This window comes from Streptomyces atratus, assembly GCF_040655115.1.
Classification (GTDB): Bacteria; Actinomycetota; Actinomycetes; order Streptomycetales; family Streptomycetaceae; genus Streptomyces; species Streptomyces atratus_D.
Genome location: NZ_JBFAJH010000017.1, coordinates 57,672 through 113,532, shown reverse-complemented (window position 1 = coordinate 113,532; position 55,861 = coordinate 57,672). Strand labels below are relative to the sequence as shown.

The window sequence follows — 55,861 nt, the reverse complement described above, 5'->3', positions numbered from 1 at the left end:
GTCGGCCTTGTCCTGGTCGGGCTCGATCACGTCCCACGTCTGGATCCACCGGGTGACGGGGTCATCACCGGGATGGGAGCGCCGATCACGCACCAGGTCCATGAAATAGGTGCGGAGTTCGGCCGTGGCCGCGTCGGACAATGCCAGTTGGCTGGCCGACGGCAGCAGCTCCTGGGTGAAGACCTGATCGTGTGTCAACTGCCGCAGCCTGGGCCAGTCGACCTGCGGCAGCCCGAGCCAGTCACCTATGGTGGCCACCGGCAGCTCCTCGCAGACAAGCTCCGAGAAGTCCGCCTCGCCGGTGCGTATTCGCTCCATGAAGGCGCCGAGGAGCTGATCCGCGGTCCGTTTCACGTTGCGGCCGATGCGCTCCACAGTGGCTCGGTCGAAGGTGCCCGCCGCACGTCGCACCCTGGTGTGGTCCGGGGGGTTGAGCGCGGCAAGCGTGTTGCTCATCTCGCGTGAGGAGGGCGCGTTCCAGCGTGTCCCGGGCCCCTGGCGCTCCCGCCATCTCCTGTCGGGCTCCAGCCATTGACGGCTGCGCAGAACCTGGTCGCAGACGGCGAAGCCCGTCACGACGGAGCCGCCCCAGGGAGCGGGAACCACCTCGCCCCGCGAGAGGAGTTCGGCGTATATCGGGAAGGGGTCGGCCTGCCCTCTGGCCGTCCGCAGACGGGAGAAGAGGGAGGCGGACGCCCGGCGGTCGTATGACGGAGTTGTGGCAACGCCCATGATGGCGGCTCCTTTCTGAGAACCAGCCGCCATGCATACCCACATGATCGTTAAAGCATCCACTACCACTGCGTAATCACGACGTTACTAAAATCACTCTTACCTCACTCGCCCCTGGTCCACGCCAGGAAGCGGCTGAACATGCCTCCCTTGGGCTGCGGCGCGACACCGGCGTTCGTATGCGAGGGTCCGGCGGTGGAGGGCGAGGACGCGGCTGTCTGCTGCTGGGGCATCTGGCCCGCGTTCGATCCGGCCGACTTGGCTGCCTGGGGAACAGCCCTCGGGGTGAAGCGGATCGGGAGGGTGACCAGCGAGCGGCTCCACGGGCTCGGCGCCCAGGTGAGCGCCTTGAACGGGACACGCATCTCGACGTCGGGAAGCCGGTTGAGCAGTGTTTCGACGGCAGTCACGGCGATCATGAAAGCCGGGTCCTTGGCGGGGCAGGCGTGCGGGCCCGCTCCGAACGCCAAGTGCGCCTTGGCACTGAGCTGTTCGCGGTGTGCGGTCAGCTTCGGATCGGTGTTGGCCGCGGCGAATGAGATCAGGACCGGGTCGTTGGCCCGGATCACCCTGCCACCGAGCTCGACGTCGTGAGTCGGGTAGTGGGCAGCGTAGTTGGCGATCGGCGCGTAGTTCCAGAGGGTCTGGGAGACCGCGTCCTCGACCGGGAGGCCGACCTGCCATTCCTCTCCGAGGTACAGGGCGCTACTGGTACCGATGGCCGCGGCCAGCGGCGCGGTGCCACCGGAGAGCAGGGTGACCAGCTGGTGCAGCACCTCCTCGTCGCTCAGCTGGGCCGAGTGCCCCATCAGACGCGTCGTCAGGTCGGCTGCCGGGCGCCGCCGCTTGAGGGCGATCAGCTCGGTGAGCGCCCCGCCGAGCACCTCGTCGGCTCCGGGGGTGCCCTCGAAGATGCCACTGATCCCGGCGATCACGCGGTCGCCGATCTCGGGCGGGCAGCCGAACAGTTCGCTGAAGACCAGCAGAGGCAGCGGCTGGGCGTACTCGGCCATCAGCTCCGCCTGGCCGCGGATGTCGGTACTGAACTGGCTGATCAGGTAGGTGGCGGACTGCTGTGTCTGCCTGATGAGCTGGTGCTCGTTGACCGTGGCGAGACTGTCGGTAACGGCCTGACGCAGTCGGGCATGTGCCGCACCGTCACTGAAGAGCGCGTTGGGGCGGTAACCCATCATGGGCAGTGCCGGGCTGTCGGCCGGGACGCGCCCTTCGTTGAGGGCGTTCCAGCGGCGGGAGTCGCGCACGAAGGAGGCGGGGTTCTGCAGGACGTACAGAGCGGCGTCGTAGCTGGTGACGAGCTCCACCTGGACGTCGGGGGCGATGTCCACGGACGCACTGTGACCGAACGAACGCAGCTGTGCGTAGTGGCTGTCGGGGTCGGCTCCGAACGAGGGGCCGTACATCTGGACGTTCCCGTGCGCGGGGCAGCCGGGGGGTATCTCCTGCGGTTCACGTGGCTGTTGCATTCCTGCGCTCCTAGCCGAGTTGGGACATGAGGTGTTTCACGAGGGTGATGAGGGCCTGCGCCGAGGAGTTCTCGTCCCGTACGTCGCACTCCACGACAGGGGTCTCGGCGGTGAGGTTCAGGGCCTCGCGCACCTCGTCGAGCGGGTAGTCCGTGGTGCCCTCGAAGTGGTTCACGGCGATGGCGTACGTCAGGCCGAAACGTTCGACGAGGTCCAGGACGGGGAAGGACTCGTGCAGTCGCTCCGGGTCGACCAGGACCAGCGCGCCCAGGGCGCCCCGGGAGAGCTCCTCCCACATCTCCTTGAAGCGCTCCTGGCCGGGCGTTCCGAAGAGGTAGAGCACCAGGGTGTCGCTGAGGGTGAGCCGGCCGAAGTCCATGGCGACGGTGGTGGTCTTCTTGTCGGGTGTGCCCGACAGGTCATCGAAGCCCACGCTGGCCTCGGTGATCTCTTCCTCGGTCCGTAGGGGCTCGATCTCGGAGAGACTGCCGATGCAGGTGGTCTTACCGACCCCGAAGTGCCCCACTATGAGGATCTTCACCGCGTGGGAGACATCTGGATCCAGGTACACGCGTTACGCTCCGAATCGATTCTTCAAGCCCTCGAGGACGGCGCTGACCAGTTCTCTGTCGACACGTTCAGCGCGCGGTATCGGTCTCCTCACGAGGATGAGACTGTCCTCCTCCAACTGCGCCAGCAGGATGCGGACGATGCCCAGGGGCAGGTGCGTGTGCCCTGCCACCTCGGCCACGGACAGGAAGCCGTTCGCGACCAGGTCCATGACCTGCCCCGATTCCGGGGACAGCGTGCGCGCCGCGACCGGTCCGTCCTCAGGTGCCACCGTCACGAGCGTCGTGTGCTCGTACTCGTGGTCCGGGGGCAGCGCCCGTCCGTTCGTGATCACGAAGAGAGGGACTAACGGAGACGTCAGTTCCAGCTCTTCACCCTGTTCGGGCCCGTCAGGCATGGCCTGCCCCCTTCCCCGGTGTCGCCGCCGCGGTCAGTCTGGGAACCACCTCGTGCAGACGCGTGGTGAACTCCTCTATGTCGCAGTCGTGTTCGGCGGCAGCGGCCAGGAAGGCGCCGGGGCCGGCCGCCATCAGGAAGATCCAGCCGTGCTGGAACTCGATGACCGTCTGACGCCATTCCGCGTCCTCGAGAACCCCCGCGAACTGGGAGGTGACCCGGCTGTAGGCGTGGATGCCCGTCATGGCCGCGGAGATCGTGTCCGCGAGGTCGCGGCTCATCCCGTTGGTCGCCCCGCGGGGAAGGCCGTCCGATCCCAGCAGCACCGCGTGGCGGGCACCCTTGACCTCGGAGATCACCTCGTCGAGCGCGCCGAGGACGAATCCCGCGTCACCGGAGCTCTGCTGCCGGGGGGCGTTCCCCCGCGCACCTCCGGCGTCCTCGGCGCTCACCCTCGGCGGCGAGGTGAGGTTGTTGCCCAGCCGGGCGACAAGGCGGTGCATGCGGAAGGAAATCTGCTGCATGTCCACATCGGGCGCGGCTGCGGCGGCGAGGTAGGCGCCCTGCCCTGCCCCGATCAGGAAGCTCCAGCCATGCGAGAACTCGATGATGGTCTGGTTCCACTGCCGGTCCTCCTCCGGTCCGGCGAAGTGGGCCGTCGCCCGGCTGAGCGACTGCATCCCGGCCATGGCGGCGGAGATGGTACGCACATCCTTCTCGGCCAGACCCTCCGTCGCGCCGCGAGGAAGGCCGTCCGCGGACAGCAGGACGGCGTGGCGGGCACGGGGCACGTTGTGCACGATGTCCTCGAGCATCCACGACAGGTCTGCGGTCATGCGTCTTCGGACCCTTCGAACGAGGTGGCGTCAAGGTTGCGGCCGGAGAGCGTGCCGCGCTGGAAGGCCCCCAGGCTGCGCCCGGAAGCACGGCCTGTCTCCCCCACGGTCCGCGGCGCCGGCGAGGTGGCGTCGGGATCGGGGACGCTCGCGATGGGCGCCTGGCGTGCGCCGCGTTTGGGCAGACCGTGCATCGTGCGCGACGTCGCGCTCTGGGGCCGGCTCTCGGTGGCGCGCCGGATATCGCTGACCGGAGCCTCCTGGGCGGGCGGCATCTCCTCCATGGTCCACAGCTCCTCGGGCAAGAGGACGACGGCCCTGACGCCGCCGTATCGGGAGACTCCGGTGACATCCACCTTGAAACCGTGCTGACGCGCGATCAGGCCGACGACCGGGAAGCCGAACTTCGGCTGAGTCCCGAGCTGCGACAGACGGGGGGCGACTTCTCCGGAGAGCAGCTCGGTCGCCCGCTGCCGCTCTTCGTCGTTCATGCTGACACCGGCGTCGTCGATGACGATGCACAGGTTGTTCTGGACGCGCTGGAACGTCACCTCGATCGGCGCGTCGTGCTGCGAGAAGCTGGCGGCGTTGTCCAGCAGCTCCGCCACAGCGAGGGCGACGGGCGCGACCGCGGACGCCTTCAGGGCGAGACCGGCCTGCTGCATGATGGCGACCCGGTGGAAGTTGCGGATCTGGCCCTGGGCACTGCGCACCACGTCGTAGACGCTGGCGGGCCTGTTGCGACGGCCGAGCGGCGCACCGCACATGACAGCGATGCCCTGAGCCTTGCGCGCCATCTGGGCGTTGGCGTGGTTGACGTCCAACAGGTCGCTGAGGACAGCGTGTCCGCCGTACTTGCGCTGGATGCCGTCCAGAAGTGTCGTCTGCTCGGCCGCGAGACTCTGCAGGAAGCTGGCGGCACCCTTGAGGACGGCCTTGGTGTTCTCCTCCGCCGCTTCCTTGGCTTCGCGGATCGTGGCGTCCTGCTCGTTCCGGAACCTCTGCAGCTCGGAGCGCGACGAGTGCAGGTGGCTGTCTGTCGCGAGGAGCTGGCGCCTCAGTTCGGCCTCGGTATGCTGCTTCTTCGCCCCCAGCGCTCTGTTGCGGGCGACGAGTGCCGCGACCGCGACAACGGCTATCGCCGCCACCGCGACCAAGCACCACACAAGTGCGTCTCGATTCATGGAAACCTTTCCCGGCGCATGGCATGCGGACGGCTGCGGCTACACCTCGCGTGGACCCGCAACACAGCTGATCGGCACGGTTCACCTGCTGTTAGGCGGAGAGCATGCCGCCGATCGCAAATCAGCATCTGCGTCAAATGGATCAAGATCACAGATGCCGGGATGCTATCACCGGATCCTCGCCTTCCCGGACGCCTGCCATGGCGCCGCATACGCCCAACACAGCTGCCGCAGCAGCGAGTTGACATGATCTTTCGACCCCGCATCAGCCATCCGCAACCCCTCTCGCCACCGATCCGTCAATCGGTTCTTCATAAGAGGAATGACAATCTCTCACATCGATCTGAGGCACCGCCAACCGGACCCCTGAAGAACCTCATCGACAGGTGGCGGCGCCCAGTTCGCAGGCGCCGGGTGCGTGTTGTCTGCCCGGCGGAGAACGCCCGCACCGGCGCCCCCGTCGGACTGACTGCCGCAACCGGCGACAGCCGGCCCGACGGCGGCCACCGCGGCCAGCAGGCTGACGGCGTTCATGGCCCTGATGCGCATGTGACCTCCTGGTTCCTGGCCCAGCTGCTCGGCGTCACTCGCACCAACCTGTCCAACCGGTTCCAGGACGGCCACCGGCCCCTCGACCTGCACCAGGTCGTCGTCACACCGTCACCCGGAGCACCCGCCCGCACCCTGGAAAGCACGTCATCGATCACATGCAAGGGCTGTCCCCGCCTCTGTCACTACATACGACGAGGTCACTCGTGCACGGGGCAGGCCGGGCGAAACCGCCCCGCACCCGGCACCATCCCGCCAGAAGGTGTGGTCCGCCCGACTGCGGCGGTGGATGCGCCGTCCGTCGTGTCCTGGCTGATCGTGAAGCCCCCGGCCTATTCGGTTGGCAACAGCGCGCCCATGTCGTGAACTTGAGCTCATGACATACACGACTCAGAGTCCACGCACGGCCATTGTCACCGGCGCGGCACGCGGCATCGGTGCCGCGGTGGCCAGGCAGCTGGCCCGCGACGGCCTGGCGGTCGGCGTGATCGACCTGGACGAGGCGGACTGCGCCGGCACCGTTCAGGCCATCAAGGACGACGGCGGGTCGGCGACGGCGGTCGCCGCCGACGTCGCGGACGAAGTGGCGGTGACCGCCGCCGTCGCCCGGGTCGCCGCCGAGCTGGGCCCGCCGGCGGTGCTGGTCAACAACGCCGGCGTCGGTCCCCGTGCCGACCTCGTGGAGATGACCACGGAGCAGTGGGACGCGGTCCTGGGGGTCAATCTGCGCGGCCCGTTCCTCGTCACCCGGGCTGTCGCCCCGCACATGATCGCGGCGGGCTGGGGGCGGATCGTCACCATGTCGAGCATCTCCGCGGTGGGTGACGCCGCCCGTGTCGACTACGGCAGCGCGAAGGCGGGGCTGCTCGGCTTCACCAAGTCGCTCGCCCTGCAGCTCGGCCGGCACGGCATCACCGCCAACGCGATCGCCCCGGGCTTCGTGGTGAGCGACATGACCAGGACCTCGGCCCACCGGCTGGGCCTCGGCTTCGAGGAGTTCCAGCGCAACGCGGCACAGTCCATTCCGGTCGGAAGAGTGGGTCAGCCGGAGGACATCGCCCACACGGCGTCCTACCTCGTGAGCCCCGGGGCGGGGTTCGTCTCCGGCCAGGTCATCTATGTGGCGGGCGGGCCGGTCGACTGAGAAGCCGTCGTCGTACGGATGGGGGTGCTCGGCCGGTCGGACCGGGTTGTGGTTCGGGCGGGCCGCGAACGACACGTGATCACCGACTGCCTCGGCCTGCTCAGCGCCGCGCACACCGGTGACCGCGAGGCCCCGGGAGGCCACCGTCCCGGGTGTCGGCGGTGTGGCGGGCGGGCCGTGCGGCCCGCCCGCCCGTCCGATGAACCGTCAGGCGAGGGTGACCTCGACCGGGAGCTTCTTGATGCCGTTGACGAAGTTGGAGCGGACGCGTGGCACGTCACCCGCCAGGCGGATGTCGGCGAGGCGCGGGATGAGCTCCTCGAACATGATGCGGATCTCGGTGCGGGCGAGGAGGTTGCCCAGGCACAGGTGGGGGCTGCCCTTGCCAAAGGTGACGTGGTCGTTGTCGGCGCGGGTGACGTCGAAGTCGTAGGGGTTGCCGAAGACCTTCTCGTCGCGGTTGCCGGAGGCGTACCACATGACGACCTTGTCGCCCTCCTTGACCTGCTTGCCGCCGAGTTCGACGTCGCGGGTCGCGGTGCGACGGAAGTGGTAGACGGGCGACGCCCAGCGCAGGAACTCCTCGACCGCGTTCGGGATCAGAGAGGGATCGGCCTGGAGCCTGGCCAGTTGCTCGGGGTGCTGGATCAGCGCGAGCATGGAGTGCGAGATGGTGTGCCGGGTGGTCTCGTTGCCGGCCACCACCAGCAGCAGGAAGTAGTTGTCGAAGTCCTGCTCGGACAGCGGGATGCCGTCGCGTGGGGTCTCGTTGACGAGTTTGGAGACCAGGTCGGTGCCGGTGCCGCCGCGGCGCCGGCGGGCAAGTTCGCGGCCGTACTCGAAGACCTCGATGGAGGCGGGCGAGCGGAAGGGCAGGTCGCGGTACTTCTCGCTCTCCGCGCTGTGCAGGAGGACGTCGGCGTAGTCGGGGTCGGTGTTGCCGATGATCCGGTTGCCCCAGTCGATGAGCTGCTGGTTGTCCTCCGGCGGCACGTCCAGGAGGCGGGCCAGGACGTTGATGGGGAAGTCCGCGGAGACGTCGGCGACGAAGTCGAAGGTGCCCTTGGCCAGGGCTGTGTCAAGGGTCCTGGCCGTCAGGCCGCGCAGGAAATCGGTGTACTGGTTGATGACACCCTGGCCGAACTGGCGCTGCAGGAGGCTGCGCATCGCGCGGTGGCGGACGCCGTCCAGTTCCAGGATCGAGGCGCGCTTCTTGATCTGGTCGTCGTCGACTTCCTCGAGGTTGACGAACTTCGTCGAGGTGAAAGTCTCGGCGTCGCGGTCGACCCTGGCGATGTCCTCGTGCCGGGTGAGGGCCCAGAAGCCGGAGTTGGGGGCCTCCTCGGGCTGCCAGTGGACGGGGTCCTCGTGGCGCAGGGTGTGGAACATGCGCCATGGGGTGACGCCGTCCAGGAAGTTGTCGTTGTCGGCGAGGTCGACCTCGCCGAGGGGCATGGGGTCGAAGGGGTTCGGCATGCGGTGCTCCTGTGCGCGGTGCGGATCGATCAGAGGTGGTAGGAGTACTCGGTGAACTCCCAGTCGGTGACATGGCGGTTGAAGCGGTCGACCTCGTCACGCTTGTAGGCGAGGAAGGAGTCGGTGAAGTCCTTGCCGAGGATCTCGATGAGGGCCTCGTCGGCGGCCAGTGCGTCGAGCGCGGCGGGCAGGCTCATCGGCAGCATCGGGGACTTCCGCGAGTCGTAGCCGTAGCCCTCCAGCGGGGCCGGCGGCTCCTGGCCCTCCCGTACGCCGAGCAGTACGGCGGCGGAGAGGGCGGCGATCGCCAGATACGGGTTGGCACTGGCGTCGCCGAGCCGCACCTCCAGACGGGCGCCGGAGCCGCGCTCGGGCGGGATGCGGACCATGGCGCTGCGGTTGTCCAGACCCCAGTCGATCAGCCAGGGGGCGAGGGTGCCCGGTCCGAACCGTTTGTACGAGTTCACGGTCGGGTTCAGCAGCGCGGCCAGGGCCGGGGCGTGAGCCAGGATGCCGGCGACGGCGTGGCGCCCGGTGTCCGAAAGACCGAAGGCTCCGGACGGGTCGTCGAAGACATTGCGGCCCTGGGCGTCCTCGCCCGAGAAGTGCAGATGGAAGCCCGAGCCGCCCGCGTCGTTGAAGGGCTTGGCCATGAAGGTCGCGAGCTTTCCCTCCTTACGGGCCAGTTCCTTGACGGCCGACTTGAAGAGGAAGGCGCGGTCGGCGGCGTCCATGGCCTCGGAGTGCGTCAGGTTGATCTCGAACTGCCCGGCGTCGAACTCGTGGTTCCCCGTGACGACACCGATTCCGAGGTCACGCAACTGCCGCAGTGTGCGCAGCAGATGGTTGTCGGCGTCGGCACGCAGCCCGGCGGTGTAGATGACACCGGTGGCGGCCTGCGCGTAGCGGCGCCAGCCACTCGGCGTTCCCGGCGCCCCGTCGAGCAGGAAGTACTCCAGCTCGGGGCCGACGACGGGGCACAGTCCGGCCTCCGCGCATCGGGCCAGGACAGCGCGCAGCAGGTCGCGCGGTGACTCGGGGCTGGGCGCGCCGGTGGCGGGGTCGGTGGTGTCACCGAGGCACCAGGCGACGCCGGGCTCCCACGGGAGGACGTGGACCGCGTCCAGGTCGGGTCGTACGGCGATGTCGGGCAGCCCGGCATCCAGTCCCCCCGGCACGGGGACGACGTCGCCCTGAGGGCTGGTGTGGTACACGGCACGGCAGAAGGCGAGTCCGTGTTCGCAGGCCGAGGGCAGGTGGTCCAGGAGGACGTCGCGGGCACGGTCGGTGCCGATGAGGTCGGGGTAGGTCACCCGGACCACGTCGATGCCGTCGGCGGCGAGCCGATCCATGTGCCGGCGGACTTCTGGGGTGTCTTGAGCGCTCACCGATGTCTCCTCGGCGGATGTGAACGGGCGTGATGGCCGACGGCCCGATGGCCCGCCGGTCCGGTGACGGCCTGACGGGGGCGCTGGGCCGGGAACCAGAAGCGGGGGCGGCGCCCGAGCTTGTCGTTTGGCGTCAAACGGTATGGACTGCCGCCACCTTCCCGCAAGAGCCTGGACCAAAGAATTTATCCATACGGATAGGTGTTGACCAGGGTCCGACTCCTTCCTATCTTGTTTGAAGCCAAACGAGTAGGGGGCTCTTCGGACCCCTTTGGCCGAGGGCCCGGCCGCTGGCCGGGCCCTCCTCCCCCGCCATCTGCGCCCCGATGCCCCTCACATCCAGGAGGACCGGCCATGAAGGTCGTCGTCGACATGAACAAATGCCAGGACCACGGCCAGTGCGTCTTCGCGGCTCCCGACGTCTTCCAGCTCGACGACAACGGGCGCCTGGCCTACGTCTCCGACCCCGACGACGCACTGCGCGACGAGGTCGAGGAAGCAGCGGACGTCTGTCCGCTGCAGGCCATCCGGATCGAGGACTGACATGACCACGGAACGCATCGTCGTGGTCGGCGCCTCCATGGCCGGCCTGCGCGCGGCCGAGCAGCTGCGCGCAGCCGGCTGGACCGGAACGATCACGGTCATCGGGGACGAGCCCCATATGCCGTACAACCGGCCGCCGCTCTCCAAGGAGGTGCTCGCCGGCAAGGCGCCCTTCGAGTCCCTCGCCTTCACCCCGCGGGCGAGCGCCGCCGACGTGGAATGGCGGCTCGGCACCTCCGTCACCGCCACCCGCCTCGCCGAGCGCGTCGTCGTCCTGGACGACGGCACGGAACTGGCCTTCGCCGGCCTGGTCGTGGCCACCGGCATGCGGCCCCGACGGCTGCGCTGCGACGGCCCCTGCGGACCCGACAGCGGCCGCCATACGGTACGCACGCTCGCCGACGCCCAGGGGCTGCGGGACGAGCTGACCCGGCCCGGCGTACGCGTGGTCGTGGTCGGCGCCGGTTTCATCGGCTGCGAGGTCGCCGCGACCGCCGTCGGCCTCGGCGTCACCGAGGTGACCGTCGTCGACCCCGAACCGCTGCCGATGCTGCGCCCGCTGGGCGAACTACTGGCGCGCGCGCTGCACAAGCGGCACGAGGAGCGCGGGGTGCGCTTCGCACTCGGCACCGGCGTCTCCGGCTTCGAGGGCGAGGACCGGGTCACCGGAGTCGTCCTGAGCGACGGGACGGTCCTTGCGGCCGACGTCGTCGTGGAGTCCGTCGGCTCGGTCGCCAACACCGAGTGGCTCGAAGGCAACGGCCTGGACCTGACCGACGGTGTGCTGACCGACGAGCGGCTGCGCGTCGGCGGTCTCCCGTACGTCGTCGCGGTCGGCGATGTCGCCCGCTTCCCCAACGCCCGCTACGACGGCGTCCCCCGCCGCGTCGAGCACTGGTCGATCCCCGGCGACACCGCCAAGCACGCCGCGAAGGGCCTCGTCGCCCATCTCACCGGGGCCGACGCCGAGGCGGGCCCCTTCGCGCCGCTTCCCACCTTCTGGAGCGACCAGCACGAGTTCAGGCTGCAGTCCTTCGGCGCCCCTGTGCTCGGCATCGACGATGTCCGGGTGCTCGACGGCGACCCGGACGGCGACGTCCTGGTCGGCTACCACGCCGACGGCCGCCTGGTCGGCGTCGTCGCCCTCGGCGGCCATGCCGCCACCACCGGCGCCGCCCGCTACCGCGCCCAGCTGCTCAAGCAGCCTGCCCTCACCTCGTAAGGAAGACCTGTCATGACCAGTGTCCGTGGTTACTTCCATCCCAGGACGGCGACCGGCGACTCCTCGCTGATCCCCTCGCCGCCCTGGCGCTACTCCGGCGACCTGCTCACCGTCGAGTACCGCACCGATCCCGCCCGCGTGCGCGAACTGCTCCCAGAACCACTGGAGTTGGCGGAAGAGGACCCGGGTGCCGTCGCGCTGATCTGGGCCGACTGGCAGTCCTGCTCGACCAGCGGGCAGGAGCTGCTCGACCCGGTGCTCTCCCAGTACAAGGAGGCCTTCGCGGTCGTCCGCTGCTCCTACAAGGGACGGACGTACTCCCGCTGCGTCTACATCTGGGTCGACAAGGACTTCGCGATAGCCCGCGGACTGCACCAGGGCTACCCGAAGAAGCTCGGCTCCATCCACCAGACGCGCCCGCACCCGTACGGGCCCGCCCCGCGGATCGAAGCGGGCGCCCGCTTCGGCGCCACGGTCGCCGCCGCCGACCGGCGGCTCGCCCAGGCCGTGGTCACCCTGCGGGAGCCGTCCGGGACCAACGGCTTCGTCAACGGCCATCCGATGGCCCACCACCGCTGGCTGCCCTCCATCGAGAAGGGCAAGGGGCTTGCGCTCGACGAGCTGATCGAGACCGGCGCGGCGTCCTTCGAGGCCGGGCAGCCCTGGACCGGCGACGCCGATCTCGAACTGTTCGAGGCCCCCACCGAGGAGCTGGCCCGCCTGGAGATCCGGGAACCGATCGCCGCGTACTACCGCCAGGTGGGTGTCGTCTGGGACGGCGGCACGCTGCTGGAGTCCGGCACCTCGGAAGCCGAATGACCCCCGTACGCCCCAGACCACTTGGAGACCGGACATGACCGAACACACCCTCACCGTGGCCGGAGTCGCCGTCGACACCCGGCACTGGATCGGCGGAGAGCGCATCGCCTCCTCCGAGACCTTCACCGATGTCTCGCCCATCGACGGCAGCGCCCTCGGCGAGATCTCCCGGGGCACCGCGATGGAGGCCGCAGCCGCTGTCGCCGCCGCGAAGGCCGCCTTCCCCGGCTGGGCCGCCACCGCGCGCGCCGAGCGGGCCCGCATCCTGCACGCCATCGCCGACGGTGTCGACAAGCGCATCGAGGACCTGGCGATCGTCGAGACCCACGACAACGCGGCTCTGCTGCGCTCGCACCGCCGCGGTGTGATGCCGCGCGTGGCACACAACTTCCGCTTCTTCGCCGACTGGCTGCTGAAGCTGGAGCACGAGGAATTCGAGACACGCGGCCACACCAACCGCGTCAGCTGGGACCCGGCCGGCCCCTGCGTGCTGATCACCCCGTGGAACGCCCCACTGATGCTGGCCACCTGGAAGATCGCCCCCGCGCTCGCCGCCGGGAACACGGTGATCCTCAAGCCCGCAGAGTGGACCCCGCTCACGGCATCGCTCCTCGCGGACATCGCCGCCGAGGCGGGCCTGCCGGCCGGTGTGCTCAACGTCGTGCAGGGCTACGGCGCCGAGGCGGGCAACGCGCTCGTCTCCCATCCCGATGTACGCCGGATCAGCTTCACCGGTTCCGTACCGACCGCGAAGGCCATCGGCGCCGCGTCCGCCGCGAACCTCGTGCCCACCAGCTTCGAACTCGGCGGCAAGTCACCCCTGTTGGTCTTCGCCGACGCCGACCTCGACCTCGCGGTCGACCTCGCCGTGGAGCAGTACGACAACGCCGGACAGGTCTGCCTGGCCGCGACCCGCATCCTCGTCGAGGAGTCGATCGCCGACGAGTTCACGAAGCGGTTCGCGCAGAAGGCCGCCACCCTCGAGCAGGGCGACCCACGCGACGAGGCCACCGACCTCGGCCCCAACATCCACCCCCGCCAGCTGGAGAAGATCGACGGCTTCGTACAGCGGGCGCTGGCGGCCGGCGCACGCGCGGTCATCGGCGGCGCACCCCACACCGACCTCGGCGGCCTCTACTACCGACCGACCCTGCTCACCCACGTCGCCCAGGACAGCGAGGTCGTCCAGGAGGAGGTCTTCGGCCCGGTCCTGACCCTCCAGACCTTCGCAACCGAGCAGGAGGCGGTCGCGCTGGCCAACGACACCCGCTTCGGTCTCGCCGCGACCCTGGCCACCGGCGATCACGAGCGCGCCGAGCGCGTCACCGCGCAGCTCGTCGCGGGCACGGTCTGGGTCAACTGCTTCTTCGTACGGGATCTGCAGGCGCCGTTCGGCGGCTCCCGCCAGTCCGGAGTCGGCCGCGAGGGCGGCACCTGGAGCTTCGACTTCTACTGCGACCTCAAGAACACCGTCACCGCACCCAAGGGATGGCGGAACCATGGGTGAGATCGTCGGGGCGGGCCTGCTCGCCCATGTCCCCACCATCATGCTGCCGGAGGCCGACCGGCTCGACCTCAACGAGGGCAAGGAGATCACCCTCGTCACCGGCCTGCACCAGCTGCGCCACGAAGTCTTCGAGCGCGACACCTACGACACGGTCGTCGTCCTCGACTCGCACTGGGCCACCACGGTCGAGTTCGTCGTCACCGCCCAGCAGCGCCGCGCCGGGCTCTTCACCTCCGAGGAACTGCCGCGCGGCATGTGCCGGATGCCCTACGACTTCCCCGGCGACCCCGAACTCGCACGGAACATCGAGAAGTTCGCCGACAAGCACGGCACCTGGATCACCGCGATCGACGACGACTACCTGCCGATCTACTACGCCACCATCAACCTCTGGAAGTTCCTCGGCGAGGACCTTCCCGACAAGAAGTGGGTGACCATCGGGGTCTGCCAGACCGGCGACATGGAAGACCACCTGCGGCTGGGCCGGGCACTGGCCGACGGCATCGCGGCCACGCCCGGCCGCCGGGTCCTTCTCATCGCCTCCGGCGCGCTCTCCCATACCTTCTGGCCGCTGCGCGAACTGCGCGACCACGAGGCGAGCGACACCGCCCACATCTTCACTGCCGAGGCCCGCGAGGCCGACCACGAGCGCATCGCCTGGTTCAAGGAGGGCCGCCACGACAAGGTCCTCGACACCATGGACGAGTTCTGGAAGTACAAGCCCGAGGCGAAGTTCTTCCACTACCTGATGATGGCCGGCGCGCTCGGTGAGGGCGCGTGCACGGCCAAGGGCCGCCAGTACGGCGAGTACGAGAACTCCATCGGCACCGGCCAGGTCCACCTCTGGTTCGACCGCCCCGCCGACGGCTGGACCGGCACCGGCCTGCCCGTATCTCCCTCCCCACGCACCCCGCACAGCCGCTTCTAGAAAGGCCCGCCATGCCCGAGTACCGCCGCATCCTCCTCGACGGAGCCGCCGTCGAGACCCTCCGTGACGGAGACGAACTCGTCGCCGGCGACGGCCGCCGCGTCAAGATCGACGACGCCCAGCACCTGCCGCCGGTCGTGCCGTCGAAGATTGTCGCCGTCCACCTCAACCACCGGAGCCGCGTCGACGAGTTCCAGATCGAGCTCACCTCGACCCCGACCTACTTCCACAAGCCGACCTCCGCCCTCAACTCCCACAAGGGCGCCGTCGTCCGCCCCGAGGGCTGCACATGGCTCAACTACGAGGGCGAGGTCGCCATCGTCATCGGCAGGACGGCGCGCAACATCTCCCCGGCCCAGGCGGGCGACTACATCGCGGGCTACACCGTCGCCAACGACTACGGCCTGCACGACTTCCGCGACACCGACGCCGGCTCCATGCTCCGCGTCAAGGGCTCCGACACCCTCTGCCCCCTCGGACCGGGTCTCGTCACCGACTGGGACTTCCACGGCAAGTACCTGCGCACCTACGTCAACGGTGAGGTCGTCCAGGACGGCTCGACCGACGAGATGGAATGGGACATGCACTACCTCGTCGCCGACATCGCCCGCACCATCACCCTCCACCCCGGCGACGTCCTGCTGTCCGGCACCCCGGCCAACTCCCGCCCCGTACAGCCCGGCGACGTCGTCGAGGTCGAAGTCGAGGGCCTCGGCCGGCTCACCAACCACATCGTCCCCGGACCCACCCCCATCCGCACCGACGTCGGCGCCCAGCCCACCGAGTCCGAGGAAGTGCTGTCCACCGCGCTCGGCGGCGACTGGGAGTTCCGCGGCGTCCGCCCGCCCAAGCGCTGACAGCGCCGCAAGCAGAACGTGTCCGTACGGGCGCGCCGCACCATGCGATCTCCCGCGTAAAGCCCGGTGCGGCGCGGCGCTCATCCGGCGGACCTCGCAGATCCTTCAGCGAACCGGAGCCGCCGAGCACCGTGCCCCGGCGCCGGAACAGCGAGCGGTCGTTCGCGTGCCTGCACGGTCGAGACGGCCCGGGCCGCCCGGCTCCTCACCGCGCGCACAGGCCCTTGCCGACGCGCGAAGCCCCATCCACAACCGGCAGGTAGGGTCCCCGACATGACCAAATCCGCCGAGACCACCGAAGACGAGGGCGAAGGCAAGCGAGCCAAGCCCCGCAAGCGGGTGAACTACGGAGCGGGCCGCGAAGCCCTGCTCGGCGCGGCCGTGCGGGTGGTGGCCCGCGGTGGTCTGCGCAAACTCACTTACCGCGCGGTCGCGGAGGAGGCCGGGGTCACCCACGGCCTGGTCGTCCACCACTTCGGCTCGCGTGACGCCCTCATCGAGGAGGCGCTGACCCACGCCGTGCGCACCAGCCTGAGCACCAGCGCGCTGGAGCCCGGCACCGGCAAGGTGGCGGACTTCTCGACCGAGTTGTCGGAGATGGTCACCGCTGATCCGGACATCCAGGTGTTCCAGTACGAGCTGCTCCTCGAGTCCCGCCGCAGGCCCGAGCTGCTGCCACCGCTGCGTGCCCTGTACGAGGAGTACTTCGAGGCCACCCAGCGCGAGCTCACCCGCATACTGCCGGGCGATGCGAACCCGGCGCTGATGCGGCTGGTGTTCGCCGCTCTCGACGGCCTCGTCCTGCACCAGCTCGTGTTCGACGAGCCGACGGTCACCGACGCCGCCCTGGAGGAGCTGAGGGCTCTCCTGCGGTTGCTCGACGCCGACGGGGGCGCCGAGGGGGCCCTCTGACCCCACCGGCACATCGCGAGGCCCTGGACGGTCGGCGTCCAGGGCCTCGTTCGATTCCGCACCGGAGCCGTCGCCGTACGCGAGGAGGCGTACACCGCACGTGAGGAGCGGCGGGTTTCAGAGGCTCGATCGCCTCGCCTCCCCGATGCCGCTTCGATTCCGACGCCATGAACAGCCGACAGGGCGGCGGGAATCCTCTTCAACCGTTCCTGGGCAGTGAGCGGGAGTGAGTCCGCGCACTGGCACGCCCCGAACGGTTTTGGGCGCACTGATCGTCCGCTTTCGCATCCCGGGCAGCGACACGGATCCTGTCCGTGGTCCGAGCCGGGCGGGCGGAGTCCCTCACGACCTGGCCATATGGATACGGCCAGAGGCGACGGGGAGGCCCTGAGCCATCTCTCTGGTGGAGCAGGGGCCCCGCACGCTGGCACCGCACCCGGCGTCCCAGATCGCACGGCAACGCTACCCCGACCGGCCCAGCGCACCGCAAGGCTGCAAGCCGACCATCACACGATCGAGCTAAAACGACCTCACGCACGTTCCCCGACCAGCAGTTGCATACCCCTTGCCAAATGGATAGTTCCCCCCCAGGATGAAGCAACTCGTTTGGCCTGAAACAAACCACCCTCTCCTCATTCCCCGGCAGGTGATCCGAGTGGACAGTCAAACGGTCGCAAGGCAACAGACCGTGCAGGACGCGCCCACCACAGGCAAGCTCAAGCCCAACGCCCTCGGCGTCCTGGGCATCCTCTTCTTCGTCCTCTCCGCGCAGGCCCCGCTGACCGGCATCGCCGGAGCCGCCCCCATCTCCGTCGGCCTCGGCAACGGAGCAGGCGTACCTGCCGCGTACGTCGCCGCCGGTCTGGTGATCCTGCTGTTCTCGGTCGGCTTCGTCGCCATGGGCCGCCATGTCGTGGACACGGGCGCCTTCTACACGTACATCGGCAAGGGCCTGGGCCGGACCACCGGATCCGGCAGCGCGGGCGTGGCCCTGTTCGCCTACTGCACCATCCAGGCCGCCATGTACGGGCTGTACGGGGAGCTGGTGAGCGGTCTGGTCTCGCACTACGCCGGCCTGGACACGCCGTGGTGGGTCTGGACGTTGGCCACGATGGTGGTCGTCCAGGCGCTCGGCGCCGCCGGCATCGAGATGGGCGCCAAGATCCTCGCGGTCTTCGTCCTGGCGGAGTTCAGCATCCTGCTCGTCTTCGCACTGGTCACCCTGTTCAAGGGCGGCGGGCCCGAAGGGCTCGGCTTCACCCGGAGCTTCTCGCCGAAAGCTGCCCTGCAGGGGGCTCCCGGAGTGGCGATGATGTTCGCCGTGGCATCGATGTTCGGCTTCGAGGCCACCGCGATCTACGGCGAGGAGGCGCGCGAACCGCGCAAGACCGTCCCCCGGGCCACCTACCTGTCGGTCGCCGTCGTCACCGGCTTCTTCGCCTTCACCTCCTGGATGCTCATCTCCTCCTACGGCGCTTCGCACGCCGGCGCAGCCGCCGGAGAGGCGCTGGAGAGCGGCGACGCCACGGCGTTCGTCTTCAATCCCGTCGCCGACCAGTTCGGCGGATGGGCTTACGACGTACTGCCGATCCTGCTCGCAACCTCGCTCTTCGCGGGCATCCTCGCCTTCCACAACTCGGCCAACCGCTACCTGTTCTCGCTCAGCCGTGAGGGGCTGCTGCCCCGCAAGCTGTGTGCGCTCAACCAGCGCCGTTCCCCCTGGGCGGCCGGCAGCGTGCAGACCGCGATCGCGCTGGTGCTGGTCGCCCCGTTCGCACTGCTGGGCAAGGACCCCGTGCTGACGCTCTTCTCCTGGTTCAGCGGAGTGGCCGTCCTCGGGATCATGCTCCTTTATTTCCTGACCTCGGTTTCGGTGATCGTCTTCTTCCGACGCGAGCGCCTCGACACCCGCCCCTGGAACACCCTGATCGCCCCGGCCCTCGGCGCGCTCGGCATCGCGGGCGCCATCTGGCTGATCCTCGCCAACTTCACGACGCTCATCGGCGGTGACCCCGGCACGGCCGCCTGGCTCGCGCTCAGCGTCCCGGTGGTCCTGGTCCTGGGCGCCGTGGCGGCACGGGTGGTGCGCGGCAAGGCGGCTGCGACCGCCTGATCCGCCCCTTGCGGCGCGCTCCCGGCGAACGGTCCCGGGCGCGCGCCGCGGCGGTGCCACCCCTGAACGGCCGACATCGTCTCCCACCGCACCGGAAGGCGCTGATCGACGAGGTCACAGCGCCGGTGCCGCCCCGTCCCGCAGGTCGCGCATCAGCACGCCCCCATCAGTCGGCGGCGTGGGCCACCTGGTCCAGGAAGCCGTCGACGAGGCGGCGGGTATGGGCGCGAGCGACGGATTCCATGGCGCGGCTGCGTACGAGCAGTTCGTCCGGGTCGACTCCGTGCCGTACGCACTGCTCCGCGCCGTCGAGGTCGACCCACCCTCGCACCATCGCCGTGGTGACCTCGGGGTGGAACTGCACGCCCAGCGCCCGCCCCACCCGGAAAGCCTGCGTGCACACGGCGTTGCGGGCCAGCGCCACGGCGTCGGGCGGCAGGACGCAGCGGTCGTAGTGCCACTGGAACCACGGCCCCGGCGGCACCAGATCGGGAACCTCGGTCTCGACGTCCGTCCATCCGATCTCGGGCCGCGGGGAGGCTTCCACCGAGCCACCGAGGGCGGTGGCGAGCGCCTGGGCGCCGAAGCAGACGCCGAGGACCGGGATGCCGAGGTGGTGGGCCTTGCGCAGCAGCGCGAGCTCGCCGCCGATCCAGCTGCCGACGGCCACGTCGTCGTAGACCGACCAGGGGGCACCGAGGGACACGATCAGGTCCCAGCCATCGGCGTCGGGGAAGTCGAACTCCACATTCGGCGTGTGATGGCGGGACTCGGGCACGACCGTCACCGTGGTGAGTTCGTATCCGTGCTCGACGAGGCGGTCCCCGACCCGCCCGGGCTCCGTCACGTGGTCGTGCTTGATGACGAGTGCTCGCACGATGGGCGCTCCGTTCCTCTGTCCATGGACCCGCCGGATCACCCTGACCGGTCAATCGTATGGCTCCAAATGATACGCCGAACCCGCCTCCCGGGAACCCTTGTGAGGGACCACTCATCGCCATATCGTTTGAGCCCAAATATATTGGATCCGACCTGGAGGCCACCCATGCTGGATGTCACCCGTGAGGAGTGGCTGCGCCGAGCCGAGGAGCTGGACCTGTCCGGGGTCCACCACATCGACGGCGCCGACGAACCCGGAGGCGGCGGGAGCTACCCCGTCGTCTCTCCACGCAACGGCCAGGTGCTGACCCGGGTCGCCGACGGAGGCCACGCGGAGGTGGACGCGGCCGTGGCCGCCGCCCGCCGGGCCTTCGACTCCGGCCCCTGGCCGCGCCTGGCGCCCGCCGACCGTGGCCGGGCGCTGCTGCGGATCGCCGATCTGCTGGAGGAGCAGCGCGACCGGCTCGCGCTCACCATCAGCCTGGAGATGGGCAAGCCCATCACGGACGCGTATGCCATCGAGCTGCGCGCCGCGATCAATACCTTCCGCTGGTACGGACAGTCGGCCGACAAGGTGACCGACGAGTCCCCCCACATCGCCCCGGACGCGCTCGCGCTCGTCACCCGGGAGCCGGCGGGCGTCGTCGGCGCGGTGGTGCCGTGGAACTTCCCCCTGACGCTCGCCTCCTGGAAGGTCGCGCCCGCACTCGCGGCCGGCTGCACCGTCGTACTGAAGCCCTCCGAGAACTCCCCGCTGTCCGCCCTGCGATTGGGCCGCCTCGCGACCGAGGCCGGGCTGCCGCCGGGCGTCCTGAACGTCGTCACCGGCGACGGCCCCACCGCCGGGCGGGCGATCGGCCTGCACCCCGACGTGGACGTCCTGGCCTTCACAGGGTCGACCGCCGTGGGACGGCACTTCCTGCGCTACGCCGCCGACTCCAATCTCAAGCGCGTCTGGCTGGAGTTGGGCGGCAAGTCACCCAACATCATCCTCCCGGACGCCCCCGACCTGGAGAAGGCCGCGGCCACCGCCGCCTGGGGCATCTTCTTCAACCAGGGTGAGATGTGCACGGCACCCTCGCGACTGCTCGTCCACTCCTCCGTCGCCGAGCGCGTCACCGAGGCCATCGTGGAGCGCGCACGGAATCTGCGGGTCGGTGACCCCCTCGATCCCGCCACCGAGATGGGCGCGCTGGTCGGCGAGGGACACCTGGAGCGGGTACTGGACCACATCGGGACCGGCCTCCACGAGGGCGCACGGCTGCGGACCGGCGGTGACCGCACGCGGGCCGAGTCCGGGGGCAGCTTCCTGCGACCCACCGTCTTCGACCGGGTGGACCCCGGCATGCGGTTGGCCCGGGAGGAGATCTTCGGCCCGGTGCTGTCCGTCCTCACCTTCGAGGACCTCGACGAGGCCGTCGCACTCGCCAACGCCACCGAGTACGGTCTCGCGGCCGGGCTGTGGACGTCCGACCTGTCCACCGCGCACCGGGTCTCCCGTGCCCTGAAGGCCGGGACGGTCTGGGTCAACTGCTACGAGGAGGGCGACCTGACCGTACCCTTCGGCGGTATGAAGCAGTCCGGCAACGGCCGTGACAAGTCCGCGCACGCCCTGGAGAAGTACACCGAACTCAAGACCACCTGGATCCAGCTGTGAGACCGCTCATCGCCATTCCGGCCCGTTTCTCCGCATCCACCTCCGCCCTGCGGTACGCCGCCGAGGTCAACGCCCGGGCGCTCGTCGACGCGGTGTGGCGGGCGGGCGGCGAACCTGCCACCATCCACCCGCACGCGCCCGGCGGCACCGCCGACCCCGCCGAGGTGGCCGCCCGGCTCACCCGCTTCGACGGCGTCCTGCTCCCCGGCGGCGGCGACCTCGCCCCGCACCGCTACAGCGATGGCGAGGCCCACGACAGCGTCTACGACGTGGACGACGAACAGGACGGCTTCGACCTGGAAGTCGCCCGCCAAACCCTGGACGCGGGCCTGCCGACGCTCGCGGTCTGCCGCGGCCTGCAGGTCGTCAACGTCGCCCTGGGCGGCACCCTGGAGCAGGACATGGGCGGCCCGCAGCGCGAGCACCGCCACGTCGTGCACCCGGTGGCGATCCAGCGCGGCTCGCTCCTGGAGCAGGCCACCGGGGCCGAGAAGATGGAGGCGTCCTGCTACCACCACCAGCGGGTGGACCGTACCGGTGTCGGCCTCACGGTCACCGCCCGCGCCGTCGACGGGACCGTGGAAGCCCTCGAACTCCCGGGCCTGCACGGCTGGTTCGCCGCCGTGCAGTGGCACCCCGAGGACACCGCCCACGAGGACCCGGCCCAGCAAGGGCTCTTCGACGCCCTCGTCCGCGCCGCCCGCGGCCGCAGCTGACATTGCCATGGCTCTCTTCGGCCGCTGCGGATCACAGGGACCCCGGCTCGCTCCGGAACCCGACGACATCGCGCTCGGCCGGGTCCCGAAGGCCTGGTCTCCTCGCGGGGCGCGGGGCCGCAGGACATCGCCATCGCCCAGGTGGACGCGCTGTTCCGGGACGCCCGCGACGACGGGGACCGCCGCCGCCACCGCGCCACCCGTCCTGGCCGGGCAGGCGTGTCCGTGGCCGGCGCCCGACAGCTGGACGCCGAGGCGGTCACGGACCCCGCCCTGAGGCCGCCCCGCGGCCCCCGCTTCAGCCTTGGTTCACGAGCCCTGGTTCACGCCTTGGGGCGGCGTCCGCTGCGGCGCGGCGCGGGTTCGGCGCCGTCCAGCAGGGCGAGGCGACGCTCCTCGCCCTGCTCCTCCACCTGGAGCACGACCCGGCGCAGCCCTTCCGCGACACTGCGGCACTCCTCGTCGCTGAGCTGCCCGGTGACAAATGCCTCCTCCTCGTTGAACCGGGGAAACACGCGTTGCATGAGCTCCTCGCCCTCGTCCGTGAGGCTGAGCAGCACCAGCCTCCCGTCGGTGGGATGACCGGACCGCCGCACCAGCCCCCGCGCCTCCAGAGTGCGCGAAACCCCCGTGAGGGTCCCCTTGGAGATGCCCGCTTCCTCCGCCACGTGCCGTGTCTCGGACTCGCCCCAGATCCACACCACCCACAGCACGACGAACGCCGTCCAGGTCAGCTCGGACCCACGCAGCACCGAGTTCTCCAGGTGCTGCCGGACCGCAGAGGCAGCGCGATAGATATTGGCCACCACGGCCATCTGCTCGTGCCGGACCGGAATGCCACCCAGCTTCGCGCCTGCCAGCTTCTCGGCTTCGGTGATGGATCGTTGGCCGGGCACGGTCACACTCCTTCGACGCCATTGCGGCGCGTTGGATCGACGATATCGTTCGGGATCAAATTGTACGGAGTTCCGGGCGACAGGGCATTTGCTGATGATGTGCCTCGAAACCAGTGGTGGACTCCCCCGCTTCGGCCGCACCACGGGAACGCGCTGCTTCAGCAGTTCGCCCTCGGCCGTGCAGCAGGCGTCGACCTGCTGGATGCCGTGCGCGAGGCCGTTCCACCCCACGAACCGCCGGGCCGAACTCCAGATCCGCCGCGGTCGGTTCATACGGCTCCAGCACCCGGCGCCGCTCGGGGTGCGGCGCGAACAGCGCGCACTGGAAGTCGCGGTCGATGAAGGAGAAGGACACCTCGTAGCGGAAGTCGCTCCTCGGCCGGACATCGCCATGCCCACGAAGAAGACGTCGAACGGCTGCGAGGCGTGCAATGCCCCGTACAGCTATCGCATCCGGGGCGGTGCGGTGACGATCTGTCGCAATGACAGCGGGATCGGCCGTGAGGCTCTCACCCCCGAACCGTCCCCGTCCTGAGCGTCTGCCCCCGGCCGGGCAGGTGGCGCGGCCTGCCCGGGGCGCCGGGTACCGTGGAACCTTCCGATCTCGTGGACCTCCTTGCGGGCTGCGTGACCCCCCGTAGGAACAGATGAGGAACCGATGACGACGAACCGCGGACGCAAAGACGTCATCCGCGACCGGATGGCCGCCACCGGCGAGTCGTACAACGTCGCCGCCCGCAATCTGAAGGCGATGAAGGACATGGGTGCCACCCGTGACGCCGTCCTCACGCAGCACTGGCGCCCGGCGGACTCGCTCGACGTCCCGTGCCCGTGCGGCGGGACCTGCGAGCCCGGCGAGACGTGCGACCGCTGCCATGCCCGGCACCGGCACGTGGCGCGCTACCCCGGCAGCGTCACGGATGTGGAGACGTGGGCGGACCGGTACGACTGCATGGGGTGCTCGTCCTCGTACACCCTGACCGTCGTCCTGCACGGCCGCCCCTGGGGCGTCGCCGAGGCGGTGGTCCAGGGCGGGGCGGCTGAGCCGGTGGTCAGGGCGCGGGTGTTCCCCGGCGTCGCCCACCCACTGCTGCGCCCCGAGAGCCCCGAGGACGACTGACAGGCTGCGGGCGGACCTGCTCCCGCAGCCGTACCCCCGTCGGCCCGGCGGGGCTCAGTCCGGTACCAGGCGCAGCGAGGTTGCCCACGACGTGAGTGTGGCGAGGTACGAGTAGTGGGTGGTCAGTGTCCCCGTCAGTGCGGAGAAGACGTTGAAGGCAGCCTCGTCCGCGACCGGGAGCACCCCGCCGAGGCTTTCGAACAGGGAGTTCACCGCGAGTCCGTATCAGTCGAGTCCACGTTGAAGGCACGTCGGTGCCCGCGGCCCCGCCCCGAAACCCAAGGTGGCCGCCCGCCCATCACGTGCGGAGTCCGCCGCCGGCGTCATGCCGGTCGCGGTCGTCTCCACAGCAGCGTGACCGCCAGGAGGGCTACCGGGAAGGGAGCCATCCCGGCCCAGCCCAGCGCCGACGGCAGACCGGTGTCGCCGGAGGTGTCCTTGGTGAGCAGCCCGATCAACCCGACGCTGGTGCCGACCACGAACATCACGGTCGCGGCAGGACGGGCCCACCGCTTGCCCGCCTTGACGGCCCGGATCGTCCAGAGCCAGGCGATGACGCCGAGCGCTCCGATGACGGACAGCAGGACCAGGTAGGTGGTGACGGCTGAGTCGACACGCGTCTGGGTGTACGCGGGATAGCCGGCCTGGATATGGTCGGCCAGCAGATGGGTGGTGGCACGGTCGACGTACGGGGCGACCGTCGCGACGACCGTCAGCCCAAGGCCCGTGTACATCGCTCCGATGGCCAATCTCTCATGCCGTGTCTTCGTCATCAGAGTGCTTCCTTTCGAATCAGACGGTGGGGAAGGCCCGGAGGAACTCGAGGATCTCCGCCCGCGCAGCCTGGGCCTACGGCACCACGCCCGGCATGGTGAGGAACGCGTGCCCCGCTTCGGGGTATTCGGTCAGCCGCGCCGGTGTCCCGGCGGCCCGCAGTCGCTCGACGTAGCGGCGGCCGTGATCGGCCACCGGGTCGTGAGTCGGCACCACCACGAGCGCCGGGGCCAGCCCGTTGAGGTCGTCGGCATACAGCGGCGAGACCGCCCGGGGGTCGGCTCCCGGTGGAACGGCGAGCCGCTGGACCAGCTGCGGCACCGCGAGGGTCGGGGTGAGGGCGTGCTCGGTGACCGAGGCGTGGTCGAGCATCGTCTCGGTCACATCGACAGCGGGGTTGACCAGCACCTGCGCCTGGAGGCGCAGGCCGGCTCCCGCGGCCGCTCCGTGGCAGTGACCTCACTCATATTTCCCCCTTGGGGAGATTCGACCGACGACCTGAAACCTACGACGTAGGTTTGCGCTGCGCACGATAGTTTCTACGATGTAGGTTTGACAAGGAAAGAAGTGGGCGTGGCCAGACGCACCCAGGGCACCTCAGCGGGACTTGACCGCGAGCGCATCGCCTCCGCCGCCGTCGCAATGGTCGACCGCGACGGCCTGGAGCGCTTCGGGGTACGGCGACTCGCGCAGGAGCTCGGGGTCGACCCGATGTCGATCTACCACCACATCAAGGGCAAGACGGCACTGCTGGACGCGATGTCCGAGGCGGTGCTCGCCGAGGTGGCGGCCGCCGCGGACGATGACACGTCCCATGACTGGGAGGAAATCGCCCGCCGGACGGCGCACGGCTACCGCGAGATGGCTTACCGACACCCCCGGGTGTTCCCGCTGCTCGTGACCCGCGCCCAGACCTCACCGGCGGCCATTTCCGCCCTGGAGGTGCTGGTCGCCGCGATGCGTGAGGCCGACCTGCCCGACCGGATGGTCGCGGACGCGCCCATGGTGCTGTTCAGTTTCCTCAACGGACACCTGCTGGCGCGCACGAGCGGCGGGCCTGACGGGCCTGGCGCCGTGCCCGCGTTCGACGCCGCTGCGTACCCGGCCCTGGCCGCCCTCACCCCCCTGATGGCCGACTTCGGATCGCTGGCGGAGTTCGACCGGATGCTCGACACCGTGCTCAGCGCGATCAAGGACCGGGCCGCCCGCTAGGAATCCCGCCGGTGTTCACGGCAGGAGTCGGTGGGCGGAGGCACGAGTCCCACCCGCGCATGGGAGGGGATGGGCCCGGCGGCTTCCCGGTTCTCGCGGGCCTTGCGCTTTGTCTCCTCCCAACTGACCGTGCTCATTCGTACTCCCTGGTATCGAGTTCGGCGAGCTGCACTTGGTAGCGCTTCTCGGCGAGCGGGATGTCGGCGTCGTACCAGCGCTGCCAGTTACCTGCCTTGTCGCCGGCGACCAACAAGACCGCCCGGCGTACTGGGTCGAACGCGAACAGGATCCGGATCTCGCTCGTCCCCGACGAACCCGGTCGCAGCCCCTTCATGTGGTGCTGTTCCGCGCCCTGCGTCACTCGCACGGGGGCCGTCAGCCCGGAAGGCGCGGACGTCAGCCCTCGTCCGGTGCCAGGCGCAGCGAGATCGAGTTGATGCAGTACCGCTGATCCGTCGGCGTCGGGTAGCCCTCGCCCTCGAAGACATGGCCCAGATGCGAGCCGCAGCGGGCGCAGCGCACCTCGGTGCGGACCATGCCGTGGCTGCGGTCCTGGATCAGTTCGACCGCGTCGGTGTCCTTCGGGTCGTAGAAGGACGGCCAGCCGCAGTGCGACTCGAATTTCGTGTCCGAGCGGAACAGCTCGGCGCCGCAGGCCCGGCAGGAGTAGACGCCGGCCGCCCTGGTGTCGGTGTACTCACCGACGAAGGCCGGTTCGGTGCCGGCCTGGCGCAGCACCGCGTACTCGGCGGGCGTCAGCTCCGCGCGCCATTCCTCGTCCGGCTTCTCGATGTCGTACGGCACGGTCGCTCCCTCAGCTCGACAGGTGATCCAGGATCTGCGGGCCGAGGTCTGTGACGTCGCCCGCCCCCATGGTGAGAACGAGGTCGCCGGGCTTCGCCATTCCCGCGACGACCTCGGGGACCGCCGCCTTGTCGTGGACGGCGGTGACATCGGCGCCGGCCGCCTTCGCCGCGTCGATGATCAAGGCGCTGGTGATGCCGGGGATCGGGTCCTCGCGGGCCGGGTAGATGTCCAGGACCACGGAGGCGTCGGCGAGGGCGAGAGCCTGGCCCATCTCCGTACCGAGCTCCTGGGTGCGGGAGAAGAGGTGGGGCTGGAAGACGACCAGGAGGCGCGAGTCGGCGGCGGCGCCGCGCATCGCTTCGAGGTCGGCGGTCATCTCGGTCGGGTGGTGTGCGTACGAGTCGATGACCTGGACGCCCGCCGCCTCGCCCTTGAGCTGGAGGCGGCGCTTGACGCCGGTGTACGTGCCGAGCGCGGAGGCCAGGTTGTGGGCCGGGATGCCGAGCGCGACACCGGCGACGAGAGCGGCGACCGCGTTGAGGGCGTAGTGGCGGCCGGGGACGGAGACCGTGAAGGTGAGGTACTTGCCGTTCAGGACGACGGTGACTTCGCTGGTCAGACCGCGCGGGGTGATCTTGTGGACCCGTACGTCGGCCGTCTCGGACTCGCCGTACGTGACGATGTTGAGCGACGCCAGGTCGCGTACCCGCCGCGTCAGCTCGACCGCGCCGGACTGGTCGGCGGAGACGACCAGGGTGCCGCCGGGGACGATCTTCCCGACGAACGTCTCGAAGGAGTCGTAGATCTCGTCCATCGAGGCGTAATTCGCGTGGTGGTCCAGCTCGGTGTTGAGGACGATCGCGACCTCGGGGTCGTACTTCTGGAAGCTGCGGTCGCTCTCGTCGGCCTCGGCGACGAAGATGTCGCCCTCGCCGTGCCTGGCGTTCGTGCCGGGGCCCGCGAGGTCGCCCCCGATGGCGTACGACGGGTCGAGGCCCAGCCCGGACAGGGCGACGGCCAGCATCGACGTGGTGGTCGTCTTGCCGTGGGTGCCCGCGACGGCGATTGCGCGCAGGCCCTGCATCAGCGAGGCGAGCGCGTCGGAGCGGTGCACGACGGGGATCGACAGTTCGGCGGCGCGCAGCAGCTCCGGGTTGTCGGCGCGGATGGCGCTGGAGACGACCACGCAGGACGCGTCGTCCGCCAGATGGGCGGCGGCGTGCCCGATGTGGACGGTGGCCCCCAGCGCCCGCAGTGCCTCGGCCGTGCCGGACTCCTTGGCGTCGCTGCCCGCGACCTTCGCACCGCGACGGGCGAGGATCTTCGCGATGCCCGACATTCCGGCGCCGCCGATGCCGATGAAGTGCGGCCGTTCCATGGCGGCAGGAATACCGGGTGCCATGCGTGTGTCTCCCCAGAAGTCGTCGTGAGTGGCCCCCAGCCTATTCGCTGTGCGCGAAGAGCTTGAGCACCGGTACGCCGACCTTGTGCCGGGCCCGGGAGGCCCAGTCGCGGTGGAAGAACTCCTCCACGTAGTGCGGGGCGGTCAGCACGATGACCTCGTCCGCCCCCGCCTGGTCGACGACGGACTTGAGCTTGTCCAGGGGATGGTCCTCGACCACCTGTCCGACGGCCTCCGAGCCTGCCTGGCGCAGTGCGGCGAGGGAAACCTCGAGTGCCAGTTCGGCGGGTTGCCTGGCGTCCTTGCCCTCCGGCTCCTCGAGCTCGCGGGCGGCTTCCTTCAGCTCGCCGATCGCCACGTCGTCGATGGCGCGCAGCAGCACATCGGCCTGGTCTCCGCGCGGCTGCATCAGTACGACGAACGAGGTCTCCTCCTCCCCGTGCAGGGTGGTGACGAACTCGACGTCCTCGGAAGTGAGGGGCTTCTCGATCATCAAAACGCTGGTGAACACCTCGGGCGCCCTTCTGCTTCATCGACCCTCGACGGCCGCTGCTGAAACCATCCTTCCCCGTGCTCGCACGGGGTCTGCGTGAGTCATTGTGCCCACCGGGGGCTAACCGGAACGGGAAATTCCGCCGATTGTCAGATCCGACGGTACCGAGTGAAGAGGAACCCGGCCTCTTCCAGCATCGATGCGAGGGTGAATCGTTCCGGCACCGCCACCGAGGGGCCGCCCGTGATCCGCTGGGCGTCCCCGGCGGTCAGCATGGGCGAGAGGGTGAGACAGAGCTCGTCCAGCACCCCGGCGGCCACGAACTGGCCGAGCAGCCGGGGCCCGCCCTCCGCCAGCTGCCGCTTCAGCCCGCGGTCCGCGAGCTCCCGTACGGCCCTGGCGGGGTCCACCCGGGAGCCCTCGCCCGCGATCACCACCTCCGCGCCCGCGCTCCGGGCCGCCTCGATCCGTCCCGGCGGAGCACCGGCGCCGGTGACCACGAGGGTCGGGACGAGCGGCGAGACGAAGAGCGGAAGCGAGAAGTCCAGGTCCAGACTCCCGCTGACGACGGCGATCGCCGGTGCGGGTCCCTGCCCGGCCGCCGCCCGCCGCGCGGCGAAGGCGTCCCTGGCCCTCGCGGGCCGGTACCCCTCCATCCGTACGGTCTCCGCGCCCACCACGACCACATCGGCCAGACCGCGCAGCGTGCCGAAGATCCGCATGTCGGTGTCGGACGAGATCGGCTGCGAGCGTCCGTCGTGCTGCGCGGCGCCGTCGAGCGTGGAGACCATGTTGGCGCGCAGCCAGGGGCCGCCCCCGGCGGGGTACGCATAGGCGTCGGCGAGCTCGTCCAGACTCCACTCCCCTCCTTCGGCAGCCGGTGTCGGGTCGGTCACAGGGAAGAGGCGTCGCATTCGTGCAGTCTCGCACGGCGCTTAAGCTTGAGAGCTGTGTCGTCATCCACCGCCGTGCCGGGGCAGAGCCCCATAGCCGAAACGGCCCCGCTGTCCCTGTGCGCCCTTGAGCCGCACGTCCCCGCCGACCGTCTGGTCGCCGAGATGGTGCCGCCGCCGCGCTTCGACTCGGTGCGCTTCGACACGTACGCCCCCGATCCCGACCAGCCCAGCCAGACCGACGCGGTGAAGGCTCTCGACGAGTTCGCGCACGGGCTCGGCGGGGCGCACGCGACAGGCGCGGGCAGGAAGGGAAGCGCGCGAAGCGGATCCTCGGAGGGATGGTGGCGGTTCGGTAAGAAGACAGCACCGGTCGCCGGGCCGCGCGGTGTGTATCTCGACGGCGGATACGGCGTCGGCAAGACGCATCTCCTCGCCTCGCTCTGGCACGCCACGCCCGCCGCTCCCTCGCTGAAGGCGTTCGGCACCTTCGTCGAGCTGACCAACCTGGTGGGCGCGCTGGGCTTCCAGCAGACCGTGCAGACGCTCAGCGGGCACCGGCTCCTGTGCATCGACGAGTTCGAGCTCGACGACCCGGGTGACACCGTTCTCGTGTCGTCGCTGCTCAGCAGGCTGGTCGAGGCGGGGGTGGCGCTCGCCGCCACCTCCAACACACTGCCCGGCAAGCTCGGCGAGGGGCGCTTCGCCGCCGCCGACTTCCTGCGGGAGATCCAGGGGCTGTCCTCGCACTTCCGGCCGCTGCGGATCGACGGCGAGGACTACCGGCACCGCGGGCTGCCCGAGGCACCGGCGCCGTACTCCGACGAGCAGGTCACCAGGGCCGCGTACGCCACCGAGGGCGCCGGCCTGGACGACTTCCCGTCGCTGCTCGACCATCTGGCCCGCGTCCATCCGAGCCGGTACGGCGCGCTGACGGACGGCATCCGGGCGGTCTGCCTCACCGACGTGCAGCCGGTGCCGGACCAGTCGACGGCGCTGCGGCTCGTGGTGCTCGCCGACAGGCTGTACGACCGGGAGATACCGGTGCTCGCCTCCGGGCTCCCGTTCGACCGGCTGTTCAGCGACGAGATGCTGAACGGGGGGTACCGGAAGAAGTACTTCCGGGCGATCTCCCGCCTGACGGCGCTGGCGCGCGACGCAAAGGGACTGGTGGCGCAGTAGGTTCGGGTGCGGTAGGTAACTCCACCCATCCGAAGGGATCCAGCATGGCAACCACGCGTCAGGCGCACACGGTCTGGGAAGGCAACCTGATCGAGGGCGAGGGCGTTGTCACCTTCGACTCCTCCGGCATCGGGGACTACGCGGTGTCGTGGCCGTCCCGCGCGGAGAAGGCGAACGGCAAGACCAGCCCGGAGGAGCTCATCGCGGCGGCGCACTCCAGCTGCTTCTCGATGGCCCTGTCCAACGGTCTGACCACGGCCGGCAACGCGCCGACCCGGCTGAACACCCAGGCCGAGGTCACCTTCCAGCCCGGCACCGGCATCACCGGCATCCACCTCACCGTGCAGGGCGAGGTGCCCGGTCTCGACGAGGCGGGCTTCATCAAGGCCGCTGAGGACGCCAAGGCGAACTGCCCGGTCAGCCAGGCTCTGACGGGCACGACGATCACGCTGACCGCGTCGCTCGGCTGAGAGCCTGTCGGGTGACCTTCGATCGGAGAGCGGACGCGGCATGGTGCGTGCGATTCCAAGGCGCCGGGATGGCCTTGTAGCGGAGCTACCAGGGCATTTCGGCAACGCCGGAAGCGTGCGTGCCAGGGCGTGGCCGCCCGATCAGAGGTCGCCCGACAGGCTCTGACCGCACAGGCGGCCCCGGGGGTGGTCCCACGGGCCCCTGCCGGCCCCTGACAATCACGAGGCTCAGTGACCCGCGTGGTTCCCGCGCGACGATTCGCGTGGTACACACATGCGGGTCACTTCTCCTGTCCGCCAGCAGGGAGTTACCTCATGTCATCAACCGCACCTCGACGACTCGCAACACGACGCCAGATCCTGGCCGGCAGCGGTGCGACCGCTGTCTCGATCGCTTTCGCCGGGGCCTTCTCCGAACTCTTCGCGGGTACCGCGGCCGCCCGTGGCCACAGCGGCTACGGGCCGCTGGTCCCCGACACCGACGGTCTGCTCGATCTGCCGAAAGGTTTCCGCTACCGGGTCCTGTCCCGGGAGGGCGACCAGCTCCGCTCCGGCGAGGGCCGGGTCCCCAGCAACCACGACGGCATGGCCGCGTTCACCGGCCACCGCGGCCGCGTCCATCTCGTCCGCAACCACGAGAACCGGGTCACCGCGAAGATCCCGGTCCCGACCGTCGACGGCCTCACCTACGACCCGATGGGCAAGGGCGGTTGCACGGCCCTGGAGCTCGACAGCCGGGGCGCGGTCCTCGGTGAACGGGTGGCCATCGCCGGCACGGCAGTGAACTGCGCGGGCGGCCGGACCCCGTGGAACACCTGGCTGACCTGCGAGGAGACCGAGGACCGGGCCGGCACCAACGGCTACACCAAGGACCACGGCTTCATCTTCGAAGTGGACGGCGCCGACCCGCGCCGTACCGGAGCCGTGCCGCTCACCGCGATGGGCCGCTTCCAGCACGAGGCGATCGCGATCGATCCGGACAACGGGATCGTGTACGAGACGGAGGACGCGTTCGACAAGCCGTTCGGGCTCTTCTACCGCTTCCTTCCGGAGAAACCGCTCGGCGGCACCGGCTCCCTGCGGGCCGGCGGCGAACTGCAGGCCATGCGGGTGCCCGGTGTCCCCGACCTCTCCGTCATCCAGGAGACCGGTGCGAGCTTCGACCGCATCGAGTGGGTCCCCGTACCGGATCCGCAGGCCGCCGGAACGCCGATCCGGTTCCAGGACTTCGGCCCGAAGGGCATCACACACGCCCAGAAGCTGGAGGGCTGTTACTGGGGCGGCTCGTCGGTCTACTTCGTCTCCAGCTTCGCCCAGAGCGCGGCGGGCTCGGCGGCCGACCACTTCGGGCAGGTGTGGCGGTACGAGCCGGAGCGGCGCCGCCTCACGCTGGTGGTCGTCTTCGGTCCGGGCACGGACGTGCAACTGCCCGGTGAGTCCCCCGACAACATCTGTCTGACGTCCGACGGCGGGCTGATGGTGTGCGAGGACGGTGACGGCGCGCAGCATGTATTCGGCGTGACGCGGCACGGCGAGGTGTACGCGATGGCGCGCGGCCGGCAGAACATCGGGACGGCGGAAAGTCCGGAGTGGGGCGAGTTCGCCGGAGTCACGTTCGCTCCGGACGGCGGGACGATGTTCGTGAACTGCTACAAGCCGGGGACGACGTTCGCGGTGACGGGTCCGTGGCGCTGAGGCGCTGAGCGGTACGGGGGCGGCGGCGCGGTCCGCCGTCCCCGTCCGGGACCGGGCATCGGCCGCTCCGGTCGGCGAAGTCCCCGTCCGAGGCGCGCAGGTGCGGCCGCTCGGCCGCGATGGCCCGGTACTTCCGCGCCTCGTCCCGGTCGGTGACGACGCCGGTCCTCGGAAGGACCGTGGGCCGTTGGGCGGCGCACGGCCCCGGTGGGCACCACGGCCGCGCGGCGGCTGCTCGGCCTCGCGCGGTCTACCTGCTCGACGGTCGCGCGCGACTCGACGGGCCGGGCGATTCCGGGGAACGGACTCGATCCGGAGGAGCGCCGCACCGGGCTCCTCCCGGGACGATCGACTACTTTCCATAAGTGACCAACTCTGTACGAAAATTGACCGCAGTGGCCACTTTGAGTGTCGCTCTGGGCACTGTTCTGATCAGCTGCGGTGCTGACACCTTGTCAAAGAGCGCGGGTTCAAACGTCACCCACGCCCCCCGGCAGGCACAGTCCGCCACCCCGCCGCCGTCACCGTCCGTGAAGCCCACGCCCGTGGAGAACCAGCCACCCACGATGGCACCGGACCGGGCCGGGTTGACACCGGTCTTCAAACGCGCGCGGAACACCACGGACAAGGTCGTGGCGCTCACCTTCGACGCCGACATGACAGCCGACGAGGGTCCGCGCGCAGCCGCGGGCGAGCACTTCGACAACCCGGAGCTGATCGCGCTGCTGCGCCGCCTGAAGGTGCCCGCAACCGTGTTCATGACGGGGCGGTGGGCGGACGAGTACCCGACGCAGGCCCGGTTCATCGGCACCGACCCCCTCTTCGAGATCGCCAACCACTCCTACAGCCACTACGCCTTCACCTCGCCCTGCTACGGACTTCCGGTCCTGGGCAAGGCCGATATGCGCGCCGACGTGGAGCGGGCCTTCAGGGCGATCCGGAAAACGGGCGCGCTCCATGTGGTGCCGTACTTCCGCTTCCCCGGCGGCTGCTACAATGATGCGGCGCTGCGCACGCTGGCGTCCGAGAAAGTGACGGCGGTGCAGTGGGACGTGGTCAGCGGCGACGCGTTCGCGACGAACGCGAACGCGGTGGCCGAGCAGGTGCTGGCCGGAGTGAAGCCGGGGTCCCTGGTCGTCATGCACTGCACGCGCAGCGCCGCCCCCGTCACGGCCGAGGCCGTGGGCCAGGTGGTACCGGAACTGCGCAGGCGCGGGTACCGCTTCGTGAAGGTCTCCGAGCTGATGGGGAGCCGACCGGACGCCGGCCGAACGCCGCACACCCCCTGACGACAACAGCTAGCCGGAGCAGGCCGTGCGCTGTGCCTCCTGCCATTCGCAGACCGGGCAGAGCGTGATGCCCTTGACCGACTCCGGGTACTCGGTCGGCTTCCGGCACAGCACGCATTCGGCGTACGGAGGAACGGAATCCGCCGACACGGGCCTCGTGTCGGGCGTCTCGCAGTACGGCTCGTCCAGGCGCTCGTCCATGCCTGGGAGCCTACTCATCCGCGCAGCGAAGTGAGCCTGCAGACGACCGCCGCCACCGCGCAGGCCGCCGCGGCGGCGCAGATCAGGGGCAGGGCGGGGATGTGTACCGCTCCGGTCAGCGAACCGGTGACCAGTCCCGTGACCGCGTACTTCGCGGGCGATCCGGTGGTCACCAGGGACAGCAGGGCGGCGAGCGCGGTGGTCGCGGCCGACCAGCCGCGACGGTGCACCACCGGGCGGGTGCACAGGGCGCCGACCGCCGCTCCCAGCAGCGCGCAGCAGGCGGCGGCGAGCAGCCCGGCGAGTGCGGCGGGCAGCAGCGGGACACGGACGGTGTGGTCGGCGTTGGCCGGATCGCTGATCAGCAGCACGATCGCGGTGGCCGCCGTGCCCAGTAGTCCGGCACAGGCCGCGGCGGTGAGCAGCGATGCCAGATGGACCCGCGGCTGCCCCGCCACCGCGGCGGCGACGGTCCGGGCGGCGGGTGGTTCCTGGGTGGCACAGAGCTGGACGAGCCAGGCGGTGACGGGCAGGAGCGCGGCGGCGGCGTAACCGAGCGAGTCGAGCACGGGCTGCCCCGACCGGACTCCCACAGCGAGGAAGACGGCGTACAGGAGAACGGGGGCGAGCCAGCGCTGGGAGCGGAGCAACAGGGCGGCCTGGTAGCGGATCAGGGCGGTCATCGTGCCTGCCGGGCCTCTGACGGTTCGGTCCGGGGCACCGGTTCGGGTGCCGCTGCCGCCGACAGGCGTGTGATGTGCCAGGACGGGCGGACTGTGAGCAGAGCGCGCAGGAGTGCGTCGGAGTGCACGGCCGCGACCGTGAGCCGGACGGTTCCGTCGGTCCGGGGCTCCTGCACCGGTGCGCCGGGCAGCCCCGGGGGAAGGGCGGCCCCGGACGCGCCTGTGACCTCGATGCGTACCCGCGGCCCGGCCGTCCTGTCCCCGGTCTCCGCCGCCGTCACAGGGACGAGCCGGTGCCCCTCGATCCGGTGGGTGACGTCGACCGCCCCGGCCAGCCGGCGCGGATCGTGGTCGACGAAGACGACGGTGGCCCCGGCCGTGACCCGTTCCGCGACCGCGCGGTCCAGTTCGCCGCGGGCCGCCGTGTCCAGGCCGGTCCAGGCCTCGTCCAGGACCAGGAGCTCCGGTTCGGCGAGCAGCGCCTGGGCGACGGCGACCTTCTGGCTGGTGCCCTTGGAGAGTTCGGACAGGGGGGTACGGGCGTGGCCGGCGGCCCCGAAGCGCGCCAGCCACTCCTGCGCCCGCCCGGTCGCCTCCGGGGTCCGCAGACCGTGGATCCGCCCGAGGTGGACGAGGTACCCGCCGGCGGTGAAGGGCAGCGCCGCCGGGAAGCGCTCGGGAACATACGCCGTGCGCGGCCGTCGGCCGGTGACGCGGCCCTCCGTCGGGGCGTCGATCCCGGAGATCAGCCTCAACAGCGTCGACTTTCCCGTGCCGTTGGCACCCTCGATCCGGACCAGGGTGTGCGCGGGCAGGTCGAGGTCGACCCCGCGCAGCACCCATGGTCCGCCGAGGCCGTACCGTCGGCCCACTTCTGTCAGGTTCAGTTGGCCGACGCCTTCTCGGGCTTGAGCTCGCTGGGCCGGACGATCACGAACCCCTCTCCCTGCAGCATCAGTTGGACCGCCTCGCCGGAGCCGCCGCGGATCATCGAGCCGATGCTCTGCGAGCGGTGCAGCGAGGTGCTGAGCTGGGCGCTCCAGCCGACGACGGCGTCCGTGTCGACGTACACCGGCTGCTGGGCCGTGACGGGAATCACGATCGGGTGGCCCTCGCAGATCAGGCCGAGCTTGCCGTAGCCGCTGAACACGCTGTTGAAGAGCCCGCCGCCGGTTATCCCGGCGCCCTTCACGGTCTTGATCTCGTACGCGAGGGTGGGGTCGAAGCAGAGGACGTTGCGGCCGTTGACGGTGAGGACGTCGCCCTGCTCCATGTCCACGATGAAGCAGTTGGCGGCCTCGTGCGCGAACCACGCCTCGCCCTGCCCGCGGACCGCCATCAGCGGCAGCCCCTCGCCGGTGACGGCGCGCTTGAGCATGCCGCCGAGGCCCTGACCCTTGCGCTCGAACTGGAGATTGCCCCGGAAGGCGATCATCGACCCCTGGCGTGCGTGCATCTCGCCGTTGACGGCGTACTTGATGGATTTGGTGTTCTGCAGGGTCATTCCAGGGGCAGTTGCCGGCTGGACCATGTTCTCGCTGGAAAAGAGATCGCTCTTCATGCGGTGCATCCTCACCCGGACCGGTTCATTCCGCCAAGGAGCCCGGGCCGGGCGGCTGGCAGACTGGGACGAGTGAGCAGCAACGACACCTCCGCAACCCAGTCCCCGTCCGGCGCCCCGGCCCCCTCGGACTCCCCGTTCCACTCCGAGCCGACCAGCCGCGACGAGGCCCCGCAGTACGTGCTTCCGCTGGTGGTGCACATCGAGAAGACCGACCCCCCGGCCCGCACCGACGCGCTGCGGACCGCCGCCCGGGCCGTCCTCGTGATGCTCTCGGACGAGCGGTCGGTCGGCGAGGGCGAGTGGGCGCAGGTGATGCGCGACTGGCAGGACGCCCGGATCCGCAAGGTGGTGCGGCGGGCGCGCGGCGCGGAGTGGCGCAAGGCGTCCGCGCTGCCCGGCATCACGGTCACGGGCGAGAGCGCCGAGGTACGGGTGTTCCCACCGGTTCCGCTGGACGGCTGGCCGAAGGAGCTGGCGAAGCTCCAGGTGTCGGGGACGGACCTGGACGACCACGAGCCGCCCGCCGCACCCGACCCGTCCGGCCCGGTGCTCTGGCTGAACCCGGAGCTCGACATGTCCGCGGGCAAGGAGATGGCACAGGTCGGGCACGGCGCGCAGCTCGCCTGGTGGGAACTGTCGGACACGGAGCGCAAGGCGTGGCGGGAGGCAGGCTTCCCGCTCTCCGTCGCCACCCCGGACGCCGCCCGCTGGGCGGAACTCACCGTGAGCGGACTGCCGGTGGTGCGTGACGCCGGGTTCACAGAGATCGCCCCCGGGAAAACCGTTGTAGTGGAGGGGGCCCATCGTGTCGGTACTCTCCCGCGCCTACGACGACCGTAGGCGGGCTACTCCGCATCGTGCCGAGGGTGGTCGTCACGGACAAGCTGCGCTCCTACGGCGCGGCCCACCGCGAGGTCATGCCCTCGGTCGAGCACCGCTCGCACAAGGGCCTGAACAACCAGGCAGAGAACAGCCACCGGCCGACAAGGCAGCGTGAACGCGCGATGAAGGGCTTCCGCTCCGTCGGCGGAGCCCAGCAGTTCCTGGCCGCGTTCAGCGGCATCTCACCCCACTTCCGACCCACGCCGCCACCTGATGACAGCCTCCGACCACCGAGCCGGGATGACCGTCCGCTTCGCCATCTGGGACCAGATCACCGGCTCTGCCGACCCGCCCACCACGGCCTGACCACAGGCCGAAGCGCAAGCCCACCACGCCCCGACGCGCCATCAGACACTCACACACCCAACAACGTGACAGCGCCTGCGGCACCACACCCGCCTGACGGTCAGCCGTTGCCCGGCCGTACGCCGACGCAGCGAAGGCGGACGGAGTCCGGCCACCCCACCGGCCCCCACCAGGGCCGGAACCGGCCACCGGGACGGTCGGGCCGACCGAGCCATCGCGGTCGAAGGCGCGTGGCCGCGGCCGGTGCCCCGTCCGCTTCCGTCGTCTCAGATCCAGCCGGCCCGCGACGCGGCGTGCACGGCACTCATCCTGTTCCCGGCCTTCAGCTTGCGGATGGCCGAGTGAATGTGATTTCGCACCGTTCCCGGGCTCAGGTGCAGCTGGGACGCGATGGCGCTGAGGGGGCGGCCGTCCTCGGCCGCCTTCAGGATCTCCGCCTCGCGGGCCGTCAGCGGGTTCTCGCCGGCGGCCAGCATCTCGGCGACCAGCTCGAGGGGGACGTGCCCTCCCCCCGCGTCCACCTCACGGATCACCCTGCACAGCTCGCGGATCGAGGTCCCCTTGGTGAGGATTCCCCGCACACCGGCCTTCATGGCCCGCTGGAGGTGCCCGGGCCGGGCGTCGCAGGTCAGGAGCACCACCGGGAAACCGGCCCGTTCCCGGTGCAGCTGCTCGGCGACCTCGATCCCGTTCATGCCCGGCATGCACACATCGAGAACGGCGAGCCCCGCCTGGTGGTCGTCCACCAGCTCCAGCACGCTGTCGCCCCGTCCTGTGTGGGCGACGACCTCAATGTCTCCCGACTGTTGGAGAAGTGCGGTGAGGGCCTCTCTGGTGAGGGCTTCGTCCTCGGCCAGGACAACCTTGATCGCCATCTTCCCTCCACCAGTCACTGCGGCTGAACGGCGCTGTCACTTCGACGCGATGGGTGAGATCAGGGCCGGGGCCGTGGATGAGTGTGCCGCCGACGGCGCGCAGCCGCGTCGTCGGACCGGCGAGCCCGGTCCCGCGGACCGCACCGCGCAGCCCAACACCGTCGTTGGTGATCCGCAGATGCGCGGTCCTGGTGCCGGTCCAGACCTCGACTGAGCAGCGATCGGCTTCACTGTGCTGGATGATGCCGGCAGCCGCCTCCCGCGCCGCCCGCCCGAACGCCTCCCGGACCGGCCGGGGCAGCGTGGCCGGAGTGCGGGTGCGGCCGAGCACATCGTGGACGTTCCTCGCGCAGAACCGCTTGTCCGCCGTGACCGCGAGACGTATCAGCTCCCGGTCGGGTCGCGGCCGAGTCCCCACGGAGGAGACATCGAGGGCCGGGGACAAGTCTCTGCGGGCGCACCTCTCCATCAACCGGGAATGCGTCTTCGCCGCCGCGAGACAAAACGGAAGGACACCTGTCATCGACGTGCCCCCAGGGTCGGCCTGAGCGCGAGAGCCGACTCCGCCGGTCGCGCGCACCGACCGGACGGTGTTCGTAGACGAACACCACCGGTCTCCTGAACCGCCGAATCCCGCAGGCGCGGCCGCCCTGACCGTTCGGGAACCGTGACAGACGGTGGTGGGCGGGTGCCACCAAGTCTCCGGTTCGCCGGGAGCGGGAGCCCGGCTCGGAACTCCGGGACTGATGTCGCGTGCCGTCGAAAAAGGTAACTGTAACCTTACTGCCAACACACGGTAGATCATTGACATTATCCCCCCGTTGTGCTTAAGAGCAGTAAAATGACTTTAACTTTAACCCCTCCAGCCTCAACTCTTCTACCCTCGACCTTCACTGAAAAGGCGTTTGACGGGTTGATGACCCGTTTGACCGCGCTCGGGCGAAGTGGGCCGGTCACAGCCTTCGCGGCCGGGATGGAGGTGTTTGTCGGCGGGCGCACTGCCGCGTCGCTCATCGCCCAGAACACGCGCAACACCTCCCGCAGCAAGGAGAGTTCAGGCAGATCGGCGGATGGGCAGCGCAGGCCGATGTCCCCGCAGTGGCGCTGGAGAACATCGATCGGAGACGACGACACGCGAACGCGACGCCTGTTCATGATCAAAGGCTTCGGTAACCTTGATCATCAGGGGCCGCGTTCGCCGCATCCGAGCACGGACGAGCAGGCCATCAGGGCATGTCCATACACAAGTTGTCCATCTCGCCGGGTGAGAACGCACGTGCTGGAGATTCGCCGGAAGTGAGCTCCAAGGGTGGTGGCTGCCGGGACGGCGGCGGATCAGCCGCAGTCCGTGGATGGCTGAAAGTGCGTCCGGCGTCATTCCTCAACTCACCCACCCGGGGGCAGCTGTTGCGGAAGGCTTCCCTGACGAGCCTCCGTCGCCGAGCCGGCTGGGCAGACAGCAGCCGGCTGCCGACGGAGCCCGAGGGCACCGTCGGCAGCCGGAATCGGTCACGAGGAAGCGGTCACGAGGAAGGAAGCGGTCATCTTCTGGCGATCGTTCAGGCCTGTCGATGCTTTCAGGACCTCGTCGGCTTGACGTTTGTAGGCCCTGTGATTGTGGTGGTTGCTATTGGTCGGTGGAGAGGCCTTGAACTGAGTGGGACTGTCGTACGGCGTAGGGCTGCCGGTTGTACTCACGGCCACCCATACGCCTTTCCGGTGGGAACTGTAGAGACCCGCCGATTCCATCATGCCAAGCCACCTGGACTTGCATTGTGGAAGGAGCGCGTTGAGCAAGGTAGAGGTGGAGTAGATGACAGCGGTGTTCCTGTTGCGCGTCGTGCGTTCATCTCTCGGCCGGCGCCGAGATCCGAAAAGATACCCTCGCCGTCGGGTGATATGGGGCTATGGCGTCAAACCACAGCATTTCTATCAACATGGCGTGATCCACGGTCAACGACACAGAACGGCCGGAGCTCTGCTCGTGCGACACTCGCTGGAACTTTGGGGTAGACGACTTCGATCAGAGCGTTCCCGCTGTCGAGGTCGAAGCCTGTCGCCTTCTGTGAGGGCGCCGGCGCGGCACTGGCCAGGGATCCCACCAGGGCAACCGCGGTGGCGATGGTCACCGCGTACCCGAGCCGCCGACTCCGCAGCCGTCTGAAATTCCTCACCGGATTTCTCCTTCCGGTCGACGTTCCACGTCTTGCAGCGATCGCCGGCGGACGGAAGGAATCGACTCCGCGCGTAAGTGCGCCTTCCCGGGGATACGGTTCACTCAATGGAAAGAGGTTGGCGCTTCGTTGAAACGAGGTTGGTGAATTCAGAACCAGGTTAGCTGAGCAGCTTCTTCTCGTCTACTGCTCGATCGAGTAGTAGACACTACCCACGCTGGAGCCCGTGCGGGTGTTGCTCAAGGCAAGGCCCTCCGGCAATGATGCGTGAGGGAAGACGTATTGCTTTCCGGGGATAGAACATCAGATGCGGCGCACTGGAGTGGTGTCTCATGTTGGCTTCCGCAGGACCAGTTTCCGTACGTACACCAGCTCCTACCGTCGATAGGTGAGTGTTCGGATGTGGAGCAATTTAGAGGCCCTGGAAACAGACAGTAACTCATCCAGCAAGGGATTTGTCGTGCGGGAGGCACATACGGAGGGGCCGGTCGCACCGGACGAAACGACCCCGGTTTCGGTGTCGATATTCTCGCTTCTTCCTGGTTATTCACCCCGACTGGCCGGGGAAAATTCCGAACATGTAAAGCTGTTGGCTGCGGCGCAGGATCTTCCACCGGTTCTCGTGCACCGGAGCACGATGACGGTCATTGACGGCATGCATCGCCTGAGAGCTGCGAAGCTCCGGGGTGACGAGACCATCTCCGTCAAGTTTTTCGAAGGTGACGACAAAGAAGCATTTCTGCTCTCTGTCCATGCCAACATCAAGCATGGGCTGCCGCTTTCCCTGGCCGATCGTGAGGCGGCGGCCAGCCGTATCCTCTCGATATATCCGCAATGGTCGGACCGGGCTGTCGCGGCTGCTGCCGGGCTGTCTCCGGCGACGGTGAGCGCGATCCGGCAGCGCTCATTTGTCCCGGCCGAGCGGGAGAGCGGCCGTGTGGGGAGAGACGGGCGGGTCCGTCCCGTGGACGGTTCGGCGGGCAGGCGGCGGGCGAGCGAGGTCATCGCCATGAAGCCCGATGCGCCCCTGCGTGCCATCGCCAGGGAGGCCGGCGTCTCGGTGGGCACAGCGCGAGACGTGCGTGAACGCCTGCGAGCGGGCCGGGACCCGGTCCTGACATCGCAGCCCGGCACGGCCAAGGAACGCGGACCATCCGTCGAGGGCGCTGTGGAGGCACAGCGGCACAGAGTGGGCAACGCTCGTCAGAGCATCGACTGGCGCTCGGTGCGGGTCAATCTGAGCAAGGATCCCGCGGTGAAGTATGCGGAGAATGGCCGCGCCTTCGTCCGGTGGGTCGACAGTCGCGCTATCGAGCCGGTCGAGTGGTGCGAGGTGATCGATGCCGTGCCACCGCACTGGCGGAAATCCGTCGCCGAGTTGGCTCGGTCGTGTGCCGTGGCCTGGCTGGAATTCGCGCAGGAACTCGAGCAAAGGGCGCCGGGCGCAACCTCAGCTCAGCGTGAAAGTCGTAGTGCCGGTGAAGGCAGGGAGCTGTCGATTAATAACTGATCGTTTTGGTGCTGTCCTCTCTGATGAGGTTCGCGAGGTCCTGGGCGGTGGCTGCGGTGATCGGGGCGGGCTTGATGGGGTGGCTGAACCCTTCCAGGACCGGGGTGATCTCGTGGACCGCGTCGCCGCCTGCCTCCCTTGGCGAGCCCAACAGTGCGGTCAACGCCCTGACTTGTGTCTTCCAGCGGTGTCGCATCACGGTGGCCGGCAGCCGATCGGACAGCGAGAGCGGGCCGCGCCGCAAGGTGCGGTGCCGGGCCCGCTTGTGGTGCAGGCTGATGGGAGGGTGGTCGAGGATGTACTGCTCGACGTCGGCCGGCAGCGCGGCGAACTCGCGTGTCTCCATGCCGCAGATCACCGGGTGGTGCAACCAGTTCGGGGCTCGGTCCTCCGGCTGGGTCCGATCCTCACCGGGCGGTGCCTCGACCGCAGCGGACGGTTCGGGCCGCAGGGTGTAGTTCCACTTCCCGTGCCACTCGTGCTCGGACAGCGGCAAGGAGTCCATCACCGCGTCGGACACGGTCAGACCGGTGGGGTAGGTGCCGGGGTCGAACTCGGCGTGGACGCTTGGAGCCTGTCGGGTGCGCGTCGTGGTGGCGCCGATGGTGTTGACCACGACTTCGTGGCTGGTCAGCGGCGACGGTGTCATGGCCGACCCGGTGTCCCTGACCGGCCAACTCGGCGGCCAGGTTCCGGGTGGACTTGACCGTCCAGCGTAGCGGGGACTCCGGATCACCGCGCTGATCGGGCTGGACCAGCGCCGGCAATGCCGGGATCGGCCCCGGATCGGCATCCACCAGCCGCTTACGCCCCGCACCTGCGGCTCGGACCCGCCCGGACGGCTCCCAGCCCACGATCCAGCTCGCCCGCACCACGCGAGACCGTCGACTCCGCGACCCCAGCGGCACGGGCGGCAACACGAATCCCGCCATGCCCCAGTACGCCGGCAGCGGCCCCCGACACCAGGCGCCGCTGCCGCTCATGCAGATGCGGCAGCAACTTGCCGAGCCGTGCCGCCAATACCGCCTCGGTCCCCTCCATCACACCCGGATCCTACGACCCCAACCCCCCTGACAAACCGAGGAGTTATTGATCGACAGCTCCCAGGGCTCCGGCGTAGTCGCGTGATGTCCGGTTCATCCGGCGGATGCCCGCGTTGTTCTGTGCGTCAGTACTGAGCTTGTCCGGTCGGGCTGGGTCGATGACTTCTTCGCCTGCCTGGCGGAAGTGTCCTCCGGAGTGAAGCCGCACCGGATGACGATGACGTATGTGCAGGCGCCGGTGGCGCCGGTCGAGCGCAGGAACAGATGGCAGACCGCGGAGCATGCCGGGCACGCGACGCCGGACCGGGTGCAATGGTCTGGTCGCGTCCGGCCTGGTGTGCGGGCCGGCTCGGGAACGCCCTTCGTGCGATCGAGAACTGCCACGTCGCCGTGTTCCGCGCGTACGCCACGGATGCCGGCCGGGCGCCGATCGACCGCGAGGCGTACGCACCCGGCGTTCGGTTGGAGGACGCGGCCTGCTGCCAGGACCGGTCCGGGCCGCCCCGCCCGTGCCCGCAGCCGTCGTCATCGCCCGGTCGTCCCGGTGCCGCGCCCGCCGAGCCCACGCCCGCCACAGCCACTGTGCCACCCGCGACCACGGGGACCGAGATCGCGACGCACGGCTGAAGTACCGGCCCCCCCGGGAAGAACGTGTGTTCAGCGGCGCAAAGACGTGATGTGCACGCACCGGCCGCTGGGCCACGCTATCGGCAAACGCTTCGACCGGGCGGAAAGCTCCGGCGCGGTCGGGCCGGTCCGGACGAACGGACATCCGCTCATTCGGGCGACCGGCTCGCGGTCTGCCGGGGATCCCGGAGGCACATCTCGCTGATCTCTCGACGGGAGCACCCATGCAGCCATCCAGCTCAACGGCGGACTTCACCCAACTCGGGCCGTGGGCGGACATGCCAGCAGCCCAGCAACCGGATTGGCGAGACCACGCCGCTTACCACGCGGCCTGTCAAAGGCTGGCGTCGGCTCCGCCCCTGGTGACGGCCTCGGAGATACGGCGGCTGCGGTGGTCGCTGTCGAGACTGATGACTACCGGCGCTCTCCTGCTTCAACTGGGCGACTGCGCGGAAAGCTTCTACGAATGCGCGCCCAGACATATATCGGAGAAGCTACGTGTCATCGACGAGCTGGGAGATCGATTCAGCGAACTCACGGGACAGAGCGTCATTCGTGTGGGCCGCATGGGTGGGCAGTTCGCCAAACCCAGGTCGCAGGAGACCGAACGTCACGGCACACTGATCATGCCTTCGTTTCGGGGACACATGATTAATTCGGATATTGCTACGCCAGCGACCCGGAAGCCCGACCCGCGACGCATGTTGTGGGCCTATGACGCCAGCGAAAAGGTGCAGCGGGCGATGCAGACGCACCGCCGGGGAAACGGTCGCACGGCCACGATGGAAGGGCCGTGGTCGAGCCATGAGGCCCTGGTCATCGACTACGAGTCCCGATTGATCCGCCGCGACCCGGACACGGACGACCTGTTCCTGACGTCGACTCACCTGCCTTGGGTGGGGGAACGGACGCGTCGGCCGGCCGACGCGCATGTCGCTCTGCTCTCCTCTGTGATGAATCCGGTGGGATGCAAAATCGGACCGACCGCGAACCCTGACGAGATACTGCGCGTGTGTGAGGCGCTCGACCCGCGACGCGAGCCCGGCCGCCTCGTGCTGATACCGCGGATGGGCCGGGACCGGATTCAGGAGGTCCTGCCGCCCATCGTCCGCTGTGTGGCGAATGCCGGACACCCGGTGGTCTGGCTGAGCGACCCCATGCACGGCAACACGGTGACATCCCGGCTCGGTCTCAAGACACGCCATCTCACCGACGTGATCACTGAGGCGCTGCGATTCCGCGACATCCTTGAAGAGAACGGGCAGCACGCCGCCGGACTCCACCTTGAGGTCGCGGCGGACGACGTGACGGAATGCATCGGCGGATCAGTGGAGAACGAGGACGAACTGCAGCGTCACTACACCTCGCTGTGCGATCCCAGGCTCAACGTCGACCAGGCCGGCGAGCTCATCGAGGCGTGGGCCAAGGGAACGGCGCCGGGTTCCTGACGGGCTCGTGCATGGTCGGCGGTGGCGCGTGGAGAGGCGTGTTCCCGCCCGAACGTTCACATGCGTGCGCCGGCCGCCTCGCCGCCTGACCAGCGGTTCGGCGGTTCGGCGGTGAGAGAGCAGTCCGGTGGCGACTTGACGGTGTCGCTCGTTTTCTTCCGACGGCCGTGGTGACGGGCGAGAGCTCGCCGGTTCCGGTGCGCCGGTGTCGCCGCGCGACCGCCGGTCCGGCACCCGGCCCGCGGGCGCGAACCGAGCGCAGCCCGGTGCCGCTCGTGCCACAACGGACGTTCAGCGATACTTTCGGGCGCCGCCCCACAGGTCTGCCGACTGCAGACGATCGCTGCACGCGCACGGGTCCCCACCACGCCCATCGTGATCAACGATCAAGGGCGCGACACGCCACCGCCCACCATCGTCGGCCGACAGGTCGCCATCCACATGCGGACCGAACTGCCGCTGGGAGTACTGGCGATGCCGCTGTGGCGGCGGAGGACCATGAGGGAGCGGCTCCACTTCGCCCTCGACCACCGCGCGTCTTGTTCGTCCTGCCCCGCCCGTGACAACAGCCACGAGCGTGCGACCGGCGCGCCTCACCCAACCCCCCTCACACAGCACCCCGTACGCGCTGGATGACTGAAGCCGGGTTCGGGTGAACCTTGTTCCCGCGCCAGGCCACGTGGTGGTCGGGCCTGAGAAGAACGAGGTCGCGTTCCCATGCCTGCCGGGCGCCGGCGTCGGTCACCACGGTATGGGTGACCGGCAGACCCTGAGCGGCTGCCGCTTCGAGGAGCGCGTCGGCGCTGCCGTCGCCGGCGAAGTCGATGAGTGTGAAGGGCAGGGCAAAGTGATCGTAGATCGGCTTCCCGTCTTCGAGGAGAAGGCTGGGCGGGCGACCTCCGGGCCAGGTCGTCGGTGTGTACTCCCGCGGCTTCCACGGGGGTTCGGGCGAATCCTCTTGGCAGACGATGGGCGAGTCGTTGTAGCGGTAACCCAACTCGATTCCCCGGTACTCGTTCTCGCCCCGCTCGGCTTCGAGGAAGGATGCGATGGTCTGCGGCGAGGCGCCCTCGCGAAGGAGTTCCCCCGCCTTGAGGTGCACGCCGAGATGCCGGTGTGACGTGTGCATGTTGCGCAGACCTACCGGGTGGCGTTCTGCCTCGTAGCTGTCGAGCAGACCGGGGCCACCGAATCCCTTGACGAGGGCGGCGATCTTCCAGGCCGCGTCGACCGCGTCGCCGATGCCCGTGTTCATTCCGTAGGCGCCGGTCGGGAACATGCGATGAGCGGAGTCGCCGGCGAGAAGAACCCGTCCGGCGCGGTACCGGTCCGCGATCATGAAGCCGGGGCGCCAGCGAGAGGTCAGAAGCACCTTGTCGATCTTCAGGTCCGTCTGCATCGTCTCGCGCAGGAATGCCGCCGGATCGGCCGGTGGTATATCGAATTCGGACGGCTCCATGCCGTTGACATGCGCGGTCCAGGTGTCCACCTCGTCCTGGGCGATGATGATGTACCTGAAGGCGAAGTAGTGCCAGAACCGCCCATGCCGGTACAAGGTTTCCAGATCACGGCTCTTGAAGTGCACCATGAAGGCGCCCGGCAACCCAGGTACGTCGAAGCCCTCCTCGCCGATGCCCACCACCTCGCGGACCCGGCTCGACGCACCGTCGCAACCGATCACGTACCGGGACTGCAGCCGGACCTGGTCGTCGGTCATCACATCGACCAGGTGGCTGGTCACCACGTCGTCGTCCTGGGTGAGGGAGTCGAACCGCAGACCGCATCGCAGGTCGATGAGGGGATTGCGGCGGCAGCGGGCGCGCAGGACCGGCTCCAGGTCGATCTGGGAGATGCGCTGGCCGGGTTCGACGGGCTGGGTGCCGTCGTTGTGCTCGGTGATGCGTCGCCACTCCTCGGACACCGAGGGAAGTCCCCACGTGGTGATCGGCTCACCGGCGAGACCGGTCGACCAGATCACGTCCGCCCGGTACTCGGGCGCGACACCAGCGCGACGGACGTCGTCAGCGATGCCGAGCTGTCGGAAGAACTCCATGCTGCGGGAGTTGACGTAGTCCAGCTTCGGGTGAACGGATGTCTCGAAGTCCTGGTCGACGAGAACGCAGGGAACTCCCTGGCGGGCGAGCGCCAGAGCGGCGACCATGCCGACTGGGCCCGCGCCCACGACCAGAACCGGTACCGGATCCACGATTGTCCCTCCAAAAAGGGTGTGGGGCGGTTCGACCGCCCCACACCGTTCGCGGTTGTTCAGTGTGCTTCGCTGGGCGTCCGGCTCTCCCGGTCACCCGTGTCCGTGAGCTTGTGAGCGGGAATGACGGCACCCGTGAGGGCACGGACCTGTATCTGGGCGAAGCCGGCGTCGTTGCGTTCGCTGCTGGTGATCGAGCCGATGTAGCCGAGCAGGAAGGCAATCGGTATCGAGATCAGGCCGGGTTCGACGTCAATAATCTTGAAGTTGAGGTCGGGGAACATTGCGTTGCCGGGATCACTCGAGATCCCGTTGGAGAACACGGCCAGGACGAGGGTCACGGCCAGCCCGCCGTAGATCGTCCACTTCAGTCCCGCGGTGTTGAAGCGCCGCCCATACAGGAAGTAGATGACCGGCGCCAGGACCATTGTGCCGCCCCGGCCGATCGTTGTCGGAATGAGGATGTGGCTCATCAGGGGCACCATCGCCGTACCCACGACGAGGGAAACGAGACCGATGGCCAGTGCGTTGCGCCGTATCGCCTTCAGTTCGGCGGCGGGTTCCAGCCGCCGGCCACGCGCCGCGTCGATGTCCTTGGTGAAGGACGTCACCCCGTTGATCAGCAAAGCGGCGAAAATCGCGGCGACCGACACCATGGCGATCGCACCGACCGCGCCGACGGCCCACTTACCGCCGAGCTCGTCCACGAGTTCGGGAAAGGTGATGCCGCGGTCCAGGACCTGCGAACCGATGTTCTTTCCGCCGAGTACCGCGATGGCACCGACACCGAGGGCGGCCACGAAGGGCAGGTTCACCGTGGAGCTCGTGGTGAACATCCGGGCGGTGACCAAACCGATCGCGGCCAGCATGGCGACCATGAGCAAGGTGTAAGTCGTCAGGGTGACGACCGCCGAGGCGATTCGTGCCGGGCGCTGGCGGGCGCGCAGCACGAAATGGTCGCCCAGCGTGTGCCCGCCCACGTTGCGCATCGGCGCGGCGTAGATCAGCACCCCGAGCACCGAGCCGATCGTGAATGCCGTCAGCAGGAGAATGGTGTCGTAGCCGTTCAGCGCGATGTGCCCGATCATGACGATCACGGTCGAGTACATGATGAATCCGCCGAGCACCGCGAGGGCGTTCCGACGGACGCCGGTCCTCCGACCCGCGAGGAGGAAATCGTCGGGGGTGCGTATGCTGCCGCGCGCCGACCTCATGATGGCGAAGATCACGACCGCGAGGAGGATGAGGATCGCGGTGGCGATCCCGGTCACCGCCCACGTGTTATTTACCGCGGGTGGATTCATCGGAGACCTCCTTCCAGGTCCGCCCGGATCTGCTCACCGAGGGGATCCAGCCGGGTACGGGCGAACCGCAGGTACACCCCGCAGATCACCATCGCCCGAACGGGAAAGGCATTCGATTGACGCCGCAGAGCCTTGAACTGGACGCTGTCATACACCGCGACGTAACGGTCGCTGTCCGTCGCGGATCCACCATGCTCACGACACCTCCCTCATTGAGGACGTCGTGATGACGACGTCGTGATGTGGCGGTCAGTCAGTACCGCAGTCTCAGACCATCGCGCCCGCACGGGCATGGCCCGTTCACGGGATTTTTGGCGGGCCGTGGAGGAATGGCGTGCCGCCTCCGGCCGAACCGCGTGAACGTGTGATGTCCGCCGACGGCAACGGGGCCGATCGTGTGTGCTATGACGTCGGTACTGAAGACCAACGCATGGACGTACGACGACTTCACCAGCGGCGAGCTCGATCCCGCCCGCTGGAGAATCATGTCGATAACGGGAGCCGACGGCGACAGACACCACTACCGGGATCGCAACGCACGGGTGCGTACCGGTGATGGGCAACTGGAGCTGACTGTCAACCCGTTCACGCGCTTCCACGACTCGGACCCGAGGCAGAACAACGCCAAGCAGATGTACCAGTCCGTGCACCGCTTCACCGCGCCGGCGGCGGGCGTGCTGACGTTCGATGTCGACATGGCTGTGCGGACTTACGGCCAGGTCCCCTATGACCTGCTCGACGCCTACGGCACGGTGAACCTCTTCGACCTGCAAACCGGCGTCGTCCTCAATGCCGCCGCGACCAATGACACCGTGTACGCGGTTGTCGAACGGCTGCTGCTTCCCGGCGTGACCGCGCCTCACGAGCACTACATCCACCGGGTGGTTCTGGATGTGCCGATGGACCCGGGGCGTGGGCACGGCTACGCCATCACCTACCGGGCCGAGACGTCGGAAGTGGAGTTCCGCGTCGACGGCCGGCTCGCCTATTGGACGCGGCTTCCGGTACCGGTGACGGGCTTCCATGCCGGCATGGCCCTGTTCTCGGCCCGTGATCTCTCCCGCTACGCTCGCGCGCAGCGGGAGCACGGGCAGGGCGCGACCGGCCGCTGGGGGCCGTGGCGGATCACGACAAGCGTCAGATGAGCACGTCTCCGCCGTCGATGTTCAGGTTGACACCGTTGATCGCGCGGTTCTCCAGCAGAAAGGTGATCGCCTCGGTGCAGTCCTGCATTGTCACCGGCCGCTTGGTCAGCGCACGCGTCTGGGCGGCCTCGCGTGCGGCGGGCTTGTCACTCCAGAACGGTGTGTCGGAGACGATGCTCGGGTGCAGGGCGTTGACCCGGATCGGCGAGAGTTCCACGGCCAGCGTTCGCACCAGCGCGCTGATGCCGCCGTTGGCGGTCGTCACGGTCGTGGAGCCGGGATAGGGCCGGTGACTGGCGAGGCCGCCGAGCAGTACGGCCGCGCTGTCGTCGGTCATCCGCGGGGCGAGGGCGTGCAGGACCGCCGTATAACCGGTGAGTTTCACCGTCAGCAGACGGATCGCGTCCGCCGGACGGTACTCGCGCACCGTGTTGTAGTCCCGGTCGAGCGCCGAGAGCACCAGCTGATCGACGCGTTGCACATCGGCCAGCGCGGCCACGATCCGCTCCGGATCGGCCAGGTCCAGTGCGAGCCCGCGAGTCCGCCCGCCTATCTCATGGGCGACGCTCTTGGTCCGGTCCTCCGAACGGCCGGTGATGACCACGTCGTGTCCGCGTTCGGCGCATGACTGGGCGAAATGCCGCCCTATCCCCGACGTTCCGCCGATGACGACGACATGAGTGCGATCGGACATTGACGTGTTCCTCCATGAATAGGTGATGGTTTCGCGGGCGCCATGACGAACCCGGCCCGCCAGGGGTCTTTCCGCTCTCCGCGACGGGCGGAGAGCGGAAAGACACCCCTAGGCTTCCAGCTCGGCCAGCACGTCGGCCGTGGTCAAGGGCACCGCACAACGGTCCGCGGCATAACGGAGTGCCATGAGATGGTCGTCGAGAGACAGGTCGGCCAGCGCGTCCGCCACGAGGAACGGCTGGATGTCGCGGCTGAACGCGTCGCAGGCGGTGATGAGGCACCCCATGCGCGCATAGACACCGCACACGATGAGCTGGTCCCGTCCCGACCGCCGCAGTCGTTCCTCCAGGTCGCTCCGGAAGAACGCGCTGTAGCGCCACTTGGTCAGCACCGTGTCGTCCGGCTCGGGGGCGACATCGTCGGCGATGCCGCGATCGGCCTCCTCGACACCCATGCCGGGACCCCAGAAGTCCTGCAGCAGCCCGCGGTCCTGGCGGCTCATGCCACCCGGCTGCGCCGTGTACATCACCGGCACTCCGGCCGTACGCGCCGCCGCGAGCAGCTTCGCGATGTTGGCGAGCAACTCGGTCAGCGGAGACTGCCCGGCCGGAAACGGGCGCAGAAAATACCGCTGCATGTCATGCACCAGCACGACGGCCCGGTCCGGGCGCGGGCGCCAGGGCACCGCCGTGTCCGGCAGATCGCCATCGCCTGGCATGCGGTACGGCGCGATCGGGGTCATAGCCATGCTTCGCCTCCTGTTTCCGTTCGACGACGTCAGACGTGCAGGGCGGCGCCGCCATCCACGTACAGGTCGTGCATAGTGACGTGACCGGCCTGGTCGGATACGAGGTACGCGACGGCCTCGGCCACGTCCCGCGGCTGGGCCAGCTTCCGCAGCGGAATGCCGACGCGATACGCGGCCGGCGAGCCCTCGATCGCCTGCCTCGGATCGGCATCCTCGCCGAGCATCGAGCGCAGCATGGGCGTGTCGGTCGAGCCGGGCGAGACGACGTTGCACCGTATTCCGTAGTCGGCGAGCTCCAGCCCCAGACACCGGGTGAACTGGGCGGACGCGGCCTTCGATGCGGCGTATGCGGCCATCTCCATGCGTGGCACACCGGCGGCGTTGGACGCCACGGTCACGATCGCGCCGCGGCGGCGGCGGATCATCCGCCGGGCCACCGCCCGGGACACGTTGAACACACCGCCCGCGTTGACCGAGAAGATCTCGTTCCACTGCCGGTCCGACAGCTCGACCACCCTGCCGGTGCGCAGGACGCCGGCCGCGTTGACGAGGATGCCAATGGGCCCCATCTCGTCCTCGACACGCCGCACGAGCGCGTCCACCGCCTCGCTGTCGCACACATCGACCGAGTAGCCGCGGGCCGACACGCCCTCGGCCTCGAGCTTGGTCACGACGGTGGAGAGCCCCTCGGCGTTGCGGTCCACGGCCGCGACGAGCGCTCCCGCGCCCGCCAGAGTGCCCGCCACGGCGGCGCCGATGCCCTGCGCCGCACCGGTGACCAGTGCGACCTTCGACTCGATTCCGGTCAGTTCCATCATGAACTCCTGCTGGTCGTGGTGGCTTCCTCGGCGTCGTAGCCGAACAGCCACTCATGCCGGTCCAGACCCGATGAGGCCTGGGCGGAGGTGTCGCGGCGGCGCTGCGCGTCCCCGTCAACCAGGTGGAAGGTCTTCGCGTTGTCCCGGGACTGGCGCTGGATCCGCGTGGTGCGGGGAAGGCGGATCCGCTCGTAGCGGCGCAAGGCCGCGCTCAGGCCGCCCGGGCCCGCGTCGGCCAGACAGACCGCGAGCACGACGGCGTCCTCGATCGCCTGGTTCGCGCCCTGCGCCTGGAACGGCAGCATCGGATGCGCGGCGTCGCCGATGACGGTCACCCGTCCCGAGCTGAGCCGGTCGATGCTCTGGCGATCGTGCAGCGCCCACCTACTGACTGTCTCCGCCGCGCCGATGAGGCGTGCGACGTCCGGGTGCCAGCCCGCGTACGCGGTGGCGAGCTCGGCGACATCACCCCGCGCCGACCAGGACTCCTCCCGCCAGTCCGAGGCGGAGACGGTCGCGCCGAAGCTCACCTGCCGGCCGGACGACACCGGGTAGCAAACCAGGTGCTGGTCCGGTCCGAGCCACAACTGCACCCGGGGATCGGTGAGCAGAAAGGGCACCCGTTCCGCCGGCACCAGGCCCCGGTAGATCGTCTGCCCGGAGTACCGTGGCTGATCGGCCACGATCTGCTCGCGCATGATCGAGTGGATGCCATCGGCTCCCACGACCAGGTCCGCCGCGACCGTCGTACCATCCGACAGGCGCAGCCGCGCCTCGTCGGCGCTCTGCGTCACGGCGTCGAGGCGGGCACCGAGGTGCACCCTGTCGGGTGGCACGAGCGAGAGCAGGCCGCTGTGCAGGTCCGCACGGTGCACGGCGTAATAGGGCGCCCCGAAGCGGCGGCGGCACATGCTGCCCAGCGGAGTGCGTTGCAGCAGCCTGCCGTCGTCCCAGCGGCGCATCTCGATCGCCTGCGGTGCGACCGCGACGGCGCGCAGCCGATCGCGAAGGCCCAGTCGGTGCAGCAGCCGGGTGGCGTTGGGCGCCACCTGTATCCCCGCCCCCACCTCGGTCAGTTGCTCCGCCTGCTCGTAGACGTGGCAGTCGATTCCGCCCCGGTGAAGGGCGGCGGCGAAGGTGAGGCCTGCGATTCCGGCCCCGGCCACGGCCACCCGTATCTGCGGCATGTCGTCCCCCTCAGTAGTAGAGGAGCGCTTTGCCCCAGTCCTCGTCGGGCCCGAACAGGCTGCGTGGCTTGACCACGTCGGGCATGGCGGTCAGCGCGTCACGCGGTATCAGCGTCCCCGGAGCCAGCCCGACGACCTCGCTGTCGACACCGAACGCGGCACGTACCGAAGCCGTCAGCTCCGCCTGGGCGCCGGCCCGATGCTCCTCGGACACCTCGATCTCGATGCGCAGGAGCGTCTGTTCCGCCCGCGCCCGCCAGAACACCACGCCGTAGGACTCCGGGAGGGAGAAGACGAGCTCCTCCAGCCTGTGCTGGGTGATCGTCGCGGCGCCGACCCGGTAGCCGAACGCCGCCCGGCCGAGCACCCGGACCGTGGGCAGGTTCCATCCGCAGTCGCAGTCGCCGTAGGAGACCGACACGTTGTCCTCGAGGTTGTAGCGCAGCAGGGGCATCGCCTCGCGGAACAGCGGTGTGACCACGAGCTGACCCTCGCCCTCCGCGCTGACTTTGCCGGTCTGCGGGTCGTACACCTCGAACAGCGCCCGGTCGGCCCACAGGTGCATCCGGCCGTGCCGGCACTCGCCGGCGAGGCTGCCGGTCTCCGTGGAGCCGTACTCCTCGATCACCGGCACCCCCCACAGCCGGCTGATCCGGCGGCGGCGGGCGGCGGTGAGCGGCTCGCCACCGACGAACAGCGCACGCAGCGCGGGGAAGTCGGCGCCGGGCCGGTGCCCGGCCGCGGCCGCCGCGGCGGCCCAGATAAGGCATTCGGTCGGCACCGACCAGGTCAGCGTGACGCCGAGGTCGTGCATGACCCGGACCACGCGGGCGTACGGCATGGCCAGCGACCGGTTGTCCCCGGGCACCACGGTGGCCCCGCGCAGCCGGCCGGCGGCGTGCGCGAGATGCCCCGTCAGCAGCAGCGCGTACGGCGTGCGCACCAGGAACACGTCCTCGGCGGACATCCCGATCCACTTGCGGGCGAAGCGCTCGGCCAGGTCGACCCAGTCCTCCGCCGTGTAGTACGAGGGTGTGGGGTGGCCCGCGGTCCCGCTCGACTCGTGATACGTGGCCAGCCGCTCCTTCGGGACGGCGAGCATCCCGAACGGGTAGTTCTCCCGCAGGTCCTGCTTCGTGGTCAGCGGCAGGCCGGCGAGGTCGGCGACGGTCGTGGGCAGGGCCGCCGAGTTCAGCCGCTTGCGGTAGAACGGCGAGCGGGCTGCCCAGGTGACGGTCTGCGACAGCTGCTTCTCCTGGAGGCGTTGCAGGTCCTCCGGCCCGTGCCACTGGCCGAGCTGAGGCAGGCTCGAACGTGCGTCGTTCACCGCTTCTCCTCTCCTAGCAGTCGATGCGCGTTGTCCCAGGCGATCTGCCGCCACTGCTCGGGCGGTATGCGCAGCGCCTGGAACTTGGCCAGCTCCACGGACGGGTGCTGGAGCGGATACTCGGAGCCGAACACCACCCGTCCGGCGCCGAGGCGGCTCAGCGCCGCCTCGGCCACGCACGTGTAGCCGCCGGAGGTCTCCAGCAGGATGTTGGGTTCGTCCCGGATCAGGTTGAGGGCGTGGAAATCGATGTTGCCGATGCCGCTGTGCCCGAGCACGAAGCTCACCTGGGGGAACCGGCGGGCGAGGCCGGCCAGGTCGGCCACGCCCGCGCCGCGACGGGTCAGGCACACCGCATAGACCGGGTGACCGAACTCAGCCGCCACGCCGATGAGTTCGGCCACCCGGGGATCGGTGAGCCCGACACCGTGCACGGCGGGCGAGATCTCCAGGCCGCGGAACTCGGCGGCCCTGGCCCGGTACACCTCGGGCGAGCGGTGCGGGTTGGCGAAGAAGAACGGCACCAGGCGGCCGTCGGTGCCCGCGCAGGTCTCCAGCACCGCGTCGTTGTCGGCGTCGGTCTCGACGTGCCCGCCCTCGATGAGCTGGCGGGACAGGCGGTCCAGATCGATGGTGCCGCCCGCGCACACCACCGCCCGCTCCAGCCCGCACTCGTCCAGCGTCGACAGGAGCCGCTCCCCGGCCCCCGGCCGGGGAGCCAGGCGCACGTGGAAATCCAGCACGGGCTGTGCGGTCATCGCGGCCACCGGTCGCTCCCCATCGCGGCCATCGCTCACTTCTCGATGCAGAACTCGTCGATCGGATAACCGACGTGCCGCTGCTCGACCGGCAGGTAGCCGAGCACCTTCGTACCCGGGGTCAGATCCGTGACGTTCAGCACCGTGCCGCCCGGACCGAGCACCCGCACGTGCCAGTCGTCCTGGACGATGAGGTTGACCTTCACCCCCGAGGGCG

Annotated in this window: 54 protein-coding genes and 3 pseudogenes (2 of these 57 only partly in view); 23 read left to right on the top strand and 34 right to left on the bottom strand. The window is 69.3% G+C overall.

The features are described from left to right. The 6 genes from AB0I23_RS20335 to AB0I23_RS20310 form a co-directional block, all read right to left on the bottom strand. A protein-coding gene (locus tag AB0I23_RS20335) for a cytochrome P450 (protein WP_359111006.1) crosses the window boundary here: on the bottom strand, nt 1-732 show its 5' portion. It extends 516 nt beyond the left edge of the window; only the first 732 of its 1,248 coding nucleotides appear in the window; it begins with the start codon at nt 730-732; its stop codon lies beyond the left edge, outside the window. A 104-nt stretch (nt 733-836) separates the two neighbouring features. After that, nucleotides 837-2,216 (bottom strand): cytochrome P450, encoded by a 1,380-nt coding sequence (locus AB0I23_RS20330; RefSeq protein WP_359111004.1) that lies wholly within the window; start codon nt 2,214-2,216, stop codon nt 837-839. 10 nt (nt 2,217-2,226) lie between these two features. Then, the gene (locus AB0I23_RS20325; RefSeq protein WP_037696762.1) at nt 2,227-2,787 is read right to left on the bottom strand and encodes a GTP-binding protein; all 561 of its coding nucleotides are present in this window, start codon (nt 2,785-2,787) and stop codon (nt 2,227-2,229) included. Nucleotides 2,788-2,790: 3 nt separating this feature from the next. After that, the gene (locus AB0I23_RS20320) at nt 2,791-3,183 is read right to left on the bottom strand and encodes a DUF742 domain-containing protein (RefSeq protein WP_359111002.1); all 393 of its coding nucleotides are present in this window, start codon (nt 3,181-3,183) and stop codon (nt 2,791-2,793) included. Then, nucleotides 3,176-4,018, bottom strand: a complete 843-nt coding sequence (locus tag AB0I23_RS20315; protein ID WP_359111000.1) for a roadblock/LC7 domain-containing protein — start codon at nt 4,016-4,018, stop codon at nt 3,176-3,178. The genes AB0I23_RS20320 and AB0I23_RS20315 overlap by 8 nt, the downstream gene beginning before the upstream one ends. Continuing rightward, a complete protein-coding gene (locus AB0I23_RS20310) occupies nt 4,015-5,202 on the bottom strand; it encodes an ATP-binding protein (protein ID WP_359110999.1) in 1,188 nt (395 codons plus the stop codon). Before AB0I23_RS20310 ends, AB0I23_RS20315 begins: the two co-directional genes overlap by 4 nt. 925 nt (nt 5,203-6,127) lie before the next feature. Between AB0I23_RS20310 and AB0I23_RS20305 the strand changes: the two genes are divergently transcribed. Continuing rightward, nucleotides 6,128-6,895 (top strand): SDR family NAD(P)-dependent oxidoreductase, encoded by a 768-nt coding sequence (locus AB0I23_RS20305; protein ID WP_359110997.1) that lies wholly within the window; start codon nt 6,128-6,130, stop codon nt 6,893-6,895. Between the two features lie 207 nt (nt 6,896-7,102). Here the strand turns inward: AB0I23_RS20305 and AB0I23_RS20300 are convergent, their stop codons facing one another. Together AB0I23_RS20300 and AB0I23_RS20295 are read right to left on the bottom strand one after the other, a co-directional pair. Continuing rightward, nucleotides 7,103-8,371 (bottom strand): cytochrome P450, encoded by a 1,269-nt coding sequence (locus AB0I23_RS20300; RefSeq protein WP_359110995.1) that lies wholly within the window; start codon nt 8,369-8,371, stop codon nt 7,103-7,105. 29 nt (nt 8,372-8,400) lie between these two features. Next, nucleotides 8,401-9,759: a glutamine synthetase family protein gene (locus AB0I23_RS20295; RefSeq protein ID WP_359110994.1), complete on the bottom strand. Its 1,359-nt coding sequence runs from the start codon at nt 9,757-9,759 to the stop codon at nt 8,401-8,403. Nucleotides 9,760-10,113: 354 nt separating this feature from the next. Between AB0I23_RS20295 and AB0I23_RS20290 the strand changes: the two genes are divergently transcribed. The 8 genes from AB0I23_RS20290 to AB0I23_RS20255 all read left to right on the top strand — a co-directional run bounded on the left by AB0I23_RS20290 (nt 10,114) and on the right by AB0I23_RS20255 (nt 18,660). Continuing rightward, the gene (locus tag AB0I23_RS20290) at nt 10,114-10,302 is read left to right on the top strand and encodes a ferredoxin (protein ID WP_277329056.1); all 189 of its coding nucleotides are present in this window, start codon (nt 10,114-10,116) and stop codon (nt 10,300-10,302) included. A gap of 1 nt (nt 10,303) precedes the next feature. Beyond that, the gene (locus tag AB0I23_RS20285) at nt 10,304-11,524 is read left to right on the top strand and encodes an NAD(P)/FAD-dependent oxidoreductase (RefSeq protein ID WP_359110992.1); all 1,221 of its coding nucleotides are present in this window, start codon (nt 10,304-10,306) and stop codon (nt 11,522-11,524) included. Nucleotides 11,525-11,536: 12 nt separating this feature from the next. Beyond that, nucleotides 11,537-12,343 carry an acetoacetate decarboxylase family protein gene (locus AB0I23_RS20280; protein ID WP_359110991.1) on the top strand — a complete coding sequence of 269 codons (807 nt, stop codon included), beginning with the start codon at nt 11,537-11,539 and terminating at the stop codon, nt 12,341-12,343. Between the two features lie 34 nt (nt 12,344-12,377). Next, nucleotides 12,378-13,850 carry an aldehyde dehydrogenase gene (locus tag AB0I23_RS20275; RefSeq protein ID WP_359110989.1) on the top strand — a complete coding sequence of 491 codons (1,473 nt, stop codon included), beginning with the start codon at nt 12,378-12,380 and terminating at the stop codon, nt 13,848-13,850. Next, a complete protein-coding gene (locus AB0I23_RS20270; protein ID WP_359110988.1) occupies nt 13,843-14,778 on the top strand; it encodes a 3,4-dihydroxyphenylacetate 2,3-dioxygenase in 936 nt (311 codons plus the stop codon). The genes AB0I23_RS20275 and AB0I23_RS20270 overlap by 8 nt, the downstream gene beginning before the upstream one ends. A gap of 11 nt (nt 14,779-14,789) precedes the next feature. Next, nucleotides 14,790-15,635 (top strand): fumarylacetoacetate hydrolase family protein, encoded by an 846-nt coding sequence (locus AB0I23_RS20265; protein WP_359110986.1) that lies wholly within the window; start codon nt 14,790-14,792, stop codon nt 15,633-15,635. Nucleotides 15,636-15,908: 273 nt separating this feature from the next. After that, nucleotides 15,909-16,547 carry a TetR/AcrR family transcriptional regulator gene (locus AB0I23_RS20260; RefSeq protein ID WP_359110984.1) on the top strand — a complete coding sequence of 213 codons (639 nt, stop codon included), beginning with the start codon at nt 15,909-15,911 and terminating at the stop codon, nt 16,545-16,547. A gap of 655 nt (nt 16,548-17,202) precedes the next feature. Continuing rightward, nucleotides 17,203-18,660: an APC family permease gene (locus AB0I23_RS20255; RefSeq protein ID WP_359110982.1), complete on the top strand. Its 1,458-nt coding sequence runs from the start codon at nt 17,203-17,205 to the stop codon at nt 18,658-18,660. 166 nt (nt 18,661-18,826) lie between these two features. Here the strand turns inward: AB0I23_RS20255 and AB0I23_RS20250 are convergent, their stop codons facing one another. Continuing rightward, entirely contained in the window at nt 18,827-19,537 is a 711-nt protein-coding gene (locus tag AB0I23_RS20250; RefSeq protein WP_359110980.1) for a type 1 glutamine amidotransferase, read from the bottom strand. Between the two features lie 168 nt (nt 19,538-19,705). On the opposite strand from AB0I23_RS20250, the gene AB0I23_RS20245 reads away from it, so the two are divergent. Beyond that, entirely contained in the window at nt 19,706-21,196 is a 1,491-nt protein-coding gene (locus tag AB0I23_RS20245) for an aldehyde dehydrogenase (RefSeq protein WP_359110978.1), read from the top strand. Then, a complete protein-coding gene (locus AB0I23_RS20240) occupies nt 21,193-21,912 on the top strand; it encodes a gamma-glutamyl-gamma-aminobutyrate hydrolase family protein (RefSeq protein ID WP_436846965.1) in 720 nt (239 codons plus the stop codon). Before AB0I23_RS20245 ends, AB0I23_RS20240 begins: the two co-directional genes overlap by 4 nt. Nucleotides 21,913-22,235: 323 nt before the next feature. Here the strand turns inward: AB0I23_RS20240 and AB0I23_RS20235 are convergent, their stop codons facing one another. Continuing rightward, the gene (locus AB0I23_RS20235; protein ID WP_359111042.1) at nt 22,236-22,808 is read right to left on the bottom strand and encodes a MarR family winged helix-turn-helix transcriptional regulator; all 573 of its coding nucleotides are present in this window, start codon (nt 22,806-22,808) and stop codon (nt 22,236-22,238) included. A gap of 94 nt (nt 22,809-22,902) precedes the next feature. On the opposite strand from AB0I23_RS20235, the gene AB0I23_RS41710 reads away from it, so the two are divergent. Both AB0I23_RS41710 and AB0I23_RS20225 read left to right on the top strand, forming a co-directional pair. Beyond that, the gene (locus tag AB0I23_RS41710; RefSeq protein WP_436846964.1) at nt 22,903-23,343 is read left to right on the top strand and encodes a hypothetical protein; all 441 of its coding nucleotides are present in this window, start codon (nt 22,903-22,905) and stop codon (nt 23,341-23,343) included. A 123-nt stretch (nt 23,344-23,466) separates the two neighbouring features. Beyond that, entirely contained in the window at nt 23,467-23,928 is a 462-nt protein-coding gene (locus tag AB0I23_RS20225) for a hypothetical protein (RefSeq protein WP_359110977.1), read from the top strand. Between the two features lie 54 nt (nt 23,929-23,982). Here AB0I23_RS20225 and AB0I23_RS20220 read toward each other — a convergent pair whose 3' ends face one another. From AB0I23_RS20220 to AB0I23_RS20210, 3 genes and pseudogenes are all read right to left on the bottom strand, one after another. Continuing rightward, nucleotides 23,983-24,141: a hypothetical protein gene (locus tag AB0I23_RS20220; RefSeq protein WP_359110976.1), complete on the bottom strand. Its 159-nt coding sequence runs from the start codon at nt 24,139-24,141 to the stop codon at nt 23,983-23,985. 110 nt (nt 24,142-24,251) lie between these two features. Beyond that, nucleotides 24,252-24,701 carry a hypothetical protein gene (locus AB0I23_RS20215; protein ID WP_359110974.1) on the bottom strand — a complete coding sequence of 150 codons (450 nt, stop codon included), beginning with the start codon at nt 24,699-24,701 and terminating at the stop codon, nt 24,252-24,254. Between the two features lie 76 nt (nt 24,702-24,777). Then, nucleotides 24,778-25,143: pseudogene (locus AB0I23_RS20210) on the bottom strand (alpha/beta hydrolase fold domain-containing protein); the annotation flags it as partial. 132 nt (nt 25,144-25,275) lie between these two features. Here AB0I23_RS20210 and AB0I23_RS20205 point away from each other — a divergent pair. Then, nucleotides 25,276-25,914, top strand: a complete 639-nt coding sequence (locus AB0I23_RS20205) for a TetR/AcrR family transcriptional regulator (protein WP_359110970.1) — start codon at nt 25,276-25,278, stop codon at nt 25,912-25,914. Between the two features lie 133 nt (nt 25,915-26,047). On the opposite strand, the gene AB0I23_RS41705 is transcribed toward AB0I23_RS20205, so the two are convergent. The 5 genes from AB0I23_RS41705 to AB0I23_RS20180 all read right to left on the bottom strand — a co-directional run bounded on the left by AB0I23_RS41705 (nt 26,048) and on the right by AB0I23_RS20180 (nt 29,530). Beyond that, a complete protein-coding gene (locus AB0I23_RS41705; RefSeq protein WP_436846963.1) occupies nt 26,048-26,281 on the bottom strand; it encodes a type II toxin-antitoxin system RelE/ParE family toxin in 234 nt (77 codons plus the stop codon). 29 nt (nt 26,282-26,310) lie between these two features. Next, complete coding sequence (gene msrB / locus AB0I23_RS20195; protein ID WP_359110968.1) at nt 26,311-26,718, bottom strand: peptide-methionine (R)-S-oxide reductase MsrB; 408 nt, start codon at nt 26,716-26,718, stop codon at nt 26,311-26,313. A gap of 10 nt (nt 26,719-26,728) precedes the next feature. Next, nucleotides 26,729-28,123: a UDP-N-acetylmuramate--L-alanine ligase gene (gene murC, locus AB0I23_RS20190; RefSeq protein ID WP_359110966.1), complete on the bottom strand. Its 1,395-nt coding sequence runs from the start codon at nt 28,121-28,123 to the stop codon at nt 26,729-26,731. A gap of 40 nt (nt 28,124-28,163) precedes the next feature. After that, nucleotides 28,164-28,616, bottom strand: a complete 453-nt coding sequence (locus AB0I23_RS20185) for an indole-3-glycerol phosphate synthase (RefSeq protein ID WP_359110965.1) — start codon at nt 28,614-28,616, stop codon at nt 28,164-28,166. 149 nt (nt 28,617-28,765) lie between these two features. Then, a complete protein-coding gene (locus tag AB0I23_RS20180; RefSeq protein WP_359110963.1) occupies nt 28,766-29,530 on the bottom strand; it encodes a pyrimidine reductase family protein in 765 nt (254 codons plus the stop codon). Nucleotides 29,531-29,566: 36 nt separating this feature from the next. Here AB0I23_RS20180 and zapE point away from each other — a divergent pair, with 36 nt between their 5' ends. The 4 genes from zapE to AB0I23_RS20160 all read left to right on the top strand — a co-directional run bounded on the left by zapE (nt 29,567) and on the right by AB0I23_RS20160 (nt 34,145). Then, the gene (zapE, locus tag AB0I23_RS20175) at nt 29,567-30,691 is read left to right on the top strand and encodes a cell division protein ZapE (protein WP_359110961.1); all 1,125 of its coding nucleotides are present in this window, start codon (nt 29,567-29,569) and stop codon (nt 30,689-30,691) included. 44 nt (nt 30,692-30,735) lie between these two features. Continuing rightward, nucleotides 30,736-31,161 (top strand): OsmC family protein, encoded by a 426-nt coding sequence (locus tag AB0I23_RS20170; RefSeq protein ID WP_359110959.1) that lies wholly within the window; start codon nt 30,736-30,738, stop codon nt 31,159-31,161. A gap of 315 nt (nt 31,162-31,476) precedes the next feature. Next, complete coding sequence (locus AB0I23_RS20165; RefSeq protein ID WP_359110957.1) at nt 31,477-32,856, top strand: alkaline phosphatase PhoX; 1,380 nt, start codon at nt 31,477-31,479, stop codon at nt 32,854-32,856. A gap of 386 nt (nt 32,857-33,242) precedes the next feature. Continuing rightward, on the top strand, nt 33,243-34,145 hold the full coding sequence (locus tag AB0I23_RS20160; protein ID WP_436846967.1) for a polysaccharide deacetylase family protein: 903 nt from the start codon (nt 33,243-33,245) through the stop codon (nt 34,143-34,145). Between the two features lie 9 nt (nt 34,146-34,154). Here the strand turns inward: AB0I23_RS20160 and AB0I23_RS20155 are convergent, their stop codons facing one another. The 4 genes from AB0I23_RS20155 to AB0I23_RS20140 are packed head-to-tail and all read right to left on the bottom strand — an operon-like array spanning nt 34,155 to nt 36,590. Next, nucleotides 34,155-34,346 (bottom strand): hypothetical protein, encoded by a 192-nt coding sequence (locus tag AB0I23_RS20155; protein WP_359110955.1) that lies wholly within the window; start codon nt 34,344-34,346, stop codon nt 34,155-34,157. A gap of 14 nt (nt 34,347-34,360) precedes the next feature. Beyond that, nucleotides 34,361-35,029 carry an ABC transporter gene (locus AB0I23_RS20150; RefSeq protein WP_359110954.1) on the bottom strand — a complete coding sequence of 223 codons (669 nt, stop codon included), beginning with the start codon at nt 35,027-35,029 and terminating at the stop codon, nt 34,361-34,363. Beyond that, entirely contained in the window at nt 35,026-35,868 is an 843-nt protein-coding gene (locus AB0I23_RS20145; RefSeq protein WP_436846966.1) for an ATP-binding cassette domain-containing protein, read from the bottom strand. Before AB0I23_RS20145 ends, AB0I23_RS20150 begins: the two co-directional genes overlap by 4 nt. Nucleotides 35,869-35,912: 44 nt before the next feature. Next, on the bottom strand, nt 35,913-36,590 hold the full coding sequence (locus AB0I23_RS20140; RefSeq protein WP_359110953.1) for an AIM24 family protein: 678 nt from the start codon (nt 36,588-36,590) through the stop codon (nt 35,913-35,915). 72 nt (nt 36,591-36,662) lie between these two features. Here AB0I23_RS20140 and AB0I23_RS20135 point away from each other — a divergent pair, with 72 nt between their 5' ends. Beyond that, nucleotides 36,663-37,433 carry a peptidyl-tRNA hydrolase gene (locus AB0I23_RS20135; RefSeq protein ID WP_359110952.1) on the top strand — a complete coding sequence of 257 codons (771 nt, stop codon included), beginning with the start codon at nt 36,663-36,665 and terminating at the stop codon, nt 37,431-37,433. Between the two features lie 26 nt (nt 37,434-37,459). Then, a pseudogene (locus tag AB0I23_RS20130) lies at nt 37,460-37,637 on the top strand (DDE-type integrase/transposase/recombinase); the annotation flags it as partial. A gap of 410 nt (nt 37,638-38,047) precedes the next feature. Here the strand turns inward: AB0I23_RS20130 and AB0I23_RS20125 are convergent. Continuing rightward, nucleotides 38,048-38,656 carry a response regulator transcription factor gene (locus AB0I23_RS20125; RefSeq protein WP_359110951.1) on the bottom strand — a complete coding sequence of 203 codons (609 nt, stop codon included), beginning with the start codon at nt 38,654-38,656 and terminating at the stop codon, nt 38,048-38,050. A 1,509-nt stretch (nt 38,657-40,165) separates the two neighbouring features. After that, nucleotides 40,166-40,471: a hypothetical protein gene (locus AB0I23_RS20120; protein ID WP_359111036.1), complete on the bottom strand. Its 306-nt coding sequence runs from the start codon at nt 40,469-40,471 to the stop codon at nt 40,166-40,168. 747 nt (nt 40,472-41,218) lie between these two features. On the opposite strand from AB0I23_RS20120, the gene AB0I23_RS20115 reads away from it, so the two are divergent. Then, nucleotides 41,219-42,340, top strand: coding sequence for a ParB/RepB/Spo0J family partition protein (locus AB0I23_RS20115; protein ID WP_359110950.1), 1,122 nt, complete (start codon nt 41,219-41,221; stop codon nt 42,338-42,340). Here the strand turns inward: AB0I23_RS20115 and AB0I23_RS20110 are convergent. Beyond that, nucleotides 42,330-43,381, bottom strand: a pseudogene (locus tag AB0I23_RS20110) (ISAzo13-like element transposase-related protein). The gene AB0I23_RS20115 and the pseudogene AB0I23_RS20110 overlap by 11 nt on opposite strands. Before the next feature lie 853 nt (nt 43,382-44,234). Here AB0I23_RS20110 and AB0I23_RS20105 point away from each other — a divergent pair. Continuing rightward, nucleotides 44,235-45,458, top strand: coding sequence for a 3-deoxy-7-phosphoheptulonate synthase (locus AB0I23_RS20105; RefSeq protein ID WP_359110949.1), 1,224 nt, complete (start codon nt 44,235-44,237; stop codon nt 45,456-45,458). Between the two features lie 607 nt (nt 45,459-46,065). Here the strand turns inward: AB0I23_RS20105 and AB0I23_RS20100 are convergent. Continuing rightward, nucleotides 46,066-47,664 carry an FAD-dependent monooxygenase gene (locus AB0I23_RS20100; protein ID WP_359110948.1) on the bottom strand — a complete coding sequence of 533 codons (1,599 nt, stop codon included), beginning with the start codon at nt 47,662-47,664 and terminating at the stop codon, nt 46,066-46,068. Nucleotides 47,665-47,723: 59 nt separating this feature from the next. Then, complete coding sequence (locus AB0I23_RS20095; protein ID WP_359110947.1) at nt 47,724-48,968, bottom strand: sodium:solute symporter family transporter; 1,245 nt, start codon at nt 48,966-48,968, stop codon at nt 47,724-47,726. Nucleotides 48,969-49,372: 404 nt separating this feature from the next. Here AB0I23_RS20095 and AB0I23_RS20090 point away from each other — a divergent pair, with 404 nt between their 5' ends. Next, entirely contained in the window at nt 49,373-50,113 is a 741-nt protein-coding gene (locus AB0I23_RS20090) for a DUF6081 family protein (protein ID WP_359110945.1), read from the top strand. Here AB0I23_RS20090 and AB0I23_RS20085 read toward each other — a convergent pair. The 7 genes from AB0I23_RS20085 to AB0I23_RS20055 form a co-directional block, all read right to left on the bottom strand. Continuing rightward, nucleotides 50,106-50,807 (bottom strand): SDR family NAD(P)-dependent oxidoreductase, encoded by a 702-nt coding sequence (locus tag AB0I23_RS20085; RefSeq protein ID WP_359110943.1) that lies wholly within the window; start codon nt 50,805-50,807, stop codon nt 50,106-50,108. The two genes, AB0I23_RS20090 and AB0I23_RS20085, sit on opposite strands and share 8 nt — an antisense overlap. A 108-nt stretch (nt 50,808-50,915) precedes the next feature. Beyond that, entirely contained in the window at nt 50,916-51,554 is a 639-nt protein-coding gene (locus AB0I23_RS20080) for an isochorismatase family protein (RefSeq protein ID WP_359110941.1), read from the bottom strand. Nucleotides 51,555-51,583: 29 nt separating this feature from the next. Further along, complete coding sequence (locus AB0I23_RS20075; RefSeq protein WP_359111034.1) at nt 51,584-52,369, bottom strand: 2,3-dihydro-2,3-dihydroxybenzoate dehydrogenase; 786 nt, start codon at nt 52,367-52,369, stop codon at nt 51,584-51,586. Further along, on the bottom strand, nt 52,369-53,559 hold the full coding sequence (locus tag AB0I23_RS20070; protein WP_359110939.1) for an FAD-dependent monooxygenase: 1,191 nt from the start codon (nt 53,557-53,559) through the stop codon (nt 52,369-52,371). The genes AB0I23_RS20075 and AB0I23_RS20070 overlap by 1 nt, the downstream gene beginning before the upstream one ends. A 10-nt stretch (nt 53,560-53,569) precedes the next feature. Further along, on the bottom strand, nt 53,570-54,886 hold the full coding sequence (locus AB0I23_RS20065; protein WP_359110937.1) for a phenylacetate--CoA ligase family protein: 1,317 nt from the start codon (nt 54,884-54,886) through the stop codon (nt 53,570-53,572). Continuing rightward, a complete protein-coding gene (locus AB0I23_RS20060; protein ID WP_359110935.1) occupies nt 54,883-55,644 on the bottom strand; it encodes an amidohydrolase family protein in 762 nt (253 codons plus the stop codon). Before AB0I23_RS20060 ends, AB0I23_RS20065 begins: the two co-directional genes overlap by 4 nt. 35 nt (nt 55,645-55,679) lie before the next feature. Continuing rightward, a protein-coding gene (locus tag AB0I23_RS20055) for a 3-dehydroquinate synthase II (RefSeq protein ID WP_359110934.1) crosses the window boundary here: on the bottom strand, nt 55,680-55,861 show its 3' end. It continues 922 nt past the right edge of the window; the window shows 182 of its 1,104 coding nt (coding positions 923-1,104); its start codon lies off the right edge, out of view; it ends in the stop codon at nt 55,680-55,682.

Coding starts and splice junctions, on each gene's coding strand:
- AB0I23_RS20330 (WP_359111004.1), bottom strand. CDS start 2,216: ATGCAACAGCCACGTGAACCGCAGGAGATACCCCCCGGCTGCCCCGCG.
- AB0I23_RS20320 (WP_359111002.1), bottom strand. CDS start 3,183: ATGCCTGACGGGCCCGAACAGGGTGAAGAGCTGGAACTGACGTCTCCG.
- AB0I23_RS20315 (WP_359111000.1), bottom strand. CDS start 4,018: ATGACCGCAGACCTGTCGTGGATGCTCGAGGACATCGTGCACAACGTG.
- AB0I23_RS20310 (WP_359110999.1), bottom strand. CDS start 5,202: ATGAATCGAGACGCACTTGTGTGGTGCTTGGTCGCGGTGGCGGCGATA.
- AB0I23_RS20305 (WP_359110997.1), top strand. CDS start 6,128: ATGACATACACGACTCAGAGTCCACGCACGGCCATTGTCACCGGCGCG.
- AB0I23_RS20300 (WP_359110995.1), bottom strand. CDS start 8,371: ATGCCGAACCCCTTCGACCCCATGCCCCTCGGCGAGGTCGACCTCGCC.
- AB0I23_RS20290 (WP_277329056.1), top strand. CDS start 10,114: ATGAAGGTCGTCGTCGACATGAACAAATGCCAGGACCACGGCCAGTGC.
- AB0I23_RS20285 (WP_359110992.1), top strand. CDS start 10,304: ATGACCACGGAACGCATCGTCGTGGTCGGCGCCTCCATGGCCGGCCTG.
- AB0I23_RS20280 (WP_359110991.1), top strand. CDS start 11,537: ATGACCAGTGTCCGTGGTTACTTCCATCCCAGGACGGCGACCGGCGAC.
- AB0I23_RS20275 (WP_359110989.1), top strand. CDS start 12,378: ATGACCGAACACACCCTCACCGTGGCCGGAGTCGCCGTCGACACCCGG.
- AB0I23_RS20270 (WP_359110988.1), top strand. CDS start 13,843: ATGGGTGAGATCGTCGGGGCGGGCCTGCTCGCCCATGTCCCCACCATC.
- AB0I23_RS20265 (WP_359110986.1), top strand. CDS start 14,790: ATGCCCGAGTACCGCCGCATCCTCCTCGACGGAGCCGCCGTCGAGACC.
- AB0I23_RS20260 (WP_359110984.1), top strand. CDS start 15,909: ATGACCAAATCCGCCGAGACCACCGAAGACGAGGGCGAAGGCAAGCGA.
- AB0I23_RS20245 (WP_359110978.1), top strand. CDS start 19,706: ATGCTGGATGTCACCCGTGAGGAGTGGCTGCGCCGAGCCGAGGAGCTG.
- AB0I23_RS41710 (WP_436846964.1), top strand. CDS start 22,903: ATGATGTGCCTCGAAACCAGTGGTGGACTCCCCCGCTTCGGCCGCACC.
- AB0I23_RS20225 (WP_359110977.1), top strand. CDS start 23,467: ATGACGACGAACCGCGGACGCAAAGACGTCATCCGCGACCGGATGGCC.
- AB0I23_RS20215 (WP_359110974.1), bottom strand. CDS start 24,701: ATGACGAAGACACGGCATGAGAGATTGGCCATCGGAGCGATGTACACG.
- murC (WP_359110966.1), bottom strand. CDS start 28,123: ATGGCACCCGGTATTCCTGCCGCCATGGAACGGCCGCACTTCATCGGC.
- AB0I23_RS20185 (WP_359110965.1), bottom strand. CDS start 28,616: ATGATCGAGAAGCCCCTCACTTCCGAGGACGTCGAGTTCGTCACCACC.
- AB0I23_RS20180 (WP_359110963.1), bottom strand. CDS start 29,530: ATGCGACGCCTCTTCCCTGTGACCGACCCGACACCGGCTGCCGAAGGA.
- AB0I23_RS20170 (WP_359110959.1), top strand. CDS start 30,736: ATGGCAACCACGCGTCAGGCGCACACGGTCTGGGAAGGCAACCTGATC.
- AB0I23_RS20165 (WP_359110957.1), top strand. CDS start 31,477: ATGTCATCAACCGCACCTCGACGACTCGCAACACGACGCCAGATCCTG.
- AB0I23_RS20155 (WP_359110955.1), bottom strand. CDS start 34,346: ATGGACGAGCGCCTGGACGAGCCGTACTGCGAGACGCCCGACACGAGG.
- AB0I23_RS20150 (WP_359110954.1), bottom strand. CDS start 35,029: ATGACCGCCCTGATCCGCTACCAGGCCGCCCTGTTGCTCCGCTCCCAG.
- AB0I23_RS20140 (WP_359110953.1), bottom strand. CDS start 36,590: ATGAAGAGCGATCTCTTTTCCAGCGAGAACATGGTCCAGCCGGCAACT.
- AB0I23_RS20125 (WP_359110951.1), bottom strand. CDS start 38,656: ATGGCGATCAAGGTTGTCCTGGCCGAGGACGAAGCCCTCACCAGAGAG.
- AB0I23_RS20105 (WP_359110949.1), top strand. CDS start 44,235: ATGCAGCCATCCAGCTCAACGGCGGACTTCACCCAACTCGGGCCGTGG.
- AB0I23_RS20095 (WP_359110947.1), bottom strand. CDS start 48,968: ATGAATCCACCCGCGGTAAATAACACGTGGGCGGTGACCGGGATCGCC.
- AB0I23_RS20090 (WP_359110945.1), top strand. CDS start 49,373: ATGACGTCGGTACTGAAGACCAACGCATGGACGTACGACGACTTCACC.
- AB0I23_RS20085 (WP_359110943.1), bottom strand. CDS start 50,807: ATGTCCGATCGCACTCATGTCGTCGTCATCGGCGGAACGTCGGGGATA.
- AB0I23_RS20080 (WP_359110941.1), bottom strand. CDS start 51,554: ATGGCTATGACCCCGATCGCGCCGTACCGCATGCCAGGCGATGGCGAT.
- AB0I23_RS20075 (WP_359111034.1), bottom strand. CDS start 52,369: ATGGAACTGACCGGAATCGAGTCGAAGGTCGCACTGGTCACCGGTGCG.
- AB0I23_RS20070 (WP_359110939.1), bottom strand. CDS start 53,559: ATGCCGCAGATACGGGTGGCCGTGGCCGGGGCCGGAATCGCAGGCCTC.
- AB0I23_RS20060 (WP_359110935.1), bottom strand. CDS start 55,644: ATGACCGCACAGCCCGTGCTGGATTTCCACGTGCGCCTGGCTCCCCGG.